This window comes from Pararhodobacter marinus (genome assembly GCF_003122215.1).
GTDB lineage: Bacteria > Pseudomonadota > Alphaproteobacteria > Rhodobacterales > Rhodobacteraceae > Pararhodobacter > Pararhodobacter marinus.
This window is the reverse complement of the sequence record NZ_QEYD01000004.1, coordinates 224,564-282,234: the sequence shown is the minus strand read 5'-3', so window position 1 is coordinate 282,234 and position 57,671 is coordinate 224,564. Positions and strand designations below refer to the sequence as shown.

Genomic DNA, 57,671 nt, shown 5'->3' with positions numbered 1-57,671 from the left:
CCCTGATAACGTTTCCCGTCGAAGGTGAAGGCCAGAGTGCGGCTGCGGTCGATCAGCCCGCCTTGAAGCCGGGTCATGCCGTGCCCTCCTTGCGCGCAAGGGCCACGTCGCGCGCCAGTTCGGCGCCAAGGATCTCATGCGTCAGCGTATTGCGCGTCACCACCAGCCACGAGCGGTCCCCCTGTTCATGGAACCACAGCTCGCGGTGAAGCCCCGCCGGATTGTCGCGCTGAAAGACGTACTCGGCCAGATCCGCCTCGTCGCCGCTGGTTGGGCGCTCGATAAGGCGGGCATCGCCGAGATAGGTGAATTCCTGCGCGTCGCGCAGGCCGAGAAGGGGGTGCGGGATCAGCATGGCATCGCCCTCAATGCAGGTTGGGTTGGGCGCCGACGCCCTTTTCATCGATGACGTAACCGCGCGCGAACCGGTCCAGACGGTAGGCCGTGGCGGTTTCGTGGGGGGTATCGGTGGCAAGAAGATGCGCGAAGGCATAGCCCGAGGCGGGCGTGGCCTTGAACCCGCCATAGCACCAGCCGGCATTCAGATAGAGCCCGTCGACCGGCGTGCGGTCGATGATGGGCGAGCCGTCCATCGACATGTCCATCAGCCCCGCCCAGCTGCGCAGCAGCCGCGCGCGCCCGATCCGGGGCATCAGCGCCATGCCGCCTTCGAGCACATCCTCGACCACCGGCAGGTTGCCGCGCTGCGCGTAGGAATTGTATCCGTCGATATCGCCCCCGAACACGAGCCCGCCCTTGTCCGACTGGCTGACATAGAAATGCCCGGCGCCGAAGGTGATGACCCCGTCGATCGCCGGTTTCAGCCCTTCGGTGACGAACGCTTGAAGCACATGGCTTTCGATGGGCAGCCGCAGCCCCGCCTGCGCCATCACGCGCGACGAGGACCCGGCCACCGCCACGCCCACCTTCTTCGCGCCGATAGTGCCGCGGTTGGTTTCCACGCCCTGCACGCGGCCATTCTCGATCCGGAAGCCGGTCACTTCGCAATTCTGGATGATGTCGACGCCCCGCAGATCGGCGGCGCGGGCATAGCCCCAGGCGACCCCGTCATGGCGCGCGGTTCCCGCACGGCGCTGCAACAGCCCGCCCTTGATGGGAAAGCGCGCATTCTCGAAATTGAGCCACGGATACATCCGCCGAACGGCGTCCTGATCCAGCAATTCGGCCCCGGCGCCGGTCAGGTGCATCGCGTTGCCGCGCCGCCGGTACGCATCGCGCTGGCCATCGCTGTGATAGAGGTTCAGGATGCCGCGCTGGCTGACCATGGCGTTGAAATTGATCGCCTGTTCCAGCCCTTCCCACAGTTTCATCGAGAATTCGTAGAACGGCTGGTTGCCCGGCAGCAGGTAGTTCGAGCGGATGATCGTCGTGTTTCGGCCGATATTGCCCGAGCCCAGCCAGCCCTTTTCCAGGACCGCGACCTTGCGGATGCCATGGACCTCGGCAAGGTAAAACGCCGTGGCCAGCCCGTGACCGCCGCCGCCGACGATGATGACGTCGTATTCGGATTGCGGCGCGGGATCGCGCCAGAGGGGCTTCCAGCCCTTGTGGCCGCGAAGGGCCTCGGCGAAGACCCGGAAACCGGAGAATTTCATCGGCGCTGCTCCTTGGTTGGCACCGTTTGCATGGGATCAGGTTAGCGGTGGATGCGGGTGTTTTCTTCCCGTTATTGGACGTAGTTTTCCGCTTTTCGGACGCGACGCAACAACGGGTTAGATCGCGTCGAATCATTGACTGTCTGCGCGCGGGAGGACAGGCAACCGACTGAAACGCCAGTGTTTTCCAGCTACCGGCCCCGGCGCTGCACGGAAGGCATCCGGCCTTGGGCACACAAAAAACGGGGGCCAGCGGCCCCCGTCAGGTTCGGACCGGCGGGTGACGTCTCCGGGTCCGGTATCGCGTGGAAACGGCGCTCAGATATCGAGCGTGTTGTCTTTCTCCCAGCGCGAGAAATGGTTGACGAAAGCGTTCCATTCCTGGTGCTTCATCTTGATGTACGAGGCCGAGAACTTGTCCCCCAGCATCGCTTTCAGCTCGGTGTCGGCATCCAGATTGCGGATCGCGTCGAGCATGTTGAGCGGCAGTTTCGGCGCATCGGTGATCGACTTGCCCTCGGCATACATGTCGATGTCGTAGCGCCGGCCCGGATCGGCTTTCGAGCGGATGCCCGACAGGCCGGCGGCGATGATGACGGCCTGCAGCAGGTAGGGATTCACTGCCCCGTCGGGCAGGCGCAGCTCGAACCGGCCGGGGCCGGGCACGCGGACCATGTGGGTGCGGTTGTTGCCCGTCCATGTCACCGTGTTGGGCGCCCAGGTCGCGCCCGACATCGTGCGCGGCGCGTTGATGCGCTTGTAGCTGTTGACCGTCGGATTGGTGATCGCCGCCAGCGCCTCGGCATGCTTCATGATCCCGCCAAGGAAATGCCCGCCCTGTTCGGACAGACCGACCTCGCCGATCTGGCCGCCGGCGTTCCCGGCGAAAGCGTTGGTCTTGCCGTCCAGATCCCAGACCGAGATATGCGCGTGGCAGCCGTTGCCGGTCAGCCCCTCGATGGGTTTGGGCATGAAAGTCGCGCGCAGGCCGTGTTTCTCGGCCACCGACTTGACCATGAACTTGAAGAACGAATGCCGGTCGGCGGTGACCATCGCGTCGGCGTAATCCCAGTTCATCTCGAACTGGCCGTTCGCGTCCTCGTGGTCGTTCTGGTAGGGGCCCCAGCCCAGATCGAGCATGTAGTCGCAGATCTCGGCGATGACGTCATAGCGGCGCATCACCGCCTGCTGGTCGTAGCAGGGTTTCTCGGCGGTATCGAACGCGTCCGAGATCGCGTCGCCCTCGGGCGTCAGCAGGAAGAACTCGGCCTCGATCCCGGTCTTGACGCGAAGGCCCTCCTCGGCGGCTTCGGCCACCAGTTTCGCCAGCACGTTGCGCGGCGCCTGTTCGACATTCTCGCCTTCCATGATGCAGCGCGCGGGGACCCAGGCGACCTCGGGCTTCCACGGCAGCTGGATCACGGCATCGGCATCGGGCACGGCCAGCATGTCGGGATGGGCGGGCGTCATGTCGAACCAGGTCGCGAAGCCCGCAAAGCCCGCACCGTCCTCTTCCATCCCCGCGATCGCCTGCGCCGGTACCAGCTTGGCGCGCTGGCCACCGAACAGGTCGGTGTAGGAAATCATGAAATACTTCACGCCTTTGTCGGCGGCGAATTTGGCAAGTTTGCTCATTCTCTTGTTCCCCTGTTGGTCGATCCGGACCGCGCGAGGGGGGCCAGCGGCCCCCCTTCCGGTCTCTCGTTGTCAGAATCCCGGTTTGCCCGGGTACCAGTTGGTTCCGGCCAGCGGCACCTGCGCCATGGCCGCGGCTTCCATCGTCAGCGCGCACAGATCCTCGGGTTCGAGGTTGTGGACGTGGTTATGCCCGCAGGCCCGCGCCAGCGTCTGGCATTCCAGCGTCAGCACGTTCAGGTAGTTGCGCAGACGACGCCCCGCCATTTCCGGATCGAGCCGCTTCATCAGCTCTGGGTCCTGCGTGGTGATGCCCGCCGGGTCGCGGCCCTCGTGCCAGTCGTCATAGGCGCCGGTCGTGGTGCCCAGTTTCTGGTACTCGGATTCCCATTTCGGATCGTTGTCGCCCAGTGCGATCAGCGCCGCGGTGCCGATGCTGACCGCATCCGCGCCCAGCGCCAGCGCCTTGGCCACGTCCGCACCGGTGCGGATCCCGCCCGACACGACCAGCTGCACCTCACGGTGCATGCCCAGATCCTGCAGCGCCTGCACGGCGGGGCGGATACAGGCCAGCGTGGGCTGGCCGACATGTTCGATGAACACGTCCTGCGTGGCAGCGGTGCCGCCCTGCATCCCGTCCAGAACCACCACGTCGGCCCCGGCCTTCACCGCCAGCGCGGTGTCGTAATAGGGGCGCGCGCCGCCGATCTTGACGTAGATCGGTTTTTCCCAACCCGTGATTTCCCGCAACTCGAGGATCTTGATTTCCAGATCGTCGGGCCCGGTCCAGTCGGGGTGACGGCAGGCCGAGCGCTGGTCGATCCCCACCGGGAGCGAGCGCATGTCGGCCACGCGCTGCGTGATCTTCTGACCCAGCAGCATCCCGCCGCCGCCGGGCTTGGCGCCCTGCCCCACCACGACCTCGATTGCATCGGCGCGGCGGATGTCGTCGGGGTTCATCCCGTAGCGCGAGGGCAGATACTGGTAGACCAGTTTCTCGGAATGCCCGCGCTCTTCCTCGGTCATGCCGCCATCGCCGGTGGTGGTCGAGGTGCCGGCCATCGTCGCGCCCCGGCCCAGCGCCTCTTTCGCATTGGCCGAGAGCGAGCCGAAGGACATGCCGGCGATGGTGATCGGGATCTTCAGCTCGATGGGCTTCTTGGCAAACCGCGTGCCCAGCGTGACCGAGGTTTCGCAGCGCTCGCGGTAGCCTTCGAGCGGATAGCGCGACATCGAGGCGCCCAGAAACAGCAGGTCATCGAAATGCGGCACCCGGCGCTTCGCGCCACCACCGCGAATGTCGTAGATGCCGGTGGCTGCGGCGCGACGGATCTCGGCATTCGTCTCGTTCGAGAATGTCCAGGACTGGCGCGGCATCGTCTGCGGGGTCTTTTCCATCACGCGCTCCTCAGTATTCGCCAGCGTGGTCGATGTTGAAATTGTAGAGCTTGCGGGCCGAACCATAACGCTTGAACTCTTCGGGCTTCGCATCCGCCCCGGCGCGTTCCAGCAGGTCCCTGAGCAGGTCGATATGCTCGGGCCGCATCTCTTTCTCGATGCAGTCGGCGCCTAGGCTCTTCACCGTGCCGCGCACGAAAAGCCGCGCCTCGTACAGGCTGTCACCCAGCGCGTCGCCGGCATCGCCCAGCACAACCAGGTTGCCCTTCTGCGCCATGAAGGCGGACATGTGGCCGATATTGCCATGCACGACGATGTCGATGCCCTTCATCGAGATCCCGCAGCGCGAACTGGCATTGCCCTTGATGTTCAGAAGCCCGCCATGCCCGGTTGCGCCCGCATATTGCGAGGCATCGCCTTCAATGGTGACCACGCCCGACATCATGTTCTCGGCCACGCCCGGCCCGGCCGAGCCTTCGACCGTAACGGTGGCTTCCTTGTTCATGCCCGCGCAGTAATAGCCGGTCGAGCCCTTGACCGTGACATGCAGCGGGCCGTCCAGACCCACCGCCATCGCGTGGCTGCCGCGCGCATTGACGATGACATGCGGCTCGTTGGAATGGGCCTTGGCGGCCGCCTGCAGCGTGGTGTTCACCTCGCGCAGCGGGGTCTGGCTCATATCGAGGGTGACGCTCATGCTTCAACGCTCCCAGAAATAGACGGTGGCGGGTTCGGGTTCCCAGACACGGGCCTTCTCGATGCCCGGCAGGTCGGCGAAGGCGCGGTATTCGCTGGCGAAAGCGACGTAATCGTCGGTCTCGGCCATCACCGCCGGTTTGCAGGCGATCGGGTCGCGCACGACGCCGAAGCCGTTCTTGGTGCCGGTCACGAAGGTGAAGAACCCGTCAAGATCCTCAAGCGTGCCTTCGAGTGCCTCGCGCAGGGACGCGCCGTCGGCCATCCGGCTGGAGATATAGGCCGCGCCGACCTCGGTGTCGTTTTCCGACCGGGTGAACACGCCCTTCTTGGCCAGCTTGCGGCGCATTTGGTTGTGGTTCGACAGCGAGCCGTTATGCACGAGGCACTGGTCATCGGCGGTCGAGAACGGATGCGCGCCCATCGTCGTGACGGCGGATTCCGTGGCCATCCGCGTATGGCCGATCCCGTGGCTGCCGCCCATGGCGCGCAGGTTGAAGCGTTCGGACACGTCCTTGGGCAGGCCGACTTCCTTGTAGATCTCCATCGCCACGCCCGCGCCCATGATCCGCAAGCCGCGCTCTTCAAGTGCCACGACGGCGGCGTCCTTGGCGCTCTCGGGCACGCTGACGACCGCGTGGGTGTCGACCACCTTCACCGTGACGGGCGCGCCGATCTTCTCCGACAGCGCGGCGTCGAGCCCTTCGAAAGCCGCCGCCGGATCGTCCGACTGCACCGTGATCTTCACGCCATCCGACGCCGCATCCCCGTAGATCGCGATCCCGGCGCTGTCAGGACCGCGATCGGTCATCGTGATAAGCATATCGCTCAGCAGCTCTCCCAAGCGGGGACGCAAATCGTCTCCCTTCAGGAAAAGCCCAACAATCCCACACATGGCATCCTCCATAGCGCTTGAGGCTCCGGCCTGTTCGTGCCGTTACCCCTTACTATTGAGAAACCTAGTTTCTTTTCAAGAAATTTATGCGCCTGTGAGTGAAATCATTTCCTTGCCAGGAAATCGCATCCGGAATCACCGCATTGCGCGGGGGCACCGGCGCCCTGCCCAAAAAATCGGCAGCGACAAAACGTCAGCCTGCCTGAGGGTAGGTGATGATCGACAGGTAGCGTACTGGCAGCGTGACGATTCCTTCTGGCCCGTGCGGCGCGTCCGAATCGAACAGCAGCGAATCGCCGGGTTCCAGCCGGTAAATCCGGTCGCCATGGCGGTAATCGACGACGCCTTCGATCATGTAGAGCATCTCGATCCCCTCGTGCTGAAAGGTCGGGAAACGGTGCGAGGCATCGTCGAGGGTGATGAGATAAGGCTCCACCACGACGCCCGACGCGTTCGAGCCGATATGCCCCAGAAGCTGGTACTGATGGCCCGCGCGGGTCCCGGCGCGCTCGATCTCGACGCCTTCGCCGGATTTCACATGCATGCAGCCGCGCTCTTCCTCGTAGCTTGAGAACAACTGCACCAGTGGCACCCGCAGCGCATGGGCCAGCGCCGAGATGGTGTTGAGCGAGGGCGAGATAACCCCGTTCTCGATCTTCGACAGCATCCCCGCCGATAGCCCGGTCATCGCCGCCAGTTCGCCGCCGGTCATGCGCTGGCGCTTGCGCAATTCGCGCACCTGACGACCGATCGCGACTTCGAGGTTCTTTTCGCGCTGATCGCGCAGCGCATGCGGATTCTGCCGCAGGGCCTCTTCTTTGGTGGGCACACTCGTCTCCTTGCGCCAATGCGGCGTCGCTTCCCCGACCTGCCCGAGGCAAGCGCCGCGAACGGAACGGGCCGCGGCGCCGTGGACAGGGTCTGCGCCAGTCTTGCCCGCCCGGCGCGCGAAATCCAGCACGATGGGCAAGCCGCGCAGGTTTGTTCCGCCCCCGCGCCCGGAAAGCGGGCAGATCCGGGGCGCCACCGGTCCCGGGCCAGAGAGCGGCGGCGCCTTCATCCCAGCGTCACATCCGCAGGCTAGGCCGCCCGCAGGACGACACCCAGAACGCAACGACGGGGCGCGCAGCCCCCAAACCAGAGGTTCATCATGCAACGCATCCTTACCGCGGCGATTGCGGCCAGTGTTCTTGCCGGTCCGGTCGCGGCCCAGAATACCGACATCAGCGGCCCGCTGGTTCTGTATACCTCGCAGCCCAACGAAGATGCCCAGCGCACCGTCGACGCCTTCACCGCCGCCTATCCGAATGTCGAGGTGACATGGATCCGTGACGGCACGACGCAGGTCATGGCACGGCTGGAAGCCGAATACGCCGCCGGCGCGCCGCAGGCCGATGTGCTGCTGATCGCCGACATGGTCACGATGGAAGGGCTCGAGGCGCAGGACCGACTGATGGCCTATCCGGGCGCCGATGTGTCGGCCTACGATCCGGCGCTGATGGATCCCGAGCATCATTACTTCTCGACCAAGCTGATCACCACCGGCATCATCTACAACACCAATGCCCCCTTCGTCCCCGAAAGCTGGGCCGACCTGCTGCGCCCCGAAGCACAGGGCCAGATCGCCATGCCCTCGCCGCTGACCTCGGGGGCGGCGACGATCCACATGGTGTCGCTGACAGCGCATCCCGATCTGGGCTGGGACTATTACCAGGGCCTCGCCGATCAGGGGACCAATCCGCAGGGCGGCAATGGAGGTGTCTACCGCGCCGTGGCCGGTGGCGAACAGATGTACGGCATGGTCGTCGACTTCCTGCCGATCCGCGAGATCCCGAACGGCGCGCCCGTGGGCTTCGTCTTCCCTGCGGAAGGCGTCAGCGCCGTGACCGAGCCGGTGGCGATCCTGTCGACCGCGCAGAACGTCCCCGCCGCCCAGGCATTCGTCGATTTCCTGATCTCGGAAGAAGGGCAGCAACTGGCCGCCGATATGGGCTATCTGCCCGCCCGGCCCGGCGTCACCCCGCCCGAGGGCTTCCCGGCGCTGGAAGACATCCGGATGCTGGATTTCGACCCCGCCGCCGCGCTGGAAAGCGCGACTGACGACCGGATGCGTTTTGTCGAGATCTTCGGCGGCTGATCCGCATCGATGCGTCTGAAACCAACGCTCGGCGGCGAGGGCCTGACCCTCGCCGCGCTTCTTGTTTTCGCGGCGGCGCTGATGGTGACGCCGCTGGCGCTGCTTTTGCGTACCGGTCTGATGGCCGAGGGCCTGCCCACGCTGCAGCCGATGCTCGACGCGCTGACGTCCCGCCCGGTGCCCCGCGCGCTGTGGCATTCGCTGGAAAGCGCCGCGCTGTCCGCCGGGCTGGCACTGGTCATCGGCGTGGGGGTCGCGCTGGTCGTCGGGCTCACGGACCTGCGGGGCAAGGCAGTGTTCACCTTCCTGCTGCTGATCCCGATGATGATCCCGCCGCATGTGACCGCGATTGCGTGGACGCAGGCGCTGGGACCGTCCTCGCCGCTCCTGGGTGCGCTGGGGCTGGCGCCGCCGCCCGGCACGCCGCACCCGCTTTACGGACGCGGCGGGGTGATCGCGTTGCTGGCGGTGCAATCCATGCCGCTGGTCTTTCTGGTGACGCTGGCCGCCCTGCGCAGCCTCCCGCGCGAGATGGCCGAGGCCGCGCGCATCGCCGGCGCCCGCGCGCCAAGGCTGCTGGGCCGCGTGATCCTGCCGTTGCTCGCGCCCAGCCTGCTGGCCGCCTATGCGCTGGCTTTCGTGTCGGCGCTGGGGAATTTCGGCATCCCGGCGCTGTTGGGCATTCCGGGGCGCTACATCACCCTGCCGGTGCTGATCTGGCAACGGCTGTCCAGCTTCGGACCATCGATGCTGGCCGATGTGGCAGTGTTGTCGGCACTGATGGCGCTTCTGGCCATCGCCGTCGTCGCGGTGCAGATGACGCTGGCCCGCCGCTTTCGCGCGGCCCTGATCGGCCCCGCACAGGCGCCGCTGTCGCTGCGCCTGGGACGCTGGCGCCCCGCGACCGAGGCCGCGATGACCGCGCTGGTTCTGGTGACGCTGGCCCTGCCGATGGCGGCGCTGTTCGGGACGGCGCTGGTGCCGACCTATGGCGTGGCGCTGAGCTGGCAGACCCTGACCTTCGACAATTTCGCCGAAGTGCTGTTTCGCCAGGGCGTCACCGCGCGCGCCTTCCTCAACTCGACCCTGGCCGCCAGCGCCGCCGCGCTGATCCTGTCGGGGCTGGGCGCGCTGACCGCAAGGCTGATCGCCGGGCGGGCGCGCGGGCCGCGGCGCGCCGGGCTGGCGCTGTCATCGCTGGCCGAGACGACCTATGCGATCCCCGGGCTGGTGATCTCGATCGCCTTCATCCTGACCTTTCTGCGCCCGCTGCCCGGGCTGGGCGTGTCGATCTACAACACGCTGTGGATCATCGTCCTGGCCTATCTCTGCGCCTTTTTCGCCGTGGCGCTGAAGCCCGTCACGGCGGCCTGCCTGCAGCTTGACCCGGCGCTCGATGAGGCGGCGCGGGTCGCGGGCGCGGGCTGGGGGCGCAGGCTGACACGGATCTTCCTGCCGCTGATCGCGCCGGCGGCGGCTTCGGGCGCGATCCTCGTCTTCCTGACCGCGTATAACGAGGTGACGGTCTCGGCCCTGTTGTGGTCGACCGGGACCGAGACGATCGGCACCGCGATCTACAATTACGAGGATGGTGGCTACACGACGCTGGCCGCCGCGATGGCAGCGGTGACGGTCGTGGCGACCGTGGTCCTTATGGCCCTGCTGGATCTTCTGGGACGCCGGTTGCCGCCCGGCGTGGTACCGTGGCGGCTGTAGGGGTCAGGCCGGCAACAGCCAGCCGCCCCGCACCGCCAGCGACAAGCTTTCGCCGGCGGTGACCTTCTGCGGCAGATGCAGGGTCAGCGGCGGCTGGTCGTCGGCCACCGAGACCTTCGCCTCCCAATGCCCGCCCCGGTACAGCGCCGACACGATGCGGCCTTCCAGGCATTCGGGCAGTCCCTCGGCCCCGGGCACCAGATCGGCGGGACGAAACAGCGCCTCGCGCGCGCCCTCGGGTCCGCCGAGGCCGCGCATCGAAACCGGGCGCCCCTGCAGGAAAACCCGGCCCTGCCGGTATTCGACGGGCAGAACGGCCCCCTGCCCGATGAAGCGCGCAACGGCGGCGCTTTGCGGGCGCTCGTAGATCTCGCCCGGCGTACCCACCTGCAAGAACCGCCCGTCGCGCATCACTGCCATGCGGTCGGCCACCGCCATCGCCTCGCGCTGGTCATGGGTGATGTAGACCGTGGTCGCGCCCGACTGGCGATGAAAGGCCACAAGCTCGTCCTCCATCACATGGCGCAGATGCGGGTCGAGATTGGCGAGCGGTTCGTCCATCAGGATCGTGCCCGCATCCTGCGCCAGGCAGCGCGCAAGCGCCACGCGCTGCCGCTGTCCGCCTGACAGATCGGCAGGTTTGCGGGTGGCGTAATCGCTCAGCGCGACGGTCGCCAGATGCCGGTCGGCATGACGCGCGGCTTCGGCCCGCGACAGGCCGGCGGACTCGGCCGGGAAGGCCACGTTACCGCGCACATCGAGATGCGGCCACAGCGCATAGGACTGGAACACGAAGCCCACCTTTCGCGCTTCGGGCGGGACATGCACACCGCGCCCGCTGACCTGACGCGCGCCCAGATGGATCTCGCCCGCATCGGGTTCATCCAGTCCGGCGATCAGCCGCAGCAGCGTGGACTTGCCGCAGCCCGACGCGCCGACGATGGCAAAGAATTCGCCCGCCGCGATCTCGGCCGAGACACCGGCCAGGGCGGGCTTGCCGCCAAAGGATTTCTGCAGATCGCAAAGAGAGATGGACACGAGAATTTTCCGTCGCATGAAGTAAGCGCAAGGGCTAAACACCAACGGTAACAACGCGATGACGCGCGGCATCACCCCTTCGTCAGCCCTGCGCGGCCTGGGGACAGCCGCCTTCCGTCGCGCAGGCGGGCCGATCAGGCGCGCCCCCGAGGGTCGAGGTACAGGATGTCTCAGCCGATGATGGCGGCGGGTTTCGTCGCGGCGTTTGTCGATTACGCGGTCACACGCGGGGCCACCCGCGACGCCCTGCTGCGCGCGGGGGGATTGAACGCCGCGCAACTGGCGGCGCAGGATGCCCGCGTTCCGGTCTCCGCCTATGGCGCGGTGATCACGGCGGCGATGGCGCAGACCGGCGATACCGCGCTCTTGCTGCGCCAGACGCTGGACACACGGCTGGAAGAGATGTCGGTGGTTGGCCAGATCGTGCATCACTCGGCCTCGCTTGAGCATTCCATCGCCCAGCTCAACCGCTACCTGCGGCTGATCGCCGACACGAATGCCATGGCGGGGCGCGATCGCTTCGAGATCCGGCGCAGCGGATCCGAGGTCTGGATCCTGGATCACCTGCCGGTCGCGGATGCCGATTACCTGATGATGGAGGCGTCCTTCGCGCGGTTCATCAGCGAGTTTCGCCGCGCCTTTCCCGACCAGGTCTTCGCGCTGGCGCTCGATGTGAGCTGGCCGCCGCCGCCCCATGCCGCCGCGTATCCCGAGCTGCTGCAGATCCCCGTCCGCTTCGGGGCCGGGCGCAACGCGCTGCGCATCGATCCCGTCTGGCTGACGCCGCGCACCGCGTTCGAACCCGGCAATCCCTATGTATTCGGCATCTTCGCGCGCCATGCCGATGCGCTGCTGGCCGAATTGTCGCAAGCCGACACGATCCGCGCCCGGATCGAGGCGCGGCTTCTGCCCGATCTGCACAAGGGCGCGCCGTCGATGGACCGGCTGGCGCGCGATCTGGGCATGAGCCGCCAGACCCTGTACCGGCGGCTCAAAGACGAGGGCGTTACCTTCGCGGGCCTGCACGATGCGCTGCGCCACCGGATGGCCGTGGATTACCTGCGCGCGCGCAAGGTCTCGGTGAACGAGACGGCCTATCTTCTGGGATTCTCCGAAGCCTCGTCCTTCGTGCGCGCCTTCCGCCGCTGGACCGGGCGCAGCCCGACGGCCTTTCTGGGCGCCGATTGATACCGGCGGTCAATCCTGTGATACGGGCGGTCATGCCGGGCGGCCCGGCGATCCCCTAAATCCCCGTGCGTCACAAACATCGCACGAGGACATGACGATGAAAGCCTCCCTCTCCCTTCTGCTGGGCGCCGCCGCACTGCTGGGCGCCTGCGCCAATTCGGGTGCAAACTACACGCCCGTTCTGGACGGCGTGCCGACACCTGCCTACCACGCCGATCTGCGGGCCTGTCAGACGCTGGCGCGCGATCAGCGCCAGCTGGACCATGAAACCATGGGCGCGGCGCTGCTGGGCGCGGGTCTTGGCGCCGTGCTGGGCGAGGCGGATGCGGGTGGCGACGCCCTGGGCGGTGCGCTTGTCGGGGCCATGGCCGGCGGTGCTGCCAGCGCGGCGGATGTCGCGGACCGGCGCGAGGCGATGGTCATCCAGTGCCTGCGCGGGCGCGGCCACCGGGTGGTGGGGTGAGCCCGCGATGACGTTGCCCCAAGGGACCCGCCACCACCGGATGGACAGGCTGCACGCGCTGCTGACCGGATCGGACGTCTTGCCCCGCCCGTCATCCCCGCCCGCGCGATTTCCCGCTTCGGGCGGCCGCGCACGACCCCGGGCGCCAGAACCACCCTTGCACCCGCGCGGGTAGCGCAGGATACTATGGGAAGCTTCAACCCGGTCCCGCCCCGGGGCATTTCCGCGACCCGTTCCGCGTGGCGATCCTTCGCGACCGGGACGGGGACGGCGCCCTAGGGGACGGCCCGGCCCCATTGACATCCAAATCAGATTCAAGGCTTCCCATGACCGCCAAGACGATAGAAATCGGCAATATCAAAGTCGGTGCCGGTTCTCCCATTTTCCTGATCGCCGGCCCCTGCCAGCTTGAAAGCCTCGACCATGCGCGGCTGATGGCCGAGAAGATCGCCGAAGCCTGCGCGCCGACCGGTACCCAATTCGTCTTCAAGGCGAGCTACGACAAGGCGAACCGCTCGTCGATCTCGACACAGCGCGGGCTGGGGATCGAGAAAGGGCTCGAGATCCTCGGCAAGATCCGCGACGAATTCGGCGTGCCGGTGCTGACCGATGTGCACGAGGCCAGCCAGTGCGCCACCGCCGCCGAGGTCTGCGACGTGCTGCAGATCCCCGCTTTCCTGTGCCGCCAGACCGACCTGTTGCTGGCCGCCGGGGCGACCGGCAAGGCCATCAACGTCAAGAAGGGCCAGTTCCTGGCCCCCTGGGACATGGGCAATGTCGCCAAGAAAGTCGAATCGACCGGCAACACGCAGATCATGCTGTGCGACCGGGGCACCTCGTTCGGCTACAACACGCTGGTGACGGATTTCCGGGGCCTGCCGATCATGGCGCAGACCGGCTATCCGGTGATCTTCGACGCCACGCATTCGGTGCAGCAGCCGGGCGGTCAGGGCGCCACCTCGGGCGGGCAGCGCGAATTCGTGCCCGTGCTGGCGCGGGCGGCCTGCGCGGTGGGTGTCTCGGGGCTGTTCATCGAGACGCATGAAGACCCCGACAACGCCCCCTCGGACGGCCCCAACATGGTGCCGATCAGCGAGCTGGGCGCCCTGATCGGCCAGCTTCGCGCTTTCGACGCGCTGGCAAAAGGGCTCTGAAATGGCCGATACCGCGATCATCATTCCCGCGCGCTATGCCTCGACCCGCTACCCGGCCAAGCCGCTGGCGACGCTGAAAGGTGCCAACGGCACCGAACGCACGCTGCTTGAACGGTCGGTCATCGCCGGGCGCAACGCGGCGGCCGAGCTGGGCGAGGACATCCCGCTTTACGTCGCCACCGATGACAGCCGCATCGCCGACGAGGCCGCGCGGATCGGCGTCGACGTGATCATGACCGCCGAAAGCTGCCGCAACGGGACCGAGCGCGTGGCCGAAGCGGTCAAGAACGCCAATATCGGCGCCGAGATCATCGTCAACCTGCAGGGCGATGCGCCGCTCACGCCGTCGCATTTCGTGACCGCGCTGGTCCGGGCGATGCGCGAGACGCCGGACCTGCAGGTGGCCACCCCGGTTCTGCGCTGCGACGAGGAGGCGGTGCAGAACTTCATCGCCGACCGCGCGGCCGGGCGCGTGGGCGCGACCACAGTGGTGTCGAACCAGCTGGGACAGGCGCTGTATTTCTCGAAAGAGGTCATCCCCTTCACCAATGGCAAGGGCGTGGTCAACGGGCAGGTGCCGGTTTTCCACCATGTCGGGCTTTATGCGTACCGCCCGACGGCGCTGGCGCGCTACATCGCGTGGGAGCCTGCGCCGCTGGAGACGCTCGAAGGGCTGGAACAGCTGCGCTTCCTGGAGAACGGCGCGCCTGTCCAGGCGGTCGAGGTCTCGGCCCCCGGCGCGGTGTTCTGGGAGCTGAACAACCCCTCGGACGTGCCGCTTATCGAAGGCTATCTGAGGAAGATGGGCTGGGACTGAACCAGCCCGTCAGAAAACACAGGAGCGCCCGTGGGCGCTCCTGTCGGTTCAGGCGACGAGCTCTTCCAAAATCCGCTTGGCGTCTTCCTGACGAAATTCTCTGAAACCAATGTCAGACGCCGGAGGCGAATGCAGATCCGCCATCGACGGATTGAACGCGACAAACCCGTCGAAGAACGCCTTTGTCTCGAAGCGCTGTTCGATCAGCTTGTCGCGATGACGCTCTGAAAATTCCTTGCCCGCCTTCCTTGCAAGGATTTTCTTGAACCTTTTCGATCCTTCGGCATCCAGCTCGCCACGCTTTAGGGCATGGTTGATGGACAGGCGGAGCGCGCAGACCACATCGCTGTCGGCGGCGTTCAGATTGGGTGCGCTCGGCAGGTCCGAAAGCGCGTCCTTTTCCAATCCTGCGGCATCGAAGAACGACGCGAGGATATCCATGTTCCGCTCGTGCTTTACCACCTTGACGTCCGCTCTCTGACGCCAGCGGTCGAGGTTTTCTTCGAACCGATAATACGCATAGCCTGCTTTTGGTTTCTCAAGCTGCCGAAGCTGAAGATCGAGCATGTCTCCCAACGTTCCGGCGTTGGGCCCCTTTATGGATTCCTTGTAAAGCGACACGAGATGCGAAACCGGCTCGCGGCTGAAGAAAACGACCGTGTCGATGCCTGGAACAAGATCGTGCAGCCTGTCGATTTGCTCGGTCGTGCTGCCGAACCAGAAATCCTCGGACGAAAGAACGACGGTATCGGCGTCTGGACTCCATGCGCGCGCCGATGCCTCGAAGCCCGCATCGTATTCCGACGTCACGCCACGCATGAACGCCGAGAAATAGCGGTGCGCCTGCGCACCGGTCTCGCGGCGACCGATGATTGGGAAATCAATCCCCTTCTGCAACAGCGCTTCCCGGCCATCCGACATCGCGCCCTGAATCGTGGTCGTGCCTGTCTTGTGAGGCCCGACGTGCAAAATGGTTCGCACCGCAACTACCTTCCGATTTGACGTATTCCAATTGCCGGAACCGTATCAGCCGCCCCGGCAACCTGCATTCCATAAGCGAGTGTGGCCTGGCTTAGCCCCCGGCCACCCGCCGCTGTCACCCCATCAGCCCCTTCTGCACCAGCTCGGCCTTGGCCTTTTCCAGCTGATCCTCGGGCAGGGCCTGGGTGCCGACCCAGGCCGCGAAGCGCGAGAGGCCGGTATCCAGATTGACCTCGGGCGTGTGGCCCAGCAGGGTCTGCAGGCGCGTGACATCGGCCGCGTTGTGGCGGATATCGCCCAGCCGGTATTCGCCGGTGATCCGCGTGTTCGGCTCGGCCCCGAATGCGCGCGACAGGCTTGCCGCCACGTCCAGCACCGAGGTTGCCTGCCCATAGCCAACATTGACGATCCCGTTGACCGGCTCGGGCGTGGCCAGCGCCTTGGCGAAGGCCGCGACGACGTCCGAGACATGCACGAAATCGCGGCTTTCCAGCCCGTCCTCGTAGATCGGCAGTTCCAGCCCGCGGCGGATCTTGGTCGAGAAGATCGACAGGATGCCGGTATAGGGATTCTTCAGCGACTGCCCCTCGCCATAGACGTTCTGCAACCGCAGGATGCCGTATCCGATGCCCATGCTGTCGCAGGTGATGCGCAACAGGTCTTCCTGCATCAGCTTCGTTGCCGCATAGATCGACGAGGGCGCGGTGCGGTCGTCTTCGCGCGTGGGGACCAGTTCCAGCGCCTCGCCGGTCTCGGGGCAGACGGGCTCCCATTGCCGGGCCCTGAGCGCGGCGGCGGTGCGGGCCGAGGGCGTCACGCGCGCCTGATCCGACGGACGCAGATAGGCGCCCTCGCCATACACCGAGCGCGACGAGGACAACAGCACGCGCTTGACCCCGTGCCCTTTGCTGGCGGCAAGGACCTGGCACAGCTCGGCCGTGCCCTGCACGTTCTCGTGGCAATAGCGCGAGATCTCGTACATCGACTGGCCGGTGCCGGTTTCCGAGGCCAGATGCACGATCGCCTCGACCCCGTCGACGGCTTTCTCCAGCGTTTCGCGGTCGGCGACCGATCCACGGATGAACTCCAGCCCCGGCGTCTCGCGCAGCCAGTCGAGCCCCTCGGGGATCTGGCCGTGGATCTGGGGCGACAGTGTGTCGAGGATGCGAACGGCGTGCCCGGCGTCAAGAAGCCTGGGCACCAGATGGCTGCCAATGAACCCGGCACCGCCGGTTACGAGGATGGTCATGAATATCTCTCTGAAAGGTCAGGTGTTTTACAGAAAAGTGCGGTGTAACGCTCGGATGTGTTATTGATCAATCTTGACGAAATGCGCCATCCACTGATCGCGCGGATGTTCCCAGGATCGGTAAGTCTCGAGCCGCCAGGGCAGATCCTCGGCGGCGCCGACGAGTTCCTCTTCGCGGTAGTGGAAGGGATCCTTGCCCGGATGGCTGAGCTTGCCGGCAGGATGACGCAGCGGGGTGTTGAAATCATGCCCGGGCGGGCAATGAAAATACGTGGCAAAGAGCGTGCCTCCGGTCTTCATGGAATCCGCGAGATTGATCAGGCATTGCCGCAGGTAAGAGGCCGGCAGATGCGAAAAGACTGAAACGGCAATCGCCATGTCGAAGCGAACGCCGAAGGGTGCGATGTCGAACGCGTCCGTATCGCGCAGGTTCTCACGCGGCACCTTGTGCTGCAGGCCCGCTGCCGCGAGTTCGATATCGTAGCCGGAATCCAGAAGATCCCTGGACAAATCGATCCCGTAGTAATTCCCTGCATCGAGATAGGCCGCGTAATGCACGCCGCCGCGCAGACAGCCGCAGCCTATGTCGAGCAGCGTCGAGCCGGGCTGCAGCCCCTGCGCCCTGAGATAGTCGAACTGCATCTGCCCGATCTTGTCCCACATGCCGCCGATGGTCTGGCGGTGTTCCCCGGCCTTGACCTGGTGCGAGACATAGTCCGTGTCGTAATAACGGTTCAGGTGCTCCATGGGGGCGGATCCTTGGCTTTCACTCAACATGGCTTTCAGCCGGGTTCAACGGAACTGTCTTTCGACGCGGCATCCTGCCCCGAAACGCAATAGGTATCGAGCACGGTCGACATGATCGCGTCGACCGCTTCGGGTGTGACGTGAATATTGTCTTGCAGATAGGCACGCTGCCGATCCGATGTCGCAACGATCTCGTAACTGGGAAAATAGTCGACATTCTCATGCTTCGCCGCGAAAACCTCGGCCGCGGCGCGTTGCACGCTTTTGCCGTAGGTATTGGCGACGATCGCGTCCTGACCGGTATAGGTCATCTTGAAGGGCACGGGCGAGACCGTGCACAGAATGTGGAATTCGGGGTGGCCATACGCGGCAATAAGCGCATGGATACGGTCGAGCGCTTTCAGAACGTCACCGTAATCGAGCACATGCAGCTCGAACCGCCGGCTCTGCTGTTTCAAGACGGTCACCGGCGGGATCGTGTTGAGATAGAGCCTCGTTTCCTTGTCAAACCAGCTTTCGACCAGGCCAAGCGTGATGACGACGACCCGGCAGCGCGGGAGTTCGCGCATCATCGCCGCGATGCCGTCGCGGCGGGACTGAACGACCGACATCGGGCCGGGCGTCACATTGTGGACGACATGCGGGTCGTGCCACAGATCGTCCCCTACCGAGAGAAAGAAGCGCTCGGGCTCGCAGGGCGGACCCTCGAAGGCCCAGCGGATCTCATTCTCCATCGAGTGGACGGAGTATTTATTGAGGATGACGTTCGGCTTCGTGCCGTCGGGCCGCTGTCCGTCGGGAACCGTCACCGCCAATGCCGGAAGATCGAAGCCCCGCGCGGCCAGCACGACTTCGATCTCGCGCGCGAAGCAGGACCCGATGGTCATGATCGGGTCATCGACCGAGAAAGCGAAACCGGGCTGCACCGTTACGGAGGTCAGCCCGGATACCCGCTCTTCGCCCCATGCCTGGCGACCGTCCGGCCATCGGCAATGGCGTCCCGCCTTGCGGTTCGCCATTGCCCTTTTGGTTGGCAAGCGGGAAAGCACCATGCGCCTATTGCTCCGAGCGCAGCGCGCCGTGTCGCCTCATTCAGCCGCCTGCGACTGCGCCGAGGCGAGGTAGAGGTCGCGCTCGGCGCGCCATTCGTCGCCGAAATCGACATCCTGCCAGTCGTCGAACCACGGGCCACCATTCGTGTAATGCACGCACATCGGGATCTGGTCGGGCTTCTCGTACTCGCCCTCGAGGAAGTTCCACTCGCGGTCCAGTTCGCCGATCTCGGAATCGTCGAGCCAGGTGAAACGGTGCAGGTAGCCCGGGCTTTCGGTGTTCACCACTTCGGGCGTCAGCGCCTTCACCTTCGGATGCGCGCCGTTGAACGCCATGAAGGACGACCAGTTCTTGCGCGGATAGACGCTTTGCTGCTTGCCATCCATCTTGATCATGTTGGCGGGCGTGTAGTCGTGCTGCACGCAGTACAGCGCCTTGCTGTCGTCGAGCAGGTCGAAGATCTCGGTGATGTCGCGGGTCACGAGGAAATCGCAATCCATGAAGACCGACCAGCCGTCATGCGCCGCCAGATACGGCGTCAGGAAGCGGGTCAGCGAGAACTCGGTCGTCGCGTTGTCGGCGGGGCGGGTGTAAAGACCCAGTTCGCGAAGGGTCGGCTGCCGCAGCGGGTAAATCTCGACATCGCCCGAGGTATGGCGCAAGGTCGAGTGACGCGCGACCTGCCACGCGATGTCCTCGCGGGAATCGTAGCCGACATAGATCTTAAGTTTCTTGCTCATTGTGAAATCTCCGTTTTTACCGGCCAGCCGCTTTCGGAGGCTACTTGCTCTTCTTATCGGTGCAAAATGTCAGTTCAGCAACCCGGGGCGCCGAAGCCTGAGCGTACACTTGCCACGTTTTGCCACCGACGGTAGACAAACCGGAAGAGAGAGTTTAGGCCGCCCCCATCAAATTGCGTGGCTTCTGTGCAAGCGTTCCGAACCTGCATCTCTACATAGCATTTTGTCTTAATTATAGGCTTTTCACATGTATCCCAAGACCATTGCTGCCCGCAAAAGCGTCGACGCCGATCTGGTGCGCGCCGCCGCCGCGCGCGTCCTGGCGGTCGAAGGCAACGCCGTTCTGCAGATGGCCGAGGCCTTGCCCGAGGATTTCATCGCCAGCGTCGAAACAATCCTGGATTGCAGGGGCCGCGTCATCCTGAGCGGTATCGGCAAGTCGGGTCACATCGCCCGCAAGATCGCCGCGACCCTCGCCTCGACCGGGACGCCGTCGCAATTCGTCCACCCGTCCGAAGCCAGCCATGGCGATCTGGGGATGGTCACGAATGACGATGTCTGCATCCTGATCTCGAATTCCGGCGAAACCACCGAGCTGGGCGACATCATCAGCCATACCCGCCGCTTCGCGATCCCGATGATTGCCATTTCGCGCAAGGCCGAGAGCACGCTGATGCGCGCCGCCGACCTCCGGCTGCTGCTGCCCGATGCGCCCGAGGCCTGCTCGATCGGCATGGCCCCCACCACTTCGACGACGCTGACGCTGGCTCTGGGCGACGCGCTGGCCGTGGCGCTGATGCAGCAGCGCGGCTTCGTGCACGAACATTTCCGCATCTTCCACCCCGGCGGCAAGCTGGGCTCGAAACTGGCGCAGGTGCATCAGCTCATGCACGATGCGACGGAGATCCCGATCGTGCCAAGCGATGCGCCGATGGGCGAGACGCTGATCACCATGACCCGCGCGGGCTTCGGCATCGCCTGCGTCGTCGATGCCGAAGGAGCGCTGGCCGGGGTCATCTCGGACGGAGATATTCGCCGCAACATCGAAGGCTTGCTGGAAAAGACCGCGGGCGATGTCGCCACGCGTTCGCCGCAGACCGCGCCGCCCGACATGCTGGCGGCGGAGGCGATGGCGATCATGAATGCGCGCAAGGTGAACGCGCTGGTTGTTCTTGACGAGTCCCAACGTCCTGTCGGCCTGTTGCGGCTGCATGAATGTCTGCGCGCAGGCGTCGCCTGAGCCAAATCCGGGCGGGCCGGGATCACAAAGCGACGAGACCGCGCAGCGATCCCGCCCGACTCCTTGACATTGCTGCACCGCAGCGTCCCTAAATTGGGCGCCCGACCGCGCTGGCCGCGTAATGTCTGAGCAGATGATATCGCAACAGGCCAAACAATGACCGGAGACTGGAAAACAATGCCCGTCATCGTTCACCATGAAGCCGATATCCGGGTCTTGCATCCCGCAGCCCGCCGCGCCGGACGCTTGCGTCTGCGCACAGGGCGGGATCGCACCGGGATGCGTCTTTTTTCACGTTGGGTACCCCGCAGTTTTTCATCCGTCACATCCCGATGGCAGGCTATGAGCGGCTTTTTTCTCGCGGCCCTGACCCTGAAGAGGGGCCACAAAGCGACCCGAACCGAAGCGCGACGCGGAATTGGCCGCGTCCTCCACTGACCGAGACCTTTTGCAGACCCGCGCCGTCTTTCGCGCGATCCGAATTTCAGGAACCGAATTCATGAGCACTGTCCTTGATGCTGCGTTCGATCCCGAGTGGTACGTCGCCACCTATCCCGACGTGGCGCTGACGGGGATGGACCCGGCCGAGCATTACCAGCGCTTTGGCCGGATGCTCGGGCGGCAGCCCAGTGCCGATGCGCCGAAGCCGCGCCCGATCCTTCCCCACCTGCAACCCGACCCCGCGCCCGCCGCGGGTCCGGCGCCGGCCGCTGCGCCGGAACTCGTCATCCCGCGCCCCACCCGGCCGGGCCCGATCATCGACCGCCCCGCGGGGTTCAATGCGGCGGCCACGGTCCCCGGGACAGTGCTGTCGGGTCTGACCGAAAGGGCCAAACCGCAAAGCCTGTCCGCGCTGGCCGAAGCGCCGCATGCCGATGCCGGCGTGCTTGTCGCGCTGAACACCTATGCCCGGCTGTTCGGCCTGCCCGCGCCGGGAAGAGCCGCCGCGCGCCCGGCGGGCAGCATGACCGCGTTCGAGCCGTTTCAAACCGGCACGCTGCGCATCGAAAGCCTGTGGCACGAGACCACCGGCGCACTGCGGCTGCGGCTGACCGGCGGCGAGGGCAGCGCGGGCTGGATGCTCAGCGCGTTCCAGGCGGTTCCGGAAAAGCCTGACCAGATGCATCCGGCGGGCGACACGCTGGTCCTACCCGCCGAGGGTCCGGCGCTGTGGGACATCGCGCTGGTTCATCCGCTGATGCCGGTTCTCGTGCAGGCGAGCGCCCCGGACGGCACGGTGCAATCGATTGCGCTGCTGGCCTTCCCGTCGCTTGCCCCCGGCGGTCTGCACGGGGCCGAGGCAAAGGCGCTTCAACGCACCGCGAACCCGGTGGATTCGCTTTGGGCGCTGTCGGAAATGCTGGTGCGCGAGAAGCTGGGCAAGACCGGCGGCAACGCGGCCTCGCTTGCCGGGATCCGCGTTTCGCTGCAAGGCGCCACGGGGGCCGAGCCGTTATTCGCCGCGCCGACGCTCGACTGGCTGGATGCGCTGTTCGGTCTGTCGGTGGCCCCTCTCGACGCGCCGGGCCAGACCCTGACGCAGGGCGAGGCGGCGTTGCGCGACATGCTGGGCGAACGCGTGCTTTCCCGGCCGGACGATACCGGGGGCGTGACGCTGTCCCTGCCCGGTTGCGGTGTTCCGACGCTGTCGGTGCTGGTGTCGCGGCGGCTCGACGCGGACCTGCCCGACTCTTCCGCCGCCCCCTATCTGGTGGCCGAAGAGTCCAACCTGCGCCCGCGCTGGATGGTGACCCCGGCGCAAGGGCCGGCGTCGGACCCGTCGCAGCCCTCGATCGGGATGGCCGGTCAGGGGATGGCAACAGAGACCGACGCAAGCGCCGTTCCGATCCCGGTCGCCGTGCTGTTCCGCCCCCGGAACCCGCCGCATCCGACGCGTCTGATGCTGCCCACGGCCCCGGATGCCGCCGAGAAATCCGCCAAGCCGGCCAAGATCGGGTCGCTTCAGGTGATCCTGACCGCGCATGACCCCGCGCGGTTGGAAGAGCTCTTGCGCAACGTACTGGCGATGGCGAAGGCGGAGGTTACCGTCCGCCTGGCGGGTCCGGACAAGGCCGCCTTGCGCGCCTGTCTGGATGGCACGCTCGGCACGGGCGGCTGGCGCGAGACCGCCACCGGCACCGACCTGCGCAGCCTTGCCGCGGACAGCGATACCGAGTGGCTGCTGACGCTGGACGACCGCGTCGTGCCGTACGACCCGCAGACGCTGAGCACGCTCAAGGCGATGCTTGACGGCGCGCCCGATGCGGCCTCGGCCAGTTGCCTTCTGCTGGCCGAGCGCGTGGTCAAGAAAAGCGCCGTGATCAGCCCGGCGGTGGGCGGGCTGTTCCCGTCGCGCGTGTCTTTCTCCTCGGCCCCGGCGCTGGGTTTCAACGAACCCGACACGTTCCAGCCCCTGCCCTCGGCGGATTATGCCGTGGTCGCCAATGCGCTGCCGCTGTCGCTGTGGCGGCGCGCGGTGCTGGCCGATCTGCCGATGCCCGATGGCTCGGTGCCCGACCATGCCGCCGATATCCAGCTTGGCCTCGATGCGCTGGACGCGGGGTATCGCCACTTGTGCACCTCGAAAGTGCGGGCGGGATATCTGGGCGACTATGTGCGCCGCGACGAGATCGACCCGGTCGGCACGCAATACCTGCGACCGGCGCTGTGGGAATCGATCTTTCGCCGCGTGACGGTGTTGCGGGAATTGTTCTGATGCGGATCGTCGTCATCATCCCCAATGCCGAATGGCGCAAGACCGCGGGGGTGCGCATCCGCTACGAACGCATCCGCCCTCGGATCGAGGCGCTGGGCCACAGCTTTGCGCTGCAACCCATCGACGAGGCGATGGCGGCGCCCGAAAGGGCCGGCGATATCTACCTGATCAGTAAATGCCACGACGTGCGCTCGCTGTTGCTGACCCGCCGGCTGCGCGCCGAAGGCTGCGCGGTGGGCATCGATTTCTTCGACGATTATTACAGTCAGACGCAGGATGCGGCCTTCATGCATCTACGCGCATGGTTCCGCATGATGACGGCGCAGGTCGATTTCGGCCTGTGCTCGACGCCGAACATGCGCGACCGGCTGGTGCGGCTGGTGCCCGATCTGCCGCTTCTGGTGATGAACGACCCCGCCAGCGGCTGGGAGGGTGCAGCGCTGGCTGACAGGCTGCGCGCGGTGGCCGAGCGCACACGCGCCAGCCGGGTTCTGGATATCGGCTGGTTCGGGATCGGCGACAACCCGTATTTCTCGCTGGGACTGGAAGATCTCAGCGCCTTTGCAGGCCAGCTTCTGCAATGCCGCGCGCGGGGCTACCAGCCGCGCCTGCGCATCCTGACCAACCGCCGGGCGCTGGATCCCCGGCGGCTGGAGATGATCGCGCGTCTGCCGGTCCCCTGTCTGGTCGACGAATGGACCGAAGAGGCGGAAACCGCGCTGATCGCCGACAGCCTGTTCTGTTTCCTGCCGGTCAACGGGCAGGAGTTCAGCACGGTGAAATCGCTCAACCGCGCGGTTTCGGTTCTGGCGGGCGGATCGCAGGTCCTGTCCACCGGCTTTCCGCTTTACCAGACGCTGGCTCCCTTCATCTACCGCGACCTGGGCGAGTTGCTGGACCATCTGGACGCCGATACGCTGCGCGTGCGGCCGCAGACGCTGGCCGATCTGGGAGCACTGATGGACAGTCTCGGCTCGGCCGAGGTCGAAGCGAAGCGGCTCGCCGATTTTCTGGAAACCCTGCCCCGGCCCGCGCCGCATGACTGGCCCGGCGAAAAGCCGGTCATCGTACTGCAAGGCAGCCGGCCGCAAGGCGAGATCCACAAACAGGTGCAGCGCCGGGGCTACCTGTCGGCCGCCTCGCCGCGCACCACCGCGAAGCTGGCTTTCGACCTGTCGATCCGATCGGATCCCGAGGGCCAATTTCTGGACGTCGTGCTGCGGGACCGGTCGGTCGCCCGTTTGTCGAAGCACTGGCGTGCCCGGGTCAGCGAGATCGCCCCGCCTAAAGGCGGCGATCCGCAGCCGACCCTGCGCCTCACCCGGGACGACCTGCCCGGATTGCGCCCGATGCGGCAGGTCTCGGCCCCCCGGCACGAGCTGGAAGAGCAATCGCGCTATCGACCCGACATGGCCCTGATGGCCGAGATCGCCAACCTGATCTTCGACACCCCCCACCTGTTCCTGTCGGAATCCAGTTCGCCCTACTGGTCGCCTGAAATCGAAGCCCAACAAAACGGTGCCGCCCATGCCTGAACAGCGAAAGACGGTCTTTTTCATCATCAACCTGCTGCAGGACGTGAACGTCGTGCGCGGGCTGGTCTATCTGACCGTGCGTGAAACCGATGCCGATGTGGGTTTCCTGATCAGCGATGCCTTCATCACCCGCGACGGACAAAGGATCTGGCAGCGCGAACTGGCGGAACTGGCCGCAGACACGGGCGCGAGCCTGCACCGCTTCGGCGATATCAGCGAAGCCTATGCCGTGTTGCAGGGCGGCAGCGGCATGATCATCGCCGCCAGCGAATCCGACCTGAACGCGCATCGCCAGACCCATGACGTTCTGCGGGTGGCGCCTCCGGGCTATCTGCGCGTGACGCTGCAGCACGGGTTTGAATGCGTGGGTTTCCGCCAGAGCCGCGAGCACGTGGTCGCGCATGGCCGCAACATCCATTTCGCCGCCGATGTCGTGTGCAGCTGGTTCGATCCCGCCGTCATGACCGCGCTGCCGGCGAGCGAACGCGCCAAGCTCTACGTCTCGGGGCCGCCGATGCTGCTGCTGGCGCCCGGCTCGGACCATCCCGACCACCCGCCACAGAATGGCGGCATGGTCTGCGAGAACCTGCACTCGGTCCGGCTGAGCGCGACGGGCGATCACAAGGCGTCCTTCATGGACATCTTTTTCGATTTTTGCGCAGAGATGGCCAAGCGCGACGCCGAGGTCACGCTTCGTCCGCATCCCGGCGGGCAATACGTGCTGCGCAACAACATCGCGCTGCCCGACAATGTGCGGCTCAACAACCTGCCGATGTACCATGTCAATCTACGCGGCTACGATTACGGCATCTCGGCGCCGTCGACGGTCGTGTTCGACATGATCCTCGCCGGGATCCCGGTGGGCGTCTGGCGCGATCCGGGCGGGGTGATGGATGCGGGGAATTACGACGGGCTGGCCGAGATCAGCACGCTCGACGACTGGCTGGCTTTCGAGCGCGATGTGCGCCTGCGCCCCGAGATGCTGCTCGAGCGGCAGAGCGCATTCCTGCGCAAGCTGCAGATGCCTTCGGACCCCGCCGAAGTCTATCGCCGCTTTGCCCGGCTTCTGGTCGCGGGCACCAGCGGCTCTGCCCGCCCGGTGCCCCCGCCCTTTCCGGTCGGCAGCGTGACATCCGCCGCGACTTCTGCCGAACCCGGGCGCATCACGCCCAAACGGTTGCTGTTCGTCGCCAATGCCCTGATCCCGACGCTGCAGCTTTCGTTCCTCAAGCCGCTGAAACCGCTCTTCGATTCCGGCGAGATCGAGCCGCTCATGCTGACCGGCGACGATCTGAAGGACAAGTTCGGCAAGAACTCCGCCGGGGCCGAGGGCCGCGCCTGGTTCATCCAGCAGATCGCCGAGAAAAAGCCCGACCTGATCGTCTGCTGCCGCTATAGCGCGGCCCATGCCGGGGCGGTGCTGGAATACGGCCGCAAGAACGACGTGCCGGTGATCTTCCATGTCGATGACGATCTGCTGAACATCCCGCGCGAGATCGGCGAGAAGAAGTGGATCATGCACAATCACCCCGCGCGCATTCAGACGGTGACGACGCTGCTGAACAAGGCGGATCTGCGCTATTGCTCGACGCGCAAGCTCAAGGATCGGTTCCGCCAGCTCAATTTCTACGGACCCGCCGTCGCCGGGCAGATCTATTGCGCCTCGACGGTGATGCGCCGGGCCGAGCGCGGTCCGGTGCGCAAGGTCGGCTATATGGGCTTCGACCACGCGCATGATTTCGAAATCGCCCTGCCCGCGCTTGAACGCTATCTCAAGCGCAACCCTGAGGTGACGTTCGAGCTATTCGGATCGATCCCCCTGCCCGATGTGCTGCGGCAGTTCGGTGATCGGGTGGTCGAGGTCGCGCCGGTGCGCGATTACGCAGCCTTTCTGCAGACACTCGCCGATCGCAAATGGGACATCGGCATCTGCCCGCTGGCCAAGACCGCCTTCAACGAGGTCAAGGCGAACACGAAATGGGTCGAGTACACCGCCTGCGGCATGGCCACGATTGCCAGCCGGGGACTGGTCTATGACGATTGCGCCGCCGGCGGACGGGGCCGGCTGATCGACGACGACGCCTGGGAACAGACGCTGCAGGAACTGACCGACAACCCCGAAGAGCGCTACGAAACGGCCCGCCGTGCGCAGGAATATCTGGAAACCGTCTATTCCAGCGAAAGGCTGAAAGAGCAGGTTCTCGATGTCTTCGACATGGCCGCGCGGCTGGTCAACAAGCGCAAGGGCCAGGGGAAAACGGGGCCGATGGCGGCACTTCGGCGCACGCTCACGCCCGAAGACCTTGGCATGACGGGCTGACGGAATGTCCCCCTCGCTCAAGGTTCTGGTCGTCGGCGACGAAGAGCGCGGCGCCGCGGCGACGCAGGTCATCAGCTTCGGCCAGCCTCTGGCCGGGATGCCGGGGGTCGAGGTCATCCTCGACCCGCACCGCCAAGACCCCGCCGCCATCGACGCGCGCCTGCAGGACATCGCGCCCGATATTCTGGTGCTGTCGCGCTACACCTGGCCCCAGGGAAAGATCTGGGCCGAGTACGCGCGCGCGCGGGACATTGCGCTGGTTTTTCATCTCGACGACGACCTGCTGGCAGTGCCTGAAAGCCTGGGCGCGCATAAATTCGCGATCTACAACGATCCCGAACGTCTGGCGGTGCTGCGCGCCAATATCGAAAGCGCCGATCTGGTCTATGCCTCGACTCCGGTTCTGGCCGAGCGGCTGCAAGACCACGGGATCGAAACACCGATCATGGCGGGCGACCTGTATTGTTCTGTTGCGCCGGATGAAACCCACAGCCGGCTGCTGCCCGCCCAGGGGCCGGTTCTGGGCTATATGGGAACCGGCGGGCATTCGGCGGACCTGGCCATGGTCCTGCCGGCGATCCGGACGCTGCTCGACCGAATACCCACCCTGCATTTCGAGCTGTTCGGCACCATCGAGATGCCGCAAGAGCTGAGCGCATACGGTCCCCGCGTGCGCCATCTCCCCTTTGTCGTGGGATACGACAGGTTCATGCCGCAGTTGCGCTCGCTCGGCTGGTGGGTCGGGCTGGCACCGCTTGAAGACAACGCGTTCAACCGCTGCAAGGCCGATACCAAATGGGTCGAATACACTGCGGCGGGCATCGCCACGGTGGCCTCGGATCTGCCAGTTTACGCACAAGCCTGCGCCGGGGGATGCGGATTGCTGGCGCGCGGCACCGACGACTGGATCGCGGCCATAGAAACGCTGCTGCTGGACCCGGCACGCAGACAGGCCATGATCGGCGCGGCGCAGGACAAGCTGCGGCGGGACTACAGCCATGCCCGACTGGGCGAGCAGGTCATGCGCGTTCTCGAAGCAGCGCAGGCACGCCACCGGGGCGCGGTTTCTCAGGGGATGACAGCAGCAGGCTGAACGTCAGCCGCGCCGGACCAGCCGGATCATCCGCCGCAACGGGCCGGTGATCCGCCAAGAGGTGCTGCTGCGAAGCGCCGCCACTTCCCGGGCCAGCGCGTCACGCTCCTGCATCGCCGCGGAAAGGTCATAACGCAGGCTCGACAGATCGACATGCAGTGCCGCCATCTCGCTGACGCGCTGCGCACTGTCGCGGCTCAGGACCGCATTCGCGCTTTCGCCCTTTGCGAGCTTGTCGCCCAGCGTGGCGACCCGGGAATGCAGCGTGTCGATCTCGCCCTGCTGTTTCATCGCGTATTGCGTCAGCGTGGCAACCTCGCGGAACCGGTCCTGCAGGTGGTCCTGCATTTCCTGGGCCGATTTGCGCGCGGTTTCCAGATCCGCGCGCAGCCGCGTTGCCGCCTCGGCCTCGCGCGCTTGTTCGGTTCTTGCCTCGGACAAGTCGTTCCGCGTCTCCGAGAGCGCGGCCTGCATTTGCGAGAGCCCGGCCTGGGCCTCTGACAACTCGGCTCTTGCATCCGACAACTCGGCCTTTGCCTGCGACAGCTCGGCCGCCGTTGTTTCCGCTTCATGCTGACGCTGCAGCAGCGCGCTGCGAACCTGCGCCAGCTCGTTTCCAAGCGCCTCGAGCTCGGCCCGGCTGGCTTCACGCTGGGCCTCGGCGTCGGTCAATTCCTTGCCCAGACGCGATATTTCGCGATCGCTTTGCGTGATCACGAGCGTCAGCTGCGCCAGCTCTTGATCGCGCGCCGATACGGAGTCTTTCAGCCGCTCATACTCGGCGCGCTGGTTTTCGAAGCGGTCGGTCAGGGTCTTGTGCTCGGCGAGCAGCGTGGCCTTGTCCCGCTCGCCCGCGGTCGCGCGCGCTTGTTCGGCCCGCAATGTCGCGCTCAGGCGCTCGACCTCTTGGCCGCGGGCCTCGCTTGCGGCGAGAGCCTCGGCAAGGGCGCGCTCCGAGGCGGCGGCCTCGTCCCGCGCGGCCAGCAGCTTCTTGGTCAGGATATCTTTGTCGTTGCGGCGGGTGGTCTGTTCGTCTTCGAGCTGCTGCTTGCGCGCCGCCAGCGCGGCTTCAAGCTTCTCCGCCGTCGATGCCTTCCGGTTCAGCTCGGCTTCGAGTTCGGTCAGCTTGCGCGTCAGGGCATCCTTTTCCGTTGCGCGCGCTTTCTGTTCAGCGTCAAGCTGCTGCGAGCGGGTGGCAAGCGCCACCTCAAGATCTTTCATCGCAGCAGCTTTCCGGCTCAGGTCATCCGTCATTTTCCCGGTATCGGCCTGGGCCCGGGCGATCGCGTCCTCGGCGCGCTGACGCTGGCTGTCGCGAGCCGCTTCCAGCGTCTTGATTTCTTCGCTCAGCAGCCGGCGCTCTTCGCGTTCGACCTTGACCAGACGCCCGAAAGCGCGGGCTGCGTCGTTGAAGGCTTCGCGGATCGTGTCGAGCGTCTCGTAATCGTCGGCGTCTTCGCCCTGCTCGGCCCAGCGCGAAAAGATCGCGTAGGTATTGCGCAGCCACGCGACCAGAAGCGGGTTATCGCCCTGGTCCTCGGGGCGTTCCTGATGATGGCGCAGTTCGGTGGACAGGAAATCCTCGATCACCGTCTCGACCTGATCCAGCCCGCGCGGCCAATGCACGCCCAGCGTCTTCGCGGCTTCGGACACGACGAAAGGCCAGCGACGGATCAGCATGTCATAACTGGTCGCGTAACGCGCCGTGCCCCGGGTCTCGAGCTCGGCTTCCAGCACGTGATGCAGCCAGATCATGTGGCTCAGGCCGCGGCTGAACTTCTTCTTCTGCCGCAGCGACCGCGCGACCTCTTCGGGATGGCGCACGGTCAGAATCGGCAGAACCCTGTAGCCGGCCTGTTCCAGCACCCGGGTCCAGAACGGCACCAGCCGGCAGATACGCGGATCCTTGAGGACAATGAGAGGACTGTCGCCAAAATCCGTGCGCACCAACTCGACCGCACGGGCGAAATAGCTGGCAGCGACGGGCGAGTCGGTCCAATGCGGATTGACCGCCAGGAAATCGTCCCAGGACGTCCCGGCCGAGGCGAGGATTTCCTCGTTCAGATCGCGTACGGCGGTGGATTCGAAGAAGCCCTTGGCGTTGGCCCGCGACGGTTCCATGATGGCCTTGGGCAGGTCGCATCCGAGCTTGCTGAGCACGCCAGCCAGCGCAGAGGTTCCCGAGCGGTGCATTCCCAATACCAAGACGGCGGCCTTCGCGGGCTGCGCAACAGGCGACTTCGTCTTCTTACCCATTCGTGTCCGCTCCCAACGGCCTCAACGCGTCCGATCTTGCACTCGGAAATTGACATCACCCTAACGCCATCGGCGCGCGGATAACCAGAGCAAAACCGGAAAAAGGGAACGGAAATGCGGGACTTGCGGCACGGTCTTGCCGACCGGCCACAGGCCCCGCGAAGGCGGCGATCACTCGGCCGCGACAGCCGCGTCCTGCGCGGCCCCATAGCCCTCTTCGCCTTCGAACGGTCCGTCGATGACGCGCTGCAGGGAGTAATCCGTCAGCAGCTTTTCGCGATGCCATTCCGACGCCATCGGAACATGGGCGAATTCATGGAAACAGGGCGTGCCCAGCGTCCAGTGCAACAGCTTCGCCTCGGGGTTCTCGCCGAATTCGTCGGGCAGCCAGTTCCAGACCTTCGGGATCTCGCCGATCAGGTCGTCGTCAAGCCAGGTGAAGCGGTGCAACTGCGCGCCGGTGGCATTCATCACGAATTCGGGCGTGACGACCGCGTTGGCGGGATGGCCACAATTCCACAGCACGACCGAGGACCAGTTCTTGCGCGGATAATTCTGGTTCTTCGCGCCCAGGTACTTGGTTTCCATCTTCGTCTTGTAGTCGTGATGCACGCACATCACCGCCTTGCTCTCGTCGCGCAGCGCCCAGAGCTTGGCCACGTCGTCGCGCAACAGCATGTCGCCGTCGACGAACAGCGCCCAGCCCTTGTAGTCCATGAGGTGGGGCAACAGGAAACGGCTGTAGATGAACTGGTTCGAGCCGTCGTCATGGGTTTCGGCATAGCCCTTGAGCCCTTTCAGGGCGAGCGGCGTCAGCGCGAGAGGCTGCGAGGCGTGGCGGATCAGGCTGTTGGCACAGACGTGATACGCCACGGCCTCGCGCGGGTCGTAGCCGATAAAGACATTGATCACGGTATTGCTCCGTCAAAGCGAAAGTGTGAAGGACACCATCGCCCGCGGCCGCTTTCGCGGCCTTGATCCATGTCAAGACCCCGGCCCTGCCGGCGGCAATACGCCTACGAGCGGTCGAGCGCCGCCTCGTCGCATTCCACCTCGACGAAGGCTCGGGCCGCGGCGAGGCTGTCATCCTCGTCAGCGTCTGGCGCGGTCGCGGGCCGGTCCGCCGCCTTGACCGGCGCCGCCTTGGTGGAAGCCTTGTCCTCGGGGGCCTCGACGATGGTGCCCGTCGCATGTTTCAGCAGCAGGCGCATCACGTGGTTGACGCCCGCCTCGGTCACGTTGCGCAGGTCGTCGGCGTAATAGGCACCGCGCGCATGCGGGCCGGTGATGATCTCGAACGACGGGAAGTAATGCACGAAGTCATGCTGTTGCGTCAGCATGTCGGCGGCGACGCGCAAGACCGACTTGGAATAGGTCGTGGCCGAGAGCACATGCGCGCCCTCCGTCGCCGTCGCCATCAGCGGGACGGGGCTGACCGTGACGATCATCTGCGCCGTGGGATTGACCGCGCGCAGGGCCTCGATGAAGGCGTTCATGTCCTCGACGATCTCGGCCACGCCCTGATTGCGGAAGGCGTATTTCGCGGGATCGAAGTCGCCGCCTTCGACGCCCGGGCAAAGCGGGAAGACCGCACCGTCCTCAAGGCTTTCCCAGCATTCCGTCAGGCCCAGGGTAAAGACGAAAACGTCGAGTTCCTCGAACATCCGGCGGACGGCCGCGAAATGCTGGGCGCGGTCGACCTCCATCTCGGCGACCGAGGCGAAATTGCCGGGCTGGATGGTCGGGCGGAACGGGTCGCGGACGGTGCCGTCGGGATCGGTCCACGCGGCCTCGGCCGGCGTGAAGCGGCCATAGGCGCGATCCATGAGCTGACGAAGCTGGCGGGCGGTATAGATATTGCCGTAGCGCGCCGAGAAGGTGCCGTAATTATGCGCGGCACGAACCGGCCCGCGCAGGATCGGGTGGCCTTCTTCGACCACGAAATAGTTGAACCCGGACTGCGCCAGATGGCGGGCGACATGCTGGGCAAAGCAGGACCCGGCGGTCGCCACCTTGGTGTCCTTTTCGATCTTGAGCGAGAACTCCCCGACCGGATCGACCGCCGAGAAGGCCGGCCGCGCCACCGACCGCCGCCAGAACGCCTTGTCGGGAAGGGATTTGTAGGGGTGGTCAGTCATGTCAATCTCCTAACGCTGGCCTGTGTCAGGGAATCCCGACAGCGGAGTTTGGAATAGTCGGCTTTCGCAGGGTGTCTCAGATGTAGGCACGAGACTTTGAAAGTCGCACGATGGCATCCATCAGCTGTTTACCGAACGCCGCGTTGGCATGGGTTGCGTCATTCGCGTAGAAGTCCGGGGCAAGAAAACCGGTCGCGGTCAGCGTTTCAGCGGGCGCGGCGTAATGCATGATACCCAGTTTTCCGAGGAAACTGCTCAATGCGCTCTCCTCAATCCTCCAAAGCGCAAGGCGCAGGTCTGCTGGCGCGAAGCCGAACTCAGCGATCCCGCGCCCGTGGTAGTCGCCCCCCTTGTTCCTGAACCTTTCAGGGATCTCTTCTTTGGGAGGCGGCGGCATAACATGCACAACCTGTGCTCGTGTTGCTTCCTTGATCGCGGGAACGACCTTGTCGCTCTCGAACTTGTTCTGGAACACTGCGCGAATGGATGAAACCGGAATAATCTGCGCGTCCTCTGGCCCAACCCGGGTGCCATCGTCCAAGAGAACGCCGTAGGGGACGTCGTGATTGAGCAAACCATAGATATTATGGAGAGCCCCCAGATGCATCAGAACGAGCGTATCGTTGGCAGTCAATGACGCGGCTTTCTCCCGTGCTTCGGGCAAGGTCATGGTCCCGAATTTCGCATTATCCTTGGTCTTGAGCCAGTGGATCTCAAGGTCATAGCCATCGATCGGATCTCTGGGCAGCGCCTCGGAGTGGCTGTTACCCAGGATAAGCAACTTAGACTTTGTCATAAGGCATTCTCTTTATTCTCTGAACGGCAATTTCTTAGCTTGCCGACATTGTCACACGCTGTCTCGACATTCGGTTACAGCATACGCAAGGTTCGGGCAGGTGCACTTTCTATCGCCGGTCACGCAACGGACGTGGCAATTTGTGGCGCAGTCGCGAAGGCAACTCAAGGCGGTGCGTCAAAGCTATTCCTTACCTCTTGTGGCCTCGAAGACCAATGAAAACGGCTTTTCTCGGCCATTCGACCGACGATCATCCTCGTCGGCCCGGTGCGCAGGATCAACCGCCTCGCAACACCACGCTGCCCGTCACATCGCACAGGGCCACGCCCGTGCCGTTGGGAAAGCGGGGGAGGTGCAGGCGGGTGGGGGCCGGGCTCAGCCACAGGCGCCGGGTCGGGCGGCCGTCGAGGGTCAGAAGCGCGGGCGTGGGATGATCCGCGGTGGCCTCGAACCGGCCGGGCTCGTCCAGCGGGTGCAGGCGCGCGCCGCTGGCACCGGCCCGCAGAAGCGGCAGGTGGATGCCCCCGGTCACCAGATCCACCGCCGAGGCGCCGGGCGGGATCCGGGTCTGCCGCCACAGCGCGGGCGACGGCGGGACCGCCTGCGTCACCACAAGCGGCATCTCGGGGCTCTCGGCGCGGGCGGTCGGCAAAAGCAGCGGCGCGGTGAAAAAGAACACCAGCGGATCCTTCGGCGCCGGGCTGACCGGCCAGACGCAAAGCGTCAGCGACAGGATCCGTGCGCCATTCGATGCCGGGATGCGCAGCTGCACCGCCTGGTAATCGCCCTTGGCGGCGGTGCCCGAAAAGGCCGGGTCCATCTTGACGAAATGCCGGGTCGCGGTGCCAGGATCGTCGATATCCTGCCAGCTGACCTGCAGGTCGCCATAGCCGCGATGCACCGCCATCCCCATCAGAAGCGTCAGGTCCCCGGCGCCGGGCGAAATCTCGACCGGATCGCACAGCGGCACCCGCGCCGGGCCGGTCGCGGGAGGGAAGGTCAGGCTCCATGTCGCCTGCCCCGGACAGCTCCAGCGCTGACCGCTGACATCGCGGCAGACCGCGCCCGCCGGGACCGAGGGCGCAAGGGGAACCACATCCGGCAACGCCCCCACGGGCACCGGCGACAGCGGCAGCGAGAGGCCGTCGGCCTCGATCCCGAGGGGCGTGTCCCGGTCCTCAGCGGAGGCCAGCAGAAGACCGCCCGCGACAAGATGCAGCCCCGCGACAGACCTGGCCAGCCGCGCCGGATCGACACCGCCTGCCGCCGGCGCATCGGGGCGGTAGGCCGAGACCAGCATGTGCACCCGGCCGCCCTGCTCCTGCGCGGTCAGCGTCAGGTCACGCTGAACACGGTCGCGGATATTGGCCTCGGAGGGGGTCAGCTGGGTCAGGAACGCGGCCATCTGGCGCCCGGCCGCGTCGCCCTCGTATCCACGCGAGGGCGGATGCGACACCTGCACCAGCGGATCGCCCACCACCGACAGCCCGGCGGTCCCGCAATAGGATATCGCGGCCCAGTCGATCCCCCAGCCCAGATTGTTCTCGGCATAATCGAGCCCGCGCAGCCGGTCCAGCACCGCAGGCGCGATGCCCAGTACGATCCCGTCGGTCTGGGTGACGTCCAGCAACCCGTCCTCCGGCCCCTGACCGCGGGCAGTCAGGGCAAAGGGATAGGCGGTATTGTCGATCTCGGGCGTCCAGATGCCGATCGTGGGGTGACGCCGCAGCAGATCCGCCCAGCGCCGCGCCAGCCCGGGCCAGTCATCGCAGCCAGCATCGGCCTGAATGAGCAGCATCGCGGCGCCCTGAGGAACCTCGGCCGCAAGCCTCTGGAACTTGCGGCCGAAAAAATCCGCCTCGTCGGCGCGGATCCATCGCCCCGCTCCGGTTTCCTCGGTCCCGTCAGGGTTGGAATAGACGACCAGAAGCCCGTCAAGCACGCCCTCCAGCGCCGAGGCGATGGCAGCGGCGGCATCCCTCATGCCGCGCCATGACACGACCGCGCAGAAGACCGGAGGCCGGGCGTCCGCCATCAGGACCTTGAGCGATGCTCTTCGGCGATGGCCAGCAGGTGCCTGCCGTATTCCCCCTTGGCCAGCGGCCGCGCCAGGTTGGCGAGGTGATCGGCCGAGATCCAGCCTTTCGAGAAGGCGATCTCTTCCGGGCAGCCGGTCTGCAGACCCTGGCGGCTTTGCAGCGTGCGCACGAAGTTGCCGGCGTCCAGCAAGCTGCCATGCGTGCCGGTATCGAGCCACGCATAGCCGCGCCCCATCAGCTCGACCGTCAGCGCGCCTTCGTCCAGATAGCCCTGCAGCAGATCGACGATCTCAACCTCGCCGCGCGGCGAGGGCTTGATACGCTTGGCGCGTTCGGGCGCGCCGCCATCGACGAAGTAAAGCCCGGTCACCGCATAATTCGACGGCGCCTGTTTGGGCTTTTCAACGATCTGGCCGACCTTGCGGTCCTTGTCGAAGGCCACCACGCCGTAGCGCTCGGGGTCGCTGACGCGGTAGGCGAAGACCGTCGCGCCGCTTTCCTTCCGGTCGGCCGAGGCCAGAAGCTCGGGCAGGCCGTGACCGAAGAAGATGTTGTCGCCCAGAACCAGAACCGAGGGCGCGCCATCAAGGAAATCCTCGGCCAGGGTAAAGGCCTGCGCGAGCCCGTCGGGCGAGGGCTGGGTGATGAAGGTCAGCGACATCCCCCATTGCGAGCCATCGCCCAGCGCACGAACGAATTGTTCCTGATCCTGCGGCGTGGTGATGATCGCTACCTCGCGGATGCCAGACAGCATCAGCACCGAAAGCGGGTAATAGATCATCGGCTTGTCATAGACCGGCAGAAGCTGCTTCGAGACGCCGATGGTGATCGGGTACAGACGGGTCCCCGAGCCACCGGCCAGGATAATACCCTTGCGCTGGGTCATGTGATCGCTCCGAGATCCTTGAGGGCTTGGGTCGTCGCGGCCTTCCAGTCGGGCCGGGACAGGCCGAACACGGCCAGCGTCTCGCACGCCATGCGCGAATTGGCGGGGCGTTTCGCGGGGGTCGGAAATTGCGAACTGGGAATGTCCGTGATCGTGCAGTCGAGGCCCGCCTGCGCCATGATCTCGCGCGCGAAATCGGCCCAGCTTGCATCGGGCGTGCCCGAGAAGTGGTAGGTGCCCGATTTCGACGCATCGACGCTCAGTTGCGCGGCGATGGCAAGGCAGGCTTCAGCGATCGCCGACGCCGGGGTCGGGCCGCCGATCTGATCGGCCACCACGGTCAGCCCGTCGCGTTCTGCCCCGAGCCGCAGCATCGTCTTCAGGAAATTGTTGCCATGGGCCGAGAAGACCCAGCTTGTGCGCAGGATCGCATGGGGGCCGCCTGCCGCGCGCACGCCCTCTTCGCCCTTCAGCTTGGTCCGGCCATAGGCGCCCAGCGGCGCGGTCGGGTGATCGGGCGTGAAGGGCGTCTCGCCCGCGCCGTCAAAGACGTAATCGGTCGAGATATGGACGAAGGGAATGCCCAGCTCGGCGCAGGCCTCCGCCATCGCGGTGGGGGCGTCGCCGTTCACGACCTCGGCCGCCGCTTCCTCGGCTTCCGCCTTGTCGACGGCGGTCCAGGCGGCGGCGTTGATCACGGCAGTTGGCCGCGCCGCGCGGATCGCGGCGGCGCAGGCGGCGGGGTCGGACAGGTCGGCCTGCGCGCGGCCCAGAAAGATCGCGTCGGGCGCCAGTCGCTTCAGTTCCGTGGCAACCTGCCCGGTCGATCCGAAGACGAGAATGCTCATGCCTTGGTCCCCAGCCGTTCGCCGACGCCGTGACGCTCTTGCAGCGGGCGCCACCAGGCTTCGTTGTCGAGATACCATTGCACGGTCCGCTCGAGCCCTTCCTCGACCGTGACCGAGGGGCGCCAGCCGAGCTCCTCGCGGATGCGGCTCGGGTCGATGGCATAACGCGCATCGTGGCCCGGACGGTCGGTCACGAAGGTGATCTGATCGGCATAGGACCCTTGCGCCTTGGGTTTCTTGGCGTCGAGGATGCCGCAGAGCGTCTTCACCAGATCAAGGTTCGTGCGCTCGTTCTCGCCGCCGATATTATAGCTCCGGCCCAGCTTGCCCTTGGCGACCACAAGGAGCAGCGCGTCGGCGTGATCCTCGACGAACAGCCAGTCGCGGATATTCTCGCCCTTGCCGTAGATCGGCAGCGGCTTGCCCGCGAGCGCGTTCAGGATCACCACCGGGATCAGCTTTTCCGGAAAGTGGAACGGCCCGTAATTGTTGGAACAATTCGTCAGCACCACCGGCAGGCCATAGGTTTCGTGCCACGCGCGGACCAGATGGTCGGACGCCGCCTTGGACGACGAATAGGGGCTGCGCGGATCGTAGGGCGTGTCTTCGGTGAATTTCACCGACGGATCGGCGGGCAGCGAACCGAACACCTCGTCCGTCGAGATATGGTGAAAGCGGAAGCTCTCGGGCCTGCCCTGCCGCACCCAGTAGGCGCGCGCGGCTTCCAGCATATTGTAGGTGCCGGTGATGTTGGTTTCGACGAAATCGCCGGGGCCGTCGATCGACCGGTCGACATGGCTTTCCGCCGCTAGATGCATCACCGCGTCGGGTTCATGCGCGGCAAAGATCCGATCCAGCGCGGCGCGGTCGCGGATATCGGCGTGCTCGAACGCATAGCCGGGCGCGTTCGAGACGCTCGCCACGTTTTCAAGGCAGGCGGCATAGGTCAGCGCGTCGACATTGACCACGGAATGGCCGTCACGGATCGCCTGCCGCACGACGGCAGAGCCGATGAACCCGGCGCCGCCGGTCACAAGAATTTTCATCCGTCATTCCATTCGAAAGGGGATTGCCACTCGGCGAAAGACACCGCCGCGGCGTCTTTTTCCGACAGAACCGCGGTTTCGGCATCAAAGCCCCAGTCGATCCCGACCGTGTCGAAGCGCACCGCGCCGTCGCAATCGGGCGCGTAGTGATCGGTGCATTTGTAGATGATCTCGGTATCGGGTTCGAGCGTGACGAAGCCGTGCAGGAACCCGGCCGGAATCCAGAGCTGGCGCCCGTTCTCGTAGCTCAGTTCCTCGGCCACCCATTGACCATAGGTCGGCGAGCCCTTGCGCCCATCCACCGCGACATCGAGCAGGCTGCCGCGCCCGCAGCGCACCAGCTTGCCCTGCGCATGGGGCGGCGACTGATAATGCAGGCCGCGCAGGGTGCCCTTGGCGGTGCTGAAGGAATGGTTGTCCTGCACGAATTCGGGCAGCGTCACCCCGGCGCCTTCAAGCGCCTTGCGATTCCAGGTTTCGGAAAAGAAGCCCCGGGCATCGCCGAAACGGCGCGGCGTGATGACGAGAACGCCAGGCAATCTGGTAGAGTCAATCTGGACCATAATTCACTATGCTTTCGCCGCAAAAACGAGCGGCCGGATGAGAAAGAAAGGCACGTCCAATGTGCTGGGTTTCCATATCAGTCAGGCCAATTTCTGTCTAGGCTGGCTCCCGCGCCATTTCGCACCTGCAGCAAGACCTTGCCGGTGCCCGGGGGAACAGCCGCAGGTCAGCGGCATCACAGGAAAACGTAACGATTGCATGGCATTTTTCCGCCACCCCGGTCTTTCGCCTGACCGCCGCGCGCGGGATTGGCCGCGCGGGCGCGGCGCCCCGCGGCAAGCCACTTGCAGCGCCGCGCCGGAACTGTCGGAAACTTTGGCGGGAATGTGGGCTGGTGAACAATTTATTGACAGAAATTCCTTTCACATTGCAGGGCCATACCCTGTGTCACGGTCCGAATCCCCGGTGCCGGCCCCGCCCATCATACGAGTTTCCGGAAAGCCCGAATGCTGATTCATCCTGTTCTTCTTTGCGGCGGCTCCGGCACGCGCCTGTGGCCCCTCTCGCGCAAATCCTATCCCAAGCAATTCGCGCCGCTGACGGGCGAGAAGAGCCTGTTTCAGACCTCGGCGCAGCGTCTCTCGGGCCCGGGTTTCGCCCTGCCCGTCGTGGTGACCGGCAGCGATTTCCGCTTCATCGTCACCGAGCAGTTGCTGCAGGTCGGCATTACCCCCGGCGCGATCCTGATCGAACCTTCGGCGCGCAACACCGCCCCCGCGATCCTGGCCGCCGCGCTACAGGTGGGCGGCGACGCGCTTGTGCTGGTCGCGCCTTCGGATCATGTGATCCCTGATGCCGCCCGGTTCCGCGAGGTTGTCCGGGCCGCGTCCGGGGCGGCGCAGGCCGGACAGATCGTGACCTTCGGCATCCGTCCCGACCGCCCCGAAACCGGCTATGGCTGGCTGGAACTCAGCGCCCAGCCCGATGCCGATTTCAGCCCCGTGGCCCAGCCGCTCGCACGCTTCGTCGAGAAGCCCGACCTTGCCACCGCGCAGGCCATGCTGGACGGCGGACGGCACCTGTGGAACGCGGGCATCTTCCTGTTCCGCGCTGACAAGCTGGTCGAGGCGTTCAAGGCCTATCAGCCGGAGATCCTGGCACAGGTGCGCGCGGCGCTCGACGCCGCGCAGGAAGACCTGGCCTTTACCCGGCTCGACCCTGCCGCCTGGGGCGGGATCGAGGATATCTCGATCGATTACGCGGTGATGGAAAAGGCCGATAACCTCAGCGTCGTGCCCTATGGCGGCGTGTGGTCCGACCTTGGCGGCTGGGAAGCCGTCTGGCGCGAGGGCGAGGGCGACGCGACCGGCGTCGTCACCTCGGGCGAGGCGCTGTCGATCGATTGCGAGAACACGCTCCTGCGGTCGGAAAACGACGCGCTGCAGGTCGTGGGGATCGGGCTGACGGACATGGTGGTCGTGGCGATGCCCGATGCGGTTCTGGTCGCCCACAAGGACCGCGCACAGGATGTGAAGAACGCAGTGAGCGCGCTCAAGGCACGACAGGTACCGCAGGCCGAAACGCTGCCGCGCGATTTCCGGCCCTGGGGCTGGTATGAAAGCCTCGTCGTGGGCGGGCGGTTTCAGGTCAAGCGCATCCATGTCCATCCGGGCGCCGCGTTGAGCCTGCAAAGCCACCACCACCGGGCCGAACACTGGATCGTGGTCGAGGGCACGGCGAAGGTGACGATCGATGACGAGGTGAAGCTCGTCTCGGAAAACCAGTCGGTCTATATCCCGCTGGGCGCCAAGCACCGGATGGAGAATCCCGGCAAGCTGCCGATGGTGCTGATCGAGGTGCAGACCGGCGCCTATCTGGGCGAGGACGACATCATCCGCTACGAGGATGTCTATGCCCGCGGACAGGGCGCGAAAGGGTAAGGCGATGGCGCCGAAATTCGGAACCTCGGGCCTGCGCGGGCTGGTCGTCGAGCTGACGCCCGACCTGATCGGCGCGCATGTCGCGGCCTTCCTGCGCGCCTGTCCGGTCGGGACGGGCCTGTTCGTGGGGCGCGATTTGCGCGACAGCTCGCCCCGCATCGCCGGCGACGTGATCGCGGCGGCGCGGGGGGCGGGCGTCGATGTCACCGATTGCGGCGCGGTGCCGACCCCGGCGCTGGCGCTGGCGGCGATGGGCGCAGGGGCGGCGGCGGTGATGGTCACCGGCAGCCACATTCCCGCCGATCGCAACGGGCTGAAATTCTACACGCCTGGGGGAGAGATCACCAAGGCGCACGAGGCGGCGATCCTGGCCGCGCTGGATGCCACGGCTCCCACTGGCCCCGAGAGTGCCTTGGCGCAGGCCGACCCCGGCCCGGCTTTCGTTGCGCGCTATGTCACTGCCTTTGGCGCGCAGGCGTTGGCGGGCAAGCGCGTCGGTGTGTGGTCGCACAGCGCCGTGGGCCGCGACCTGCTTATCGACACGTTGCAGGCGCTCGGCGCCGACGTGGCCGAGATCGCGCGGTCCGATACCTTCATCCCGGTCGATACCGAAGCGGTCCCCAAGGCTGTGCGCGCCTTCCTGCGCGACACCGCCGCTGCGCAGGGACTGGATACCATCGTCTCGACCGATGGCGATGGCGACCGCCCGCTGGTGACGGATGAGACCGGACAGGTGGTGCCGGGCGACGTGCTGGGCCAGATCGCCGCGCAGCTTCTGGAGGCCCGGACCGCCGTCACGCCGGTTTCGTCGAATACCGGCATCGATACGCTGGGGCTGCGGGTGATCCGCACGAAGATCGGCTCGCCCTTTGTCATCGCCGGGATGGAGCGTGTGCCGGGCGAGCGGGTCGTGGGCTACGAGGCGAATGGCGGCTTTCTGCTGGGGTTCGAAGCCACGGGACCCGCTGGCCCCCTGCCCGCGCTGATGACCCGCGACAGCCATCTGCCGATCATCGCGACGCTCGTCGCCGCCGGGGCCGGGCCGCTCAGCGCCCGCGTGGCGGCCGAGCCCGCGCGCTTCACCGCCGCCGACCGGCTGCAGGAGGTCCCGACCGAAGCCTCGGCCGCGCTGGTGGCCGCGCTCAGCACCGATGCGTCGGCGCAGGCGGGGTTCCTTGCGGAATTCGGCGATGCAAGCCTTGCCGGGACCGATACGACCGACGGCTTGCGGCTGACGCTGGCCTCGGGCCGGATCATTCACCTGCGTCCTTCGGGCAACGCGCCCGAACTGCGCTTTTACGCCGAGGCCGAAAACCCCGACGCCGCACTGGCCCTGCTGGCCAAAGGGCTGGAAACCCTGCGCGCGCGGCTGGGATAGTCCCGGCCGTGTTGCAGGGCAGTACGGTTAACGCGCCGTCGCTGTCACCTCGTCCCGTCTTAGCACTTGCCCGCCATTGTCCGGCCCCGACCAGGAGGCCCACCGATGGACGAGACATCCCCCAACCTGTCCCTGCCCTATCTGCAGGCATCGCAGGCGCAGAAACACGTCACCCACAATGCCGCGCTCGAGGCGCTGGACCTGATCGTCCAGCTGGTGCTGCAATCCTTTTCCCAGACCACGCCGCCGCTTGCCCCCGATGAGGGGCAGGTCTGGGCGGTGGGCAACGGCGCGGTCAACGACTGGGTCGGCCATGACGGCGAACTGGCCGCGTGGTCGAATGGCGGCTGGCTGTTCATCACCCCGCGCCCCGGCTGGCGCGGCGCGATGGGCAGCGATCTGCGGGTCTGGAGCGGGACGGCCTGGATTGCCACCGATCTGCCCCCGCTGCAGAACCTGCCGGGCCTCGGTATCAACGCCAGTTACGACGCGACCAACAGGCTGTCGGTCCGGGCCGCGTCCACCCTTCTCGACAATGCCGGCGCCGGGCATCGGCTGGTAGTGAACAAGGACAGCGGCAGCGACACCGCCGCGCTTCTGTTCCAGACCGGGTATTCCGGCCGGGCCGAGATGGGCACCACGGGCAACGACGACTTCGCGGTCAAGGTCTCGGCCGATGGCAGCGGCTGGACCACCGCGCTGGAAATCGACGCCGCGACCGGGAATACCGCGATGGGCGCCCTGTCGCTGGGCGCGCCGCTGGCGCCCGGCTCGGGCGGGACGGGGGTGGCCAACCCGGCGGGCGCGACGCTGACGCGAAACGGTGCCCATGCGCTGAACCTGACCACGATCGCGCCCAGCGCCCTGACGCTGCCCACGACCGGCACGCTGGCCACGCAGGCCGGGGCCGAGACGCTGTCGAACAAGACCCTCGCCGCACCCGCGATCACCGGCCTTGCCAGCGGCAGCGCCATCACCCAGAGCGCCACCGACGCCACCGCCGGGCGGCTGCTGAAAGTCGGCGATACGCGCCTCTCGCCGGGCGATGGCAGTCCCGAGAATACCGATCTCGACACGATCGAGGGTCTGGGTTTCTGGACCATCGGCGCCTCGGCGGCCAACAGCCCCGGCTTCATCGGTGGCGCCGGGGCGCTGATCTCGTTCCAGCGCAGCAATACGCGCAAAGCGCAGATCGCGTCGAATGGCGGGCTGGGCAACCGCTGGGGCGTGCGCACGCAGGACGACAGCGGCACCTGGCATCCCTGGGCACAACTCGTGCATTCGCGCAACCTGGTGGGTCCGGTCGGTCAGTCGGCGGGCATCCCTACCGGCGCGGTCCTCGAGCGCGGCGCGAATGCGAATGGCAGCTATGTCCGGCTGGCCGACGGGACTCAGATATGCTGGCACGCCATCGACGATACCGCGACCGCCTGGGGCACCGCGGAAAGCGGCCTGTTCCGCCGCGCCTCGCCCGCGACCTGGACCTATGCCGCGCTCTTTTCCGTCCCGCCCTGTGTCACTGCCACCGCGCATATCGGCAATGACTGGATCGCCGGCTGCCGCCCGAGGGGCGTGCCGGCCACCAACGCGGTGCTGCTGATGCCGTGGTCGTCCTCGGCGCCCGGCACCTCCACCGCCAAGACGATTTTCGCCTGTGCCATCGGGCGCTGGTTCTGACGAGGTTCCCCATGCAGTTGACACTTTCCCCCATCCGCGGCCTGCCCGGCAGCGCCACCACCACCATCGCGGTCGAGCGCGAGCGCCTGATCGTCGACGGCCAGAGCTATGACCTGTCGCCCGTCCCCGAGGGCGGCGAGGCCATCGCGGACGGTGACGGACATCCCTTCATCGCGCCGATCACCCGGCGCGACGGGGAGATTCATGCCACCCTTCGCGTGACGCTGGGCGACGATGCCGCGCCGGAGCAACCCGGCACGGCGTGGCATGTCAACGCCACCGACGGCGCGGTCACGATTCCCGCCACCCGCCACAGCAGCGAGGTCGCACAATGACCTTCCAGCTTCATATCCGGACCCCGAAAGACATCGCCCAGGCGGCCCGCGCCGAGCAGCGCGCGCAGATCGTCGCCGCCGTCGACACCCATATCGAGGCCCGCGCCCGGATGCTGGGCTACAACAGCGCGGTCAGCTGCGTGAGTTACCGCGCCTCGAAGGTGCAAAGCTGGGTCGACGAGGCCGAGACCTTCAGCGCCTGGCGCGATTCTGTCTGGGAGGCGCTGATCGCCCTGTGCGCGGAACCGGGTGACGGCGAGGCGCCGCTGCCCGATGCCGAATCGGTGATCGCGGCCCTGCCCGTCTGGCCGGGCTGATGCGCCCCCGCCCGGGCCGGGCTCTGGCCCGGCCTGCGCGCGTCTCGCGGCCCGGGCGGATGCGTATCGCATGAGCGCAACAGATGCGGCGCTTTGCCGTGCGGGGGTATCCCCGCCCTCGACAAAGCCGCAAACCGCATCATAACATGACCCAGTTCCGTTCTAAGGGCCATGTGTTCCGGCCCGCCACCCATAGCAGGCATCGCGTGACCAATCCGATTGAACTGACCGCCTCTTCGCTTATTCATTCCCTTCGTTTCGAACATCTTCCCGCCCATGACCGTGACAAACTGACCCTTCGCGACGGGGCCTATTTCAGCTGGGACGCCGATCAGGGCGACGCCACCCTGCGCGTGCGCCCCAAGCTGGGCAGCCTGTTCCGGCTTGACGCCGAGATCGCGCGCAAGCCGCGCTGGCTGAACTTCAACCTGTCGCTCGGGCCGGGGCATGTGCCCGCCGGGTCGGCACTGGGCCTCGTCTTCGAGATCGAGGGCTGCGAGGGCGAAAGCCTTCCGGTGTTCATCCGCGCCCTCAAGGGTGGCGAGCTGGCGGATACGCCGATCGCCATGCCGCTGCGGGGCTCGGGCGAACCCGTACAGAGGACCCTGATTCACCCGGTCGCCGAGGGGCAGCCGCTGGCCCAGCCCTCGGATTACCTGACGCTGGTGATCCAGTTGCCGCGCACGAATTTCTCGATGGAATTGCGCAACATGACGCTGTTCGTCACCGATCCGGACGGCGCGAAGGCTCTCGCCGCCGCAAGCTGACGGGCCGTCGCCCGACCATCGCGCACCGCCTCAAGGCCACGCCGCATCCGCGCGCGTGGCCTTTTCCGTCGTGCCCGCTTCTGCGCCACGGGAAGCCGGCTGCAATCTGTCGTTGACACAATCCCGATCTCGCTTTAGCATTTTTGAACGAGTTGTTCATATTTGAACGCGACGGAGCGAACGGGTAGCGCGATGGAACGGCAGGGACGCAAGGCAGGGATCGAGTGGATCGGCCGCGATGGCCGCGATCCTGCCATCGTGTTCCTGCATGGCATCGGTTCGAACGCCGCCTCCTTTGGCGACCTCATGCCGCTCATTCCCGAAGGCCCCCGCCTGATCGCGTGGAATGCGCCCGGTTATGGCGGCTCTGAGCGGCTGGCCGTCGACTGGCCGACCGACCGCGATTATGCCGATGCCTTGGCGCGGTTTCTCGATGCGCTGGATTGTGACCGGGTGATCATCGTCGGCCATTCGCTGGGCACGCTGATGGGCAGTGCCTTTGCCCGCGCCTATCCCGACCGGGTCGGGCAGCTGATCCTTGCCGCCAGTGCCTGTGGCTATGCCGTCGCGCCCGGCGACGACCTGCCGCCCAAGGTGGCCGCGCGGATCACCGACCTGCGCGCGCTGGGACCGGCAGAATTCGCCCGCACCCGCGCGCCGCGCCTCATCTTCGATCCCGAGGCCAATCCCGCGCTTGTCGCCCGCGTCGAGGCGGGCATGGCGCAGGTCGATCCCGAAGGCTACGCGCAGGCGGTGCGGATGCTGGCGGGTGGCGATCTGGAGGCCAATCTGCGCGGCGTGACGGTACCTTGCGATTTCATTCTGGGGGCCGGGGACATCGTCACGCCCCCCGACCAGACCGAGCGCGCGATGCGCGCGCTTGCCACGACCGGCCAGACCCCGCGCCGCATCGACATCGCCGGGGCCGGCCACGCCGTCTATCTGCAAAAGCCGCAGGACTTCGTTCAGGCGCTTTTGCAGCTCATCCCCCCGCATGCGGATGCGCGCATGCCCAGCCCGACCGGAGGACATCATGGCTGACAAGATCAGCGTCGGACATCTGCGCGGTATCGTCATGCGCGCGCCCGGCATGACCGCGACCAAGGCCTTCTATACCGAGCAATGGGGCCTGCACGAAGCCGCCAGCGACGAGGGCATCGTCTATCTGCACGGCACCAGCGCCGAGCCCTTTCTCTACGGGCTGAAGGACGGCGACACCTATGGCATCGAATACGCCCATTTCGGCATGGAAAACCGCGACGATATGATCGCGCTCTATGCGCAGGTCGTGGCCGAGGGCGGGACCGTGCTGGGCGCGCCCGCGCTCTTCAACGACAAGATCGGCGGCTACGGGTTCGAAATGCTGGACCCCGACAACCGCCGCCTGCGCTTCACCACCGATCTGCAGATGCGCGAGGCGTCCCAGAAACACGCCTATCCGCACAAGATCTCGCATCTGGTGTTCAACACGCCCGATCTCGAAGGCTCCGAGGCGTGGTATGCGCGCGTGCTGGGCTTCCGCACCAGCGACTATTCCGCCGATCAGATGACCTTCATGCGCTGCAACGAAACCCATCACGCCGTGGCGCTGGTGCGGGCGCAGTATCCGTCGATCAACCACGTTGCCTTCGAAGTGCCCGGCATCAACAGCTTCATGCGCGCGATCGGCCGGATGAAGCAGAACGGACAGGTTCCCAGCTGGGGGCCGGGCCGTCACGGGCCGGGCGACAACCCGTTCGCCTATTTCGTCTCGCCCTCGGGCTTCGTCATCGAGTTCACCGCCGATGTCGAGCTGATCGACGAGGACACGCACGAGGCGCGCGTCTGGTCGCGCTCGGACCCCGAGGCGATGGACCAGTGGATGACCGCCGGCCCGCCCACGCCCGCGCAACGCACCGTGATGGCCGGACGGCCGGATTTTGGCTTCCCCAAACCGGAGTGACGGCATGGATCTGCAACTGAACTACAAGACGGCCATCGTCACCGGCGGGTCGTCGGGCATCGGTCTGGCTACCGCGCGCTGCCTGCTGGAAGAAGGCGCAAACGTCGCCATCTGCGCCCGGGGCGCCGAGCGGCTGGAAAAGGTCCGCGCAGATTTCGCTGGCGAGTTCGGGGAAGACCGGGTCCTTGCCAAGGCGTTCTCGGTGCTCGACCGGGCCGAGGTCGAGGCCTTCGCCGCCGAGGTGAACGACCGTTTCGGCGGCTGCGACGTGCTCATCACCAATGCCGGTCAGGGCCGGGTGTCGACCTTCGCCGACACGTCCGAGCAGGATTGGCGCGACGAGCTTGAGCTGAAATTCTTCAGCCAGCTCAACCCGATCCATGCCTGCCTGCCGATGCTCAAAGCCTCGGACGCGGGCGCCATCGTGGCGGTCAATTCGCTGCTGGCCTATCAGCCCGAGCCGCATATGGTCTGCACCTCGGCTGCGCGCAGCGGCGTGCAGAACCTGCTGAAATCCCTGTCGGTCGAGCTGGCCCCCAAGGTGCGCGTCAACTCGATCCTGCTGGGTCTGGTCGACAGCCAGCAATGGCAGCGCCGCTTCGACGCGCGCGAGGATCAGAGCCAGTCGCGCGCCGAGTGGTACGGGCAGCTCGCCGCCAAGAAGAAGATCCCCCTCGGACGTCTGGGCGACCCGCAGGAAGCGGCCCGCGCGCTGACTTTCCTCGCCTCTCCTGCCGCCAGTTACATCACCGGGGCACAGCTGGAAATCTCGGGCGGCGTTTCGCGCTTCGCCTGACCTCTCAAGGAAGATCCGCTCATGACGGAAACAGTCGGTTATCAGATCGCCCGCGCGCTTGCCGATATCGGGGTGAAAACGGTGTTCGGGGTGATCTCGATCCACAACATGCCGATCCTCGACGGCATCGCCACGCAGGACCGCATCCGATTCGTCCCTGCGCGGGGCGAGGCCGGGGCGATGGGCATGGCCGACGCCTATTCGCGCGTCACGGGCGAGCTGGGCGTGGTCATCACCTCGACCGGGACTGCAGCGGGCAACGCCGCCGGCGCGCAGGCCGAGGCCCTGACCGCCGGCAGCCGTGTGCTGCACATCACCACCCAGATCGACCGCGAATTCATGGATCGCGACCGCGCCGCCATCCACGACGTGCCCAAACAGCCCGAAATGCTGCGCGGCGTGTCCAAGGCCGTGTTCCGCATCTGGGACGAGAAATCCGCCACCGGCACGCTTGAAGCCGCCGTGCGCGCGGCCCTGACGCCCCCCACCGGCCCCGTCAGCCTTGAGATCCCGGTCGATGTGCAGCGGCTTGACGCGATGGACGGCCACCCGGCGGTGGCCCCCGTCGTCGCGCTTCCCGGCAATGACGAGACGCGCCTCGATGCGCTGGCCGAGATGGTGAAACAGGCCAAACGCCCGATGATCTGGCTGGGAGGCGGCGCGCGCGGCGCGCAGGCCGAAGCGACCGAGCTGGTCGCGCGCGGTTTCGGCGCCGTCACCTCGACCCAGGGCCGCGCCGTGGTGCCCGAGGAGAACCCCGCCACGTTGGGCGCGTTCAACATGACGCCCGAGGCGCAGGCAATCTACGCGCAATCCGACCTGATGATCGTCGTGGGCTCGCGTCTGCGGGGGAACGAGACGCTCAACAACAAGATGGCGCTGCCCCGTCCGCTGGTTCAGATCGACGCCGACGCCACGCAATACGGCCGCAACTACCCGGTCGACCTGTTCCTGTGCGGCGATGCGGCCAAGACCCTGCGCGGGCTTCTGGACCGGCTGCCCGCGAAACTGGATGTGGACCCGCAGCAGGCCTATGACATCGCCGTCGCCCGCGCCAAGGCCGAGGGCGTCCTGCGCGAGCGGCTGGGACCGTATCAGGTCATCGCCGATCACCTGATGAGCGTGATCCCGGCGGGCAAGCATCCCTGGGTGCGCGACGTGACGATCTCGAACTCGACCTTCGGCAACCGTTACGTCCAGATCGGTGCGCCCAATCTTGGCGTGCACGCGCTGGGGGGCGGCATCGGTCAGGGCGTGGCGATGGGCATCGGCGCTGCCGTCGCCTCGCCCGATGCGCGCACCGTCACGCTTCTGGGCGACGGGGGCACGATGCTGGGCCTGGCCGAGCTGATCACCGCGGTGGACGAAGATCTCGACATGACGTTCCTGCTGATGAACGATCAGGCTTACGGCGTGATCGAGAACATCCAGGATGCCCAGTATGACGGGCGGCGGCATTACTCGAAACTGAAGACGCCGAATTTCGCCAAGCTGTGCGATGCCATCGACCTGCCCCATACCAAGGTTGACGACATCACCGCGTTCGAGGCGGTCTTCAACGAGAGCATGACGCGCAAGGGCCCGCATGTGGTCGAGGTCGACATGACGGCCATCGGCCCTTACGCGGTGGCCTTTGCCGGCCCGCCCGCCGGGGCCGCCGGGGGCAAGTCGTGACGACGATCGGAATCATCGGCTTCGGCTCGATCGCGCGCGACCTGATCGACATCCTCTGCGCGCAGGACCCGCCGCCCGAGGCACTGGTCATCATGGTGCGTCCCGAGAAGACGGGCGAAACGCTGGCTGCGGCGCAAGAGCAGGTCGCCGGGCGTTGCGCGGTCCATGTCGTGTCCGACACGACGGGCCTGTTCGCTGCCCGGCCCGACGTGATCGCCGAATGCGCCAGCCATACCGCCGTGGCCCAGTTCGGCCCCGCCATCCTGCGCGCGCAGATCGACATTGTTGTCGCGTCGATCGGCGCGCTGGCCGACCCGCAGACCGAGGCCGCGCTGAAAGCCGCCGCCGAGGGCGGCTCGGCCCAGCTCGTGCTGCCTGCGGGCGCCATCGGCGGCATCGACATGCTGGCGGCCGCCCGCTTGTCGGGCCTGACCGGCGTCACGTATACTGGCCGCAAACCGCCCCGCGCCTGGAGCGGCACGCCCGCCGAACAGGCCGTCGATCTGCCCGCGCTGACCGAAGCCACGGTGTTCTTCGAAGGCTCGGCGCGCGAGGCGGCGACGCAATACCCCAAGAACGCCAATGTCGCCGCCACGCTGGCAATCGCCGGTCTGGGCATGGACGAGACCCGCGTTCGGCTGGTCGCCGATCCCGGCGTCGATACCAACACGCATGAATTCAGCGTGCAGTCGCAGGCGGTGGATTTCGCGGTCACGCTGACTGCCAAAGCTTCGCCGCGCAATCCGAAAACCTCGGCCTCGACCGCCTACAGCGTCGCGCGCGCGGTGCTGAACCGCTCGGCCGGCATCGTCATCTGAGGACAGAGCATGAGTCACGATTTCTCGAACGGCCATCTGCTGATCGGCGGCCAGTGGCGCGCGGGCAAAGGCGCGCCGATCACCTCGATCTTCGCCGCCGAAGGAACCGAGAACCAGACCTTCAACGGCGCCTCGCGCGAGGATGTCGACGAGGCCATTGCCGCGGCAAAGGCCGCCCAACCCGCCTGGGGCGCGCTGAAACCGCATGAGCGTGCAAGCTATCTCTACCGTATCTCGGAAGGGATCAGCGCCGATATCGACCGCATTTCCTGGGTGCAAAGCCGCGACACGTCGAAAACGCTGGCCGAGACGCGCGCGCTGGCGGCCTCGGCTGCCGCGACCTTCCGCTATTTCGCCGCCGTTCTGGAAACCTCGGACGAGCTGCTGACCGTGCCGCGCGGAGATTACACCACGCTATCGGTGCATGAACCCCTGGGCGTCGTCGCCGCGATCACGCCGTGGAATTCGCCCATCGCATCCGACGCGCAAAAGGTCGCGCCCGCCCTGGCCGCCGGGAACGCGGTGCTGCTGAAGCCCGCAAGCTGGTCGCCGCTGGTCTGCCTTGAACTCGCGCGGATCATCGACGAGGCGGGGCTGCCCAAGGGCCTGTTCTCGGTCCTGCCCGGATCCGGGCGCGAGGTCGGCAACCTGCTGGTCGAGCATCCGGACATCGCCAAGGTGTCCTTCACCGGCGGCACCTCGACCGGCAAGCATCTGGCGCGCATCGCCGCCGACAAGCTGATGCCCGTTTCGCTGGAACTGGGCGGGAAATCCCCCACCATCGTGTTCGAGGATTGCGACGAGGATCTGGCCATCGCCGGCATCCTGTTCGGCATCTTCTCATCGAGCGGGCAAAGCTGCATCGCCGGCTCGCGCCTGTTCGTGCAGCGCTCGATTTACGCCCGTTTCGTCGACCGTCTGGTCACCGCGACCAAGGCGCTGAAGGTCGGCCATCCCTTCGACGTGGACACGCAGGTCTCGTCGCTGGTCCATGCCGATCACCGCGCCTCGGTCGAGGGCTATGTCGCCATGGCGCTGGAAGACGGCGGGCGGGTCCTGTGCGGCGGCAAACGGCCCGAAGGGCTGGACGTGGGTGCCTTCTACGAACCCACGATCATCGCCGATGTCGCCAATACCGACCGGATCTGCCGCGAAGAGGTGTTCGGCCCGGTTCTGGTGGTGATGCCGTTTGACGACGAGGCCGACGTGATCGCCACGGGCAACGACAACGAATACGGCCTCGCCTGCGGGATCTGGAGCCGCGACCACGTCAAATGTCAGCGCATCGCGCGGGCGATCAAGGCGGGGACGGTCTGGATCAATACCTACAAGCAATTCTCGATCTCGACGCCGTTCGGCGGCGACGGGGCCAGCGGCATCGGGCGCGAAAAGGGCCGCGCGGGGCTGCGCGCCTACCAGTCGCAGAAGTCGATCTACGAGGATATGTCCGGCCGCCCGCACCCGTGGGCGCGCTGGCCGTGAAACCCTGCCCGTGGCGAAAGCGTCAGGCGCGGGGCATGTAGCCCAGCGCCTGCGACGCCCGGAAAGCCGCGCCCTTGACCGCTTTCCGGATCCGGTCCGTACCCTCGGCCGCTTCCGCCGAGAACGCCGATTGCGGGCCCGAGACGTTCAGCGCCCCCACCGGCGTGCGCTGATGATCGAAGATCGCCGCCGCGCAAGAGCCGATACCGGCTTCGAAATTCCCCTCGCTCCACGCCACGCCCGCCGCCCTGTCGGCGCGCGCCTGTTCCAGGACCTCGGACAGGGTGACGGGGGTCTTCGACGTATTCGCGGGCAGCGGCGCATCCGCGAAAAGCGCGGTGATCTGGTCCTCGCTCAGCTCGGCCAGGATCGCGCGTCCGATGGACGAAGCATGGGCGGCCAGCCGCGACCCGGCGCGCACGTTGCTGACCAGGTGCGTGTTGGGTGTCTCGCGGCTGAGATAGACGATGTCGGGCCCGTCAAGGATGCCCATATGCGCGGACATACCCGTTTCGGCGCAAAGCTCGGCCAGAACCGGCTGGCAGACCTGCACCAGATCGCGCCCGTGCATCGCCTGCGATCCCAGCGTGATCAGCCCGACGCCCAGCCGATAGCCCGCGCCGTTGGCGATTTCCTCGATCATGCGGTTCGTGCTGAGCGTGTGAATAAGGCGAATCAGCGTGGTACGGTTGATTCCCAGCGCTTCGGACGTGGCGCTCAGATTGCGGCAGGTGTTACCGTCGCCAATGTGACGCAGAAGCTTCAGCGCCCGCTCGACCGGCGGAACGGAATACTCCGCCGCCTTGGGTTTGCCATCGCCGTCCATGCGTCACTCCCTCGAATTTTCGCTCATTATAGAACACTTGAAGCGTATTTGAACAGCGCCTTGTGCCTGCGGACGGCAGGTCCCGGCGTCACGATGGCCCGCCCGGACAAAGCCCCGCTAAATTCCTTGACTGGTTTCTGGAAGCGGTCTAGCCTGTTTGAACGCTATGTTCACAATAGAACACCTACGAAAAGAATGCGGGGAACTGGCATGTCGACGCTGTCCATCGGGATCTGTGGTGCGGGACTGGGGGGATTGGCCGCCGCCATCGCGCTGCGCAAGGCCGGTCACCGGGTCGAGGTTTTCGAACGCACCGCGAAGTTCAACCGCGTCGGCGCCGATATCAACCTGACGCCGAACGCGGTCTTCGCGCTCGACAAGCTGGGCGTCGGCCAGTTCCTGCGCCACTCGGCCGCGCGCCCCACCTTCCGCATCAGCCGCGACGGTCTCACGGGCGAGGAAACCTCGCGCCTGCCGATGAGCGCCGCGGCCGAAGAGAAATACGGCGCGCCGCAACTGACCATCCACCGCGCGGACCTGCTGCAGGCGCTGCAAGACCAGCTGCCCGAGGGCTGCATCCACCTGGGCGCCAGGGTCGAGAAGGTCGAGCCGGGCGCGACCGACGCGACCATCCACTTCGCCGATGGCAGTCAGAAGACCTTTGATCTGGTGATCGGCGCGGACGGGATCCATTCACCCACCCGCACCGCGCTGTGGGGCCAGGACGACCCGGAATTCACCGGCCTTGTCTCCTATCGCGGCGTGTTCCCGCGCGAACGGGTCGAAGGCATGGCCGATATCGACGCCTTCACCAAGTGGTGGGGCACCAGCAAGGACAAGCAGATCGTCGTCTTTCCGCTGACGCTGGGGCGTGAAATCTTCGTCTTCGCCACCACCCCGCAGGACGACTGGACCGAAGAGGGCTGGACCCTGCCCGGCGATATCGACGCGCTGCGCAGCGCCTATGCCGATTTCCACCCCGAAGCGCGCAAGATCCTCGATGCCTGCGACGAGGTCACCGCCTCGGCACTGTTCGTGCGCGAACCGATGGAACGCTGGGCCAAGGGCCGCGTCACGCTTCTGGGCGATGCCGCGCATCCGATGGTGCCCTTCATGGCGCAGGGCGCCTGCATGGCGATCGAGGACGCGGTCGTGCTGGCCCGCGCCCTGACCGATGCCGCCGACGTGGACGCCGCGCTTGCCGCCTACGAGGCCGAGCGCAAGCCGCGTACGGCGCGCATCCAGGAAAGTTCTCTGGCCAATGAGTGGTTGAAGAAAGGCAGCAACGCGGACTGGGTCTATGCGTATGACGCATGGTCCGTGCCGCTCTCGTAACCAATACCAACTGGGAGTCACCATGAAACATCTGTTCAAAAGCGCCCTCGTGAAAAGCGCTGTTGTCGCCGCCGGTCTCGTCGGTGCCGCCGCCCCGGCGCTGGCCGATGAAGTCGTCCTGAACGCCGTCACGCTGGCCCCGCGCCAGGTGAACATCACCGAGCCCTTCGCGCTGTTCGTGGACGAGGTGAACGAGCGCTTCGAAGGCCGTGTCCGCATCGTCTGGCGCGGTGGCCCCGAGGTGATGCCGCCCTTCCGTCAGGCCGAGGGCGTGCGCAACGGGTCGATCGACATGGCCTATACCAGCCCCAGCTATTACGGCGGTCTGGTCCCTGCCTCGCCGACGATGAACCTGTCGTTCAACGATTACGAAACCATCGCCGCGACCGATTACCACGAGCGTCTGACCGAGCTGCACGAAGAGCAGGGCCTGGTTCTGCTGGGCGAGATCCCGGCGACCGATCTCGACTTCCTGATCTACCTTGCGGAACCCATCGAGTCGCTGGACGAGCTGCAGGGCAAGCGTATCCGCGTCTTCCCGACCCTGCTGCCGCTGATCCAGGCGCTGGGCGCCGAGCCCATCGTGCTGCCGATGGAAGAGATCTTCACCGCCATGGAGCGCGGCACCGTCGACGGTTTCGTGCAGGGTCCGGTCGGCAATCACCTGCAATTCGAAGGCATCGTGCAACAGGTCATCTATCCCGGCGTCTATCGCGCGGGCTTCCCCGTGCTGGTCAATCCCGACACCTGGGCCGAGATCCCGGCCGAAACGCAGGCCGAGCTGGTCTCGTTCCTGCGCGACGACTTCGCGCCGCGCATGGATGAGATCTGGGAAGACGACCTGGCCCAGGGCGTGGCGGAAATGGAGCAGGCGGGCTTCCAGCGCCTGGAACTGACCGGCGCCGACGAGGAAGCGTATCGCCAGACTGCCATGGACGCGGCCTGGGCCACCATCGTGGAAAGCGCGGGCGAGGAAATCGCCGCCGAACTGCGCCCGATGATGGAATGACCGGCCAGGACTGACATTCAGGCGGCCGGGATTCCCCCGGCCGCTTTTTTCAAACAAGGGGACGGGCTTTGGCACTCTACACCCTGATCGTCCGTCTGTTCAGCCGGCTCAACCTTGCCTGTGCTGTGCTGGCGTCCGCGATCCTGTTCTTCATCGCGACCATCATCTTTGTCGAGGTCGTCGGTCGCGCCCTGACCGGCACGTCGCAGCTATGGGTGGTCGAGGTCAGCGAATACTCGCTGCTCTACATCACCTTCCTCGGCGCGCCCTACCTGCTCGAGAAGAACCAGCATGTCATGCTTGATGTGCTTTATGCCCATCTCAGCCCGTCGGGCCAGCGGGCGGCCGCGCTGTTCAACGGGGTGCTGGGCCTTCTGGTCTGCGTCGCGCTGGCCATCGTCGGAACGCAGGTCGTCATCGACCAGATCGCCAGCGGTGTGCGCGAGGTCACGGTGATGCGCCCGCACAGCTTCTGGCTGACGCTTTCTTTGCCGCTGGGCATGGCCCTGATGGCATTTCAATTTCTGGACCAATGCGTCCGCGCAGTGACGGGCAGGGCCGAAGCATGATGGAATGGTACATCGTCGTTCTGGTCATCGTCGCCCCGCTTCTGCTCTTGATGGTGACGGGACTGCCCGTGGCCTTTGCCTTTCTGGTGGTGAACCTCGTCGGCGGCTACATGCTGATGGGGGGCATGTCGGGGGTCGAGCAGCTGGTGCTGAACACCGTCGATTCGCTGGCCAGCTTCACGCTGGTTCCCATCGCGCTGTTCATGATCATGGGCGAAGCCATGTTCCAGTCGCGCATCGCCATCGACCTGATGGACACGCTGGACAAGTGGATCGGCAAGCTGCGCGGACGGCTGGCCTTCATGGCCGTGGGCGGCGGCGTGATGTTCTCGACGCTGACGGGCAACTCGATGGGGTCGATCGCGCTTCTGGGCTCGACGCTGGTCCCCGAGATGGAAAAGCGCGGCTACAAGAAGCCGATGTCGCTGGGCCCGATTCTGGGCTCGGCCGGGCTGGCGATCATGATCCCGCCCTCGTCGCTGGCGGTCGTGCTGGGCGTGGTGTCCGAGCTGTCGATCGGCCGCATCCTGATCGGGATCATCGTGCCGGGCCTGCTGATGGCCGTGCTCTACGCGGTCTATATCCTCGTGCGCTGCACGCTGCAGCCCGATCTGGCGCCCAGTTTCGACGTGCCGCCGGTGCCGATGAAGGACAAGCTGCACGCCACGGCGGTGCATATCCTGCCGCTGACCATCGTCGTCTTCTCGGTGGTGGGGGTGATCTTCCTCGGCCTCGCCACGCCGTCCGAAGCCGCCGCGACCGGGGCCTTCGCAACGCTGGCGCTGGCCGCGATCAAGCGGCGGCTAAGCTGGAAGGTCTTCTCGACCTCGATCTTCAACAGCGCGAATATCTCGGTGATGGTGCTGCTGATCGTCTCGGGCGCGACCGCCTTCACGCAGATCCTCGCCTATACCGGCGCCACTTACGGCATGGTCGATGCGATCACCTCGCTCGATGCCAGCCCCTCGATCATCGTGCTGGCGATGATCGGCGCGGTGATCTTCCTGGGCATGTTCATGGGTCCCCTGCCCATCATGCTGATCACCCTGCCGATCTTCGTGCCGATCGTCATCCAGTTCGGCTTCGACCCGATCTGGTTCGCGGCGATGTATCTGGTGGCGATCGAGACCGGCTCGACCTCGCCGCCGCTGGGGGCCGCGCTTTTCGTGATGAAGGCGGTGGCACCCAAGGGCACGTCGATGAACGACATCTACAAGGCCGCAATGCCCTTCATCATTTGTGACCTTGTGGCGATCCTGATCCTGTTCTTCTTCCCCGCTCTGGTGACCGCGCCGGTCGCCTACATGATGCGATGACGGGGCCGGAACCGAACCGCAACGAAACGGGGCGCGCCGCAACCGCGACGCGCCCCAGCTTCATCGTCTTCATGACCGATCAGCAGCGCGCGGATCATCTGGGCTGCTACGGCAACCCCGTCGTCCGCACGCCGCATATCGACGGCATCGCTCAACGCGGCGTGCGGTTCGAGAATGTCTTCACCGCCACGCCCATCTGCCAGCCCAACCGGGCCTCGCTGATCACCGGGCAGATGCCCTCGGTCAATGGCTGTCGTCAGAACGGGATCCCCGTCTCGCTCGACAGCACCACCGTCGCGGACGTGCTGCGCGCGGCCGGCTATCGCACCGGGCTGGTGGGCAAGGCGCATTTCCAGAACGTCTCGCCCGTTCCCGCCAGCCCGCGCGCCCTGCGCGGCCGGGGCAATGATCCGGTGCCCCCCTATGAGACGGCCCGCCGCGACCAGCGCACCGGCCCCGATTACGGCGCCGAAACCCGCATGGCCTGGGCGCGCGACCCGGGCCGCCAGATCCCCCTGCCCTATTACGGGTTCGAGCATGTCCGCCTGTG

Annotated in this window: 52 protein-coding genes (2 of these 52 running past the window's edge); 28 read left to right on the top strand and 24 right to left on the bottom strand. The window is 66.1% G+C overall.

Annotated elements, in window-relative coordinates; genetic code table 11:
* From C4N9_RS08180 to C4N9_RS08145, 8 genes are all read right to left on the bottom strand, one after another.
* Positions 1-77, bottom strand: partial view of a sarcosine oxidase subunit alpha family protein gene (locus tag C4N9_RS08180; protein ID WP_109532824.1) — the 5' end (the start) only. The gene continues 2,863 nt to the left of window position 1, outside the view; the window shows 77 of its 2,940 coding nt (coding positions 1-77); the start codon lies at positions 75-77; its stop codon lies beyond the left edge, outside the window.
* Positions 74-355, bottom strand: a complete 282-nt coding sequence (locus C4N9_RS08175) for a sarcosine oxidase subunit delta (RefSeq protein WP_109532823.1) — start codon at positions 353-355, stop codon at positions 74-76. The genes C4N9_RS08180 and C4N9_RS08175 overlap by 4 nt, the downstream gene beginning before the upstream one ends.
* A 10-nt stretch (positions 356-365) precedes the next feature.
* Entirely contained in the window at positions 366-1,616 is a 1,251-nt protein-coding gene (locus C4N9_RS08170) for a sarcosine oxidase subunit beta family protein (protein WP_109532822.1), read from the bottom strand.
* Between the two features lie 318 nt (positions 1,617-1,934).
* Positions 1,935-3,251: a type III glutamate--ammonia ligase gene (glnT, locus tag C4N9_RS08165; RefSeq protein ID WP_109532821.1), complete on the bottom strand. Its 1,317-nt coding sequence runs from the start codon at positions 3,249-3,251 to the stop codon at positions 1,935-1,937.
* Between the two features lie 72 nt (positions 3,252-3,323).
* Positions 3,324-4,649, bottom strand: coding sequence for an FMN-binding glutamate synthase family protein (locus C4N9_RS08160; protein ID WP_109532820.1), 1,326 nt, complete (start codon positions 4,647-4,649; stop codon positions 3,324-3,326).
* A 10-nt stretch (positions 4,650-4,659) separates the two neighbouring features.
* Complete coding sequence (locus C4N9_RS08155; RefSeq protein ID WP_210403997.1) at positions 4,660-5,346, bottom strand: GltB/FmdC/FwdC-like GXGXG domain-containing protein; 687 nt, start codon at positions 5,344-5,346, stop codon at positions 4,660-4,662.
* 3 nt (positions 5,347-5,349) lie between these two features.
* Positions 5,350-6,240, bottom strand: a complete 891-nt coding sequence (locus C4N9_RS08150; protein ID WP_109532944.1) for a class II glutamine amidotransferase — start codon at positions 6,238-6,240, stop codon at positions 5,350-5,352.
* Between the two features lie 193 nt (positions 6,241-6,433).
* Entirely contained in the window at positions 6,434-7,069 is a 636-nt protein-coding gene (locus tag C4N9_RS08145; protein ID WP_109532818.1) for a helix-turn-helix domain-containing protein, read from the bottom strand.
* A 321-nt stretch (positions 7,070-7,390) separates the two neighbouring features.
* Between C4N9_RS08145 and C4N9_RS08140 the strand changes: the two genes are divergently transcribed.
* Together C4N9_RS08140 and C4N9_RS08135 are read left to right on the top strand one after the other, a co-directional pair.
* On the top strand, positions 7,391-8,377 hold the full coding sequence (locus tag C4N9_RS08140) for an ABC transporter substrate-binding protein (RefSeq protein WP_109532817.1): 987 nt from the start codon (positions 7,391-7,393) through the stop codon (positions 8,375-8,377).
* A gap of 9 nt (positions 8,378-8,386) precedes the next feature.
* The gene (locus tag C4N9_RS08135; RefSeq protein WP_109532816.1) at positions 8,387-10,093 is read left to right on the top strand and encodes an ABC transporter permease; all 1,707 of its coding nucleotides are present in this window, start codon (positions 8,387-8,389) and stop codon (positions 10,091-10,093) included.
* A 3-nt stretch (positions 10,094-10,096) separates the two neighbouring features.
* Here C4N9_RS08135 and C4N9_RS08130 read toward each other — a convergent pair whose 3' ends face one another.
* A complete protein-coding gene (locus tag C4N9_RS08130; RefSeq protein ID WP_109532815.1) occupies positions 10,097-11,131 on the bottom strand; it encodes an ABC transporter ATP-binding protein in 1,035 nt (344 codons plus the stop codon).
* A gap of 165 nt (positions 11,132-11,296) precedes the next feature.
* On the opposite strand from C4N9_RS08130, the gene C4N9_RS08125 reads away from it, so the two are divergent.
* From C4N9_RS08125 to C4N9_RS08110, 4 genes are all read left to right on the top strand, one after another.
* Positions 11,297-12,319: an AraC family transcriptional regulator gene (locus C4N9_RS08125; RefSeq protein ID WP_109532814.1), complete on the top strand. Its 1,023-nt coding sequence runs from the start codon at positions 11,297-11,299 to the stop codon at positions 12,317-12,319.
* 97 nt (positions 12,320-12,416) lie between these two features.
* Positions 12,417-12,782: a glycine zipper family protein gene (locus C4N9_RS08120; protein ID WP_109532813.1), complete on the top strand. Its 366-nt coding sequence runs from the start codon at positions 12,417-12,419 to the stop codon at positions 12,780-12,782.
* A gap of 326 nt (positions 12,783-13,108) precedes the next feature.
* Positions 13,109-13,936 carry a 3-deoxy-8-phosphooctulonate synthase gene (gene kdsA, locus C4N9_RS08115; protein WP_109532812.1) on the top strand — a complete coding sequence of 276 codons (828 nt, stop codon included), beginning with the start codon at positions 13,109-13,111 and terminating at the stop codon, positions 13,934-13,936.
* Between the two features lies 1 nt (position 13,937).
* On the top strand, positions 13,938-14,753 hold the full coding sequence (locus C4N9_RS08110) for a 3-deoxy-manno-octulosonate cytidylyltransferase (protein ID WP_109532811.1): 816 nt from the start codon (positions 13,938-13,940) through the stop codon (positions 14,751-14,753).
* A gap of 48 nt (positions 14,754-14,801) precedes the next feature.
* Here the strand turns inward: C4N9_RS08110 and C4N9_RS08105 are convergent, their stop codons facing one another.
* The 5 genes from C4N9_RS08105 to C4N9_RS08085 all read right to left on the bottom strand — a co-directional run bounded on the left by C4N9_RS08105 (position 14,802) and on the right by C4N9_RS08085 (position 19,523).
* Positions 14,802-15,734 (bottom strand): hypothetical protein, encoded by a 933-nt coding sequence (locus C4N9_RS08105; protein ID WP_146195138.1) that lies wholly within the window; start codon positions 15,732-15,734, stop codon positions 14,802-14,804.
* 115 nt (positions 15,735-15,849) lie between these two features.
* Positions 15,850-16,983, bottom strand: coding sequence for an NAD-dependent epimerase/dehydratase family protein (locus C4N9_RS08100; RefSeq protein ID WP_109532809.1), 1,134 nt, complete (start codon positions 16,981-16,983; stop codon positions 15,850-15,852).
* 60 nt (positions 16,984-17,043) lie between these two features.
* Positions 17,044-17,730, bottom strand: coding sequence for a class I SAM-dependent methyltransferase (locus C4N9_RS08095; protein ID WP_168192167.1), 687 nt, complete (start codon positions 17,728-17,730; stop codon positions 17,044-17,046).
* Between the two features lie 35 nt (positions 17,731-17,765).
* Positions 17,766-18,749, bottom strand: a complete 984-nt coding sequence (locus C4N9_RS08090; protein WP_168192166.1) for a GSCFA domain-containing protein — start codon at positions 18,747-18,749, stop codon at positions 17,766-17,768.
* Between the two features lie 69 nt (positions 18,750-18,818).
* Entirely contained in the window at positions 18,819-19,523 is a 705-nt protein-coding gene (locus C4N9_RS08085; protein ID WP_109532806.1) for a glycosyltransferase, read from the bottom strand.
* Between the two features lie 247 nt (positions 19,524-19,770).
* Between C4N9_RS08085 and C4N9_RS08080 the strand changes: the two genes are divergently transcribed.
* From C4N9_RS08080 to C4N9_RS08060, 5 genes are all read left to right on the top strand, one after another.
* Complete coding sequence (locus tag C4N9_RS08080; RefSeq protein ID WP_109532805.1) at positions 19,771-20,763, top strand: KpsF/GutQ family sugar-phosphate isomerase; 993 nt, start codon at positions 19,771-19,773, stop codon at positions 20,761-20,763.
* 499 nt (positions 20,764-21,262) lie between these two features.
* On the top strand, positions 21,263-23,479 hold the full coding sequence (locus C4N9_RS08075) for a hypothetical protein (RefSeq protein WP_109532804.1): 2,217 nt from the start codon (positions 21,263-21,265) through the stop codon (positions 23,477-23,479).
* Positions 23,479-25,014 (top strand): hypothetical protein, encoded by a 1,536-nt coding sequence (locus tag C4N9_RS08070; RefSeq protein ID WP_109532803.1) that lies wholly within the window; start codon positions 23,479-23,481, stop codon positions 25,012-25,014. Before C4N9_RS08075 ends, C4N9_RS08070 begins: the two co-directional genes overlap by 1 nt.
* Positions 25,007-27,334: a glycosyltransferase family protein gene (locus C4N9_RS08065; protein WP_109532802.1), complete on the top strand. Its 2,328-nt coding sequence runs from the start codon at positions 25,007-25,009 to the stop codon at positions 27,332-27,334. Before C4N9_RS08070 ends, C4N9_RS08065 begins: the two co-directional genes overlap by 8 nt.
* Before the next feature lie 4 nt (positions 27,335-27,338).
* Positions 27,339-28,427 (top strand): glycosyltransferase family protein, encoded by a 1,089-nt coding sequence (locus tag C4N9_RS08060; RefSeq protein WP_109532801.1) that lies wholly within the window; start codon positions 27,339-27,341, stop codon positions 28,425-28,427.
* Positions 28,428-28,430: 3 nt separating this feature from the next.
* On the opposite strand, the gene C4N9_RS08055 is transcribed toward C4N9_RS08060, so the two are convergent.
* The 9 genes from C4N9_RS08055 to rfbC all read right to left on the bottom strand — a co-directional run bounded on the left by C4N9_RS08055 (position 28,431) and on the right by rfbC (position 38,999).
* Positions 28,431-30,683, bottom strand: a complete 2,253-nt coding sequence (locus C4N9_RS08055) for a hypothetical protein (protein WP_146195137.1) — start codon at positions 30,681-30,683, stop codon at positions 28,431-28,433.
* 171 nt (positions 30,684-30,854) lie between these two features.
* Complete coding sequence (locus C4N9_RS08050; RefSeq protein WP_109532799.1) at positions 30,855-31,595, bottom strand: glycosyltransferase; 741 nt, start codon at positions 31,593-31,595, stop codon at positions 30,855-30,857.
* Positions 31,596-31,699: 104 nt separating this feature from the next.
* Positions 31,700-32,821, bottom strand: coding sequence for a GSCFA domain-containing protein (locus C4N9_RS08045; protein WP_109532798.1), 1,122 nt, complete (start codon positions 32,819-32,821; stop codon positions 31,700-31,702).
* A 76-nt stretch (positions 32,822-32,897) separates the two neighbouring features.
* Entirely contained in the window at positions 32,898-33,617 is a 720-nt protein-coding gene (locus tag C4N9_RS08040; protein WP_109532797.1) for a hypothetical protein, read from the bottom strand.
* Between the two features lie 277 nt (positions 33,618-33,894).
* Positions 33,895-35,652 (bottom strand): hypothetical protein, encoded by a 1,758-nt coding sequence (locus C4N9_RS08035; protein ID WP_109532796.1) that lies wholly within the window; start codon positions 35,650-35,652, stop codon positions 33,895-33,897.
* Positions 35,652-36,542 carry a glucose-1-phosphate thymidylyltransferase RfbA gene (rfbA, locus tag C4N9_RS08030; RefSeq protein WP_109532795.1) on the bottom strand — a complete coding sequence of 297 codons (891 nt, stop codon included), beginning with the start codon at positions 36,540-36,542 and terminating at the stop codon, positions 35,652-35,654. Before rfbA ends, C4N9_RS08035 begins: the two co-directional genes overlap by 1 nt.
* Entirely contained in the window at positions 36,539-37,390 is an 852-nt protein-coding gene (rfbD, locus tag C4N9_RS08025; protein WP_109532794.1) for a dTDP-4-dehydrorhamnose reductase, read from the bottom strand. The genes rfbA and rfbD overlap by 4 nt, the downstream gene beginning before the upstream one ends.
* Positions 37,387-38,436: a dTDP-glucose 4,6-dehydratase gene (rfbB, locus tag C4N9_RS08020; protein WP_109532793.1), complete on the bottom strand. Its 1,050-nt coding sequence runs from the start codon at positions 38,434-38,436 to the stop codon at positions 37,387-37,389. Before rfbB ends, rfbD begins: the two co-directional genes overlap by 4 nt.
* The gene (gene rfbC / locus C4N9_RS08015) at positions 38,433-38,999 is read right to left on the bottom strand and encodes a dTDP-4-dehydrorhamnose 3,5-epimerase (protein WP_109532792.1); all 567 of its coding nucleotides are present in this window, start codon (positions 38,997-38,999) and stop codon (positions 38,433-38,435) included. The genes rfbB and rfbC overlap by 4 nt, the downstream gene beginning before the upstream one ends.
* 447 nt (positions 39,000-39,446) lie before the next feature.
* Between rfbC and C4N9_RS08010 the strand changes: the two genes are divergently transcribed.
* The 12 genes from C4N9_RS08010 (at position 39,447) to C4N9_RS07955 (ending at position 52,066) form a co-directional block, all read left to right on the top strand.
* Positions 39,447-40,880: a mannose-1-phosphate guanylyltransferase/mannose-6-phosphate isomerase gene (locus tag C4N9_RS08010; RefSeq protein ID WP_109532791.1), complete on the top strand. Its 1,434-nt coding sequence runs from the start codon at positions 39,447-39,449 to the stop codon at positions 40,878-40,880.
* Positions 40,881-40,884: 4 nt separating this feature from the next.
* On the top strand, positions 40,885-42,258 hold the full coding sequence (locus C4N9_RS08005) for a phosphohexomutase domain-containing protein (RefSeq protein ID WP_109532790.1): 1,374 nt from the start codon (positions 40,885-40,887) through the stop codon (positions 42,256-42,258).
* Between the two features lie 105 nt (positions 42,259-42,363).
* Positions 42,364-43,935, top strand: coding sequence for a DUF2793 domain-containing protein (locus tag C4N9_RS08000; protein WP_109532789.1), 1,572 nt, complete (start codon positions 42,364-42,366; stop codon positions 43,933-43,935).
* A gap of 11 nt (positions 43,936-43,946) precedes the next feature.
* Positions 43,947-44,270, top strand: coding sequence for a hypothetical protein (locus tag C4N9_RS07995; protein ID WP_109532788.1), 324 nt, complete (start codon positions 43,947-43,949; stop codon positions 44,268-44,270).
* Positions 44,267-44,587, top strand: coding sequence for a hypothetical protein (locus C4N9_RS07990; RefSeq protein WP_109532787.1), 321 nt, complete (start codon positions 44,267-44,269; stop codon positions 44,585-44,587). Before C4N9_RS07995 ends, C4N9_RS07990 begins: the two co-directional genes overlap by 4 nt.
* Positions 44,588-44,793: 206 nt before the next feature.
* A complete protein-coding gene (locus C4N9_RS07985; protein WP_146195136.1) occupies positions 44,794-45,354 on the top strand; it encodes a hypothetical protein in 561 nt (186 codons plus the stop codon).
* Positions 45,355-45,546: 192 nt separating this feature from the next.
* On the top strand, positions 45,547-46,395 hold the full coding sequence (locus tag C4N9_RS07980; RefSeq protein WP_109532785.1) for an alpha/beta fold hydrolase: 849 nt from the start codon (positions 45,547-45,549) through the stop codon (positions 46,393-46,395).
* Positions 46,388-47,296 carry a VOC family protein gene (locus tag C4N9_RS07975; protein WP_109532784.1) on the top strand — a complete coding sequence of 303 codons (909 nt, stop codon included), beginning with the start codon at positions 46,388-46,390 and terminating at the stop codon, positions 47,294-47,296. Before C4N9_RS07980 ends, C4N9_RS07975 begins: the two co-directional genes overlap by 8 nt.
* 4 nt (positions 47,297-47,300) lie before the next feature.
* Entirely contained in the window at positions 47,301-48,092 is a 792-nt protein-coding gene (locus C4N9_RS07970; protein WP_109532783.1) for an SDR family oxidoreductase, read from the top strand.
* A 21-nt stretch (positions 48,093-48,113) separates the two neighbouring features.
* Positions 48,114-49,766: a thiamine pyrophosphate-binding protein gene (locus C4N9_RS07965; protein WP_109532782.1), complete on the top strand. Its 1,653-nt coding sequence runs from the start codon at positions 48,114-48,116 to the stop codon at positions 49,764-49,766.
* Positions 49,763-50,584: an aspartate dehydrogenase gene (locus tag C4N9_RS07960; protein ID WP_109532781.1), complete on the top strand. Its 822-nt coding sequence runs from the start codon at positions 49,763-49,765 to the stop codon at positions 50,582-50,584. Before C4N9_RS07965 ends, C4N9_RS07960 begins: the two co-directional genes overlap by 4 nt.
* Before the next feature lie 9 nt (positions 50,585-50,593).
* Complete coding sequence (locus tag C4N9_RS07955; RefSeq protein ID WP_109532780.1) at positions 50,594-52,066, top strand: aldehyde dehydrogenase; 1,473 nt, start codon at positions 50,594-50,596, stop codon at positions 52,064-52,066.
* A gap of 22 nt (positions 52,067-52,088) precedes the next feature.
* Here C4N9_RS07955 and C4N9_RS07950 read toward each other — a convergent pair whose 3' ends face one another.
* Positions 52,089-52,892 carry an IclR family transcriptional regulator gene (locus C4N9_RS07950; protein WP_109532779.1) on the bottom strand — a complete coding sequence of 268 codons (804 nt, stop codon included), beginning with the start codon at positions 52,890-52,892 and terminating at the stop codon, positions 52,089-52,091.
* Positions 52,893-53,102: 210 nt separating this feature from the next.
* Between C4N9_RS07950 and C4N9_RS07945 the strand changes: the two genes are divergently transcribed.
* From C4N9_RS07945 to C4N9_RS07925, 5 genes are all read left to right on the top strand, one after another.
* Positions 53,103-54,227 (top strand): FAD-dependent monooxygenase, encoded by a 1,125-nt coding sequence (locus C4N9_RS07945; protein ID WP_109532778.1) that lies wholly within the window; start codon positions 53,103-53,105, stop codon positions 54,225-54,227.
* 22 nt (positions 54,228-54,249) lie between these two features.
* Entirely contained in the window at positions 54,250-55,236 is a 987-nt protein-coding gene (dctP, locus tag C4N9_RS07940; RefSeq protein ID WP_168192165.1) for a TRAP transporter substrate-binding protein DctP, read from the top strand.
* A gap of 68 nt (positions 55,237-55,304) precedes the next feature.
* Positions 55,305-55,805: a TRAP transporter small permease gene (locus C4N9_RS07935; RefSeq protein WP_109532776.1), complete on the top strand. Its 501-nt coding sequence runs from the start codon at positions 55,305-55,307 to the stop codon at positions 55,803-55,805.
* The gene (locus C4N9_RS07930; RefSeq protein WP_210403996.1) at positions 55,802-57,121 is read left to right on the top strand and encodes a TRAP transporter large permease; all 1,320 of its coding nucleotides are present in this window, start codon (positions 55,802-55,804) and stop codon (positions 57,119-57,121) included. Before C4N9_RS07935 ends, C4N9_RS07930 begins: the two co-directional genes overlap by 4 nt.
* Positions 57,118-57,671 carry the 5' portion of a sulfatase family protein gene (locus C4N9_RS07925; protein ID WP_109532775.1) on the top strand. 1,063 nt of this gene lie beyond the right edge of the window, so 554 of the gene's 1,617 nt are visible here — the first part of the coding sequence; the start codon lies at positions 57,118-57,120; its stop codon lies beyond the right edge, outside the window. Before C4N9_RS07930 ends, C4N9_RS07925 begins: the two co-directional genes overlap by 4 nt.

Bases quoted from the DNA above. Each gene is read 5' to 3' on its own strand.
- C4N9_RS08175 (WP_109532823.1), bottom strand. From the start codon at position 355: ATGCTGATCCCGCACCCCCTTCTCGGCCTGCGCGACGCGCAGGAATTC.
- C4N9_RS08170 (WP_109532822.1), bottom strand. From the start codon at position 1,616: ATGAAATTCTCCGGTTTCCGGGTCTTCGCCGAGGCCCTTCGCGGCCAC.
- glnT (WP_109532821.1), bottom strand. From the start codon at position 3,251: ATGAGCAAACTTGCCAAATTCGCCGCCGACAAAGGCGTGAAGTATTTC.
- C4N9_RS08160 (WP_109532820.1), bottom strand. From the start codon at position 4,649: ATGGAAAAGACCCCGCAGACGATGCCGCGCCAGTCCTGGACATTCTCG.
- C4N9_RS08155 (WP_210403997.1), bottom strand. From the start codon at position 5,346: ATGAGCGTCACCCTCGATATGAGCCAGACCCCGCTGCGCGAGGTGAAC.
- C4N9_RS08150 (WP_109532944.1), bottom strand. From the start codon at position 6,240: ATGTGTGGGATTGTTGGGCTTTTCCTGAAGGGAGACGATTTGCGTCCC.
- C4N9_RS08140 (WP_109532817.1), top strand. From the start codon at position 7,391: ATGCAACGCATCCTTACCGCGGCGATTGCGGCCAGTGTTCTTGCCGGT.
- C4N9_RS08135 (WP_109532816.1), top strand. From the start codon at position 8,387: ATGCGTCTGAAACCAACGCTCGGCGGCGAGGGCCTGACCCTCGCCGCG.
- C4N9_RS08125 (WP_109532814.1), top strand. From the start codon at position 11,297: ATGTCTCAGCCGATGATGGCGGCGGGTTTCGTCGCGGCGTTTGTCGAT.
- C4N9_RS08120 (WP_109532813.1), top strand. From the start codon at position 12,417: ATGAAAGCCTCCCTCTCCCTTCTGCTGGGCGCCGCCGCACTGCTGGGC.
- kdsA (WP_109532812.1), top strand. From the start codon at position 13,109: ATGACCGCCAAGACGATAGAAATCGGCAATATCAAAGTCGGTGCCGGT.
- C4N9_RS08110 (WP_109532811.1), top strand. From the start codon at position 13,938: ATGGCCGATACCGCGATCATCATTCCCGCGCGCTATGCCTCGACCCGC.
- C4N9_RS08100 (WP_109532809.1), bottom strand. From the start codon at position 16,983: ATGACCATCCTCGTAACCGGCGGTGCCGGGTTCATTGGCAGCCATCTG.
- C4N9_RS08095 (WP_168192167.1), bottom strand. From the start codon at position 17,730: ATGGAGCACCTGAACCGTTATTACGACACGGACTATGTCTCGCACCAG.
- C4N9_RS08090 (WP_168192166.1), bottom strand. From the start codon at position 18,749: ATGGCGAACCGCAAGGCGGGACGCCATTGCCGATGGCCGGACGGTCGC.
- C4N9_RS08085 (WP_109532806.1), bottom strand. From the start codon at position 19,523: ATGAGCAAGAAACTTAAGATCTATGTCGGCTACGATTCCCGCGAGGAC.
- C4N9_RS08080 (WP_109532805.1), top strand. From the start codon at position 19,771: ATGTATCCCAAGACCATTGCTGCCCGCAAAAGCGTCGACGCCGATCTG.
- C4N9_RS08075 (WP_109532804.1), top strand. From the start codon at position 21,263: ATGAGCACTGTCCTTGATGCTGCGTTCGATCCCGAGTGGTACGTCGCC.
- C4N9_RS08070 (WP_109532803.1), top strand. From the start codon at position 23,479: ATGCGGATCGTCGTCATCATCCCCAATGCCGAATGGCGCAAGACCGCG.
- C4N9_RS08065 (WP_109532802.1), top strand. From the start codon at position 25,007: ATGCCTGAACAGCGAAAGACGGTCTTTTTCATCATCAACCTGCTGCAG.
- C4N9_RS08060 (WP_109532801.1), top strand. From the start codon at position 27,339: ATGTCCCCCTCGCTCAAGGTTCTGGTCGTCGGCGACGAAGAGCGCGGC.
- C4N9_RS08055 (WP_146195137.1), bottom strand. From the start codon at position 30,683: ATGGGTAAGAAGACGAAGTCGCCTGTTGCGCAGCCCGCGAAGGCCGCC.
- C4N9_RS08045 (WP_109532798.1), bottom strand. From the start codon at position 32,821: ATGACTGACCACCCCTACAAATCCCTTCCCGACAAGGCGTTCTGGCGG.
- C4N9_RS08040 (WP_109532797.1), bottom strand. From the start codon at position 33,617: ATGACAAAGTCTAAGTTGCTTATCCTGGGTAACAGCCACTCCGAGGCG.
- C4N9_RS08035 (WP_109532796.1), bottom strand. From the start codon at position 35,652: ATGGCGGACGCCCGGCCTCCGGTCTTCTGCGCGGTCGTGTCATGGCGC.
- rfbA (WP_109532795.1), bottom strand. From the start codon at position 36,542: ATGACCCAGCGCAAGGGTATTATCCTGGCCGGTGGCTCGGGGACCCGT.
- rfbD (WP_109532794.1), bottom strand. From the start codon at position 37,390: ATGAGCATTCTCGTCTTCGGATCGACCGGGCAGGTTGCCACGGAACTG.
- rfbB (WP_109532793.1), bottom strand. From the start codon at position 38,436: ATGAAAATTCTTGTGACCGGCGGCGCCGGGTTCATCGGCTCTGCCGTC.
- rfbC (WP_109532792.1), bottom strand. From the start codon at position 38,999: ATGGTCCAGATTGACTCTACCAGATTGCCTGGCGTTCTCGTCATCACG.
- C4N9_RS08010 (WP_109532791.1), top strand. From the start codon at position 39,447: ATGCTGATTCATCCTGTTCTTCTTTGCGGCGGCTCCGGCACGCGCCTG.
- C4N9_RS08005 (WP_109532790.1), top strand. From the start codon at position 40,885: ATGGCGCCGAAATTCGGAACCTCGGGCCTGCGCGGGCTGGTCGTCGAG.
- C4N9_RS08000 (WP_109532789.1), top strand. From the start codon at position 42,364: ATGGACGAGACATCCCCCAACCTGTCCCTGCCCTATCTGCAGGCATCG.
- C4N9_RS07995 (WP_109532788.1), top strand. From the start codon at position 43,947: ATGCAGTTGACACTTTCCCCCATCCGCGGCCTGCCCGGCAGCGCCACC.
- C4N9_RS07990 (WP_109532787.1), top strand. From the start codon at position 44,267: ATGACCTTCCAGCTTCATATCCGGACCCCGAAAGACATCGCCCAGGCG.
- C4N9_RS07980 (WP_109532785.1), top strand. From the start codon at position 45,547: ATGGAACGGCAGGGACGCAAGGCAGGGATCGAGTGGATCGGCCGCGAT.
- C4N9_RS07975 (WP_109532784.1), top strand. From the start codon at position 46,388: ATGGCTGACAAGATCAGCGTCGGACATCTGCGCGGTATCGTCATGCGC.
- C4N9_RS07970 (WP_109532783.1), top strand. From the start codon at position 47,301: ATGGATCTGCAACTGAACTACAAGACGGCCATCGTCACCGGCGGGTCG.
- C4N9_RS07965 (WP_109532782.1), top strand. From the start codon at position 48,114: ATGACGGAAACAGTCGGTTATCAGATCGCCCGCGCGCTTGCCGATATC.
- C4N9_RS07955 (WP_109532780.1), top strand. From the start codon at position 50,594: ATGAGTCACGATTTCTCGAACGGCCATCTGCTGATCGGCGGCCAGTGG.
- C4N9_RS07950 (WP_109532779.1), bottom strand. From the start codon at position 52,892: ATGGACGGCGATGGCAAACCCAAGGCGGCGGAGTATTCCGTTCCGCCG.
- C4N9_RS07945 (WP_109532778.1), top strand. From the start codon at position 53,103: ATGTCGACGCTGTCCATCGGGATCTGTGGTGCGGGACTGGGGGGATTG.
- dctP (WP_168192165.1), top strand. From the start codon at position 54,250: ATGAAACATCTGTTCAAAAGCGCCCTCGTGAAAAGCGCTGTTGTCGCC.
- C4N9_RS07930 (WP_210403996.1), top strand. From the start codon at position 55,802: ATGATGGAATGGTACATCGTCGTTCTGGTCATCGTCGCCCCGCTTCTG.